We start from the raw sequence: 57,671 nt of genomic DNA on the forward strand, positions 1-57,671 counted from the left end.
TACAGTGAATCGATCATGAAGAAAGTAGGGCAGGAGTCATTCAGTAATGTTAGTCCCGTGCCATCTTTTCAAACATCGGCGCTGGCTAGTCGATTGTCTAAGCGAGAATTGGAGATCATCCCACTCTTTTCTAAAGGGTATACCAATGCTCAGATTGCCGATATGTTATTCTTGAGTGCCCGGACCGTAGAGACACATCGATCGAATATTTTCAAAAAGACCAAGACCAAAAACATTGCGGAACTTATCCGATTTGCTTTTAAGAATGGGTTGATTTAAGTCGGAATGACCAGCGGAATATGGGAAACCTCGAACCTTATTTATTTGTTAACTAAAGCCAATTAATAATGACTGCAATTATTGATGTCCTGATGACCCTTTACTTTTCTTCTTCATCAAATGCGTTGACACAAGTTCGTTCGCAGGAAAAAGATGGTAGGGCTGAATGAGAGCTAAATCCTTACAATTTGATCATCATCTGAAGCGTCACTTCTGAACGAGTATCTCCTTCGATTAGATTGAGACCACTACCAATTTCGCCAGAGATGATGGTTGCTGCATCCTGAAAACGGGTTTGGGCATAACGGGCCCAAAAGGTGATCTTACGAGTAGGCTTGAATTGCACAAGTATGTATCGTCGGGTACCCAATCCTGAAATGGATCGGTTCGAGAAGGCGTATAGTACATTACGTTCATAGAAATACTGTCGATTCTCAAAATCATCCGTATCGATCAGTGCGATCCTGCCACTCAATTTGATTTTCCAGAAAGAATAGTTCACGTCTTGTAGGATCGCAAAGCCGCGAGTGGTTTCACCAGCGAGGAGAAAATCAGAAAACTGGACCCTGGACTTGACGGAAAAATTACGATTCACTTTGAAAGTAGCATCAACCAGACCATTTCGCTTTCGGGTACTTTGGATTTGATTCAGGTTGCTGCCTTCTGGCTGGATCGTCCTTTCCTTATTCTCCTGACGGAATTGTGCAAACATCGTAATGTTTCGAGAAGGGCGAAAGGTGTACCGGCCCAGATATTCAAATCCATCGGAAGGCGCCTCTGTACGAAAACGCAACCACGGAAACCGGAATTTGTCATAGTACAGTGCGATCTCATGCTTTTTGTTGGGTTTTATCTTCAATCCCCAGTAAGTACCAACCTCATTGATGATCCTGGAGCTTTCTCCAAAAGCGTTCCCATAAAAGCTGTGAAAGTCGCGGGCATAGTTGCGATGTACCAGGCTGAAGTCCACAATTGAAGTCAGAGAAGCCTGTAATCCGGTGATGGCTCCTATACCCCCGCTCGATGATCGGGCTACTTCGCCGAAGAAGGTAAAGTTTTGCCAGTAACCATCGAAATAGGCGCTGCCAATGAAATTGTTGTTTCCGACAAACTCGAACTGATTGTAGTTATTGGGCCTTCGTTGCAGTGGCTGGCTAAAACTGGAGTACAGAGACGTAACACCTGCAGTAAGGCGTCTTGTGATCTGATATTGCAACGCGGCACCAAGTGATTGTTCGGTAATGGTATTTCTACTCCCTAATTCGCTACGGGTACGATGGAATCCGGTTGTCTGAATAGAATTGACAAACTCGTCAAAATCAGAATAGGTGGTATCGGAAAGGATGTTGGCGTCCTGCTTCAAGTTGGAGTATAACACATCGACCTTCAGCCGGTTGAAGGATTTAGAGAGGCCAATTCCGCGAAAGAAACCGCTTTCGAGCGCAGAGGTGTAGGGTTTTAATCCGGTGGAGCTTCGTCGGGTGGTTTGTACCGTTTCACTTCCTTTACCAGGAGCAAACCCTGCACCGAACACCAGACCCTGACCAAATTGGCTTTGAAAATCACCCAAAATGATCTGATCAAACCCTCCACGGTTTTCAAGCATGGCATGGGCGGAATAGTAATCAAATCCATTCCTTCCATTATTGAAGTTCAGTCCTTCACCGGCATCCTTTTCAAACGTAAACCCAAAGCTATAATCGCCTTTGTGACTCACACGGAAACGACCGTAAAGCTGATTGGCATCTCCATCAAACAATCCTTCCTCAAAGCCAAAAGCCCGTTCGACAGTTCGTGTATTCCGAAGGATAAAATACTTGTTGGGCTCCGTTCGGATCTTTTCCCAAAGTGGGCGACCATCTTCAATTTCCTGTACAGTCACAAACGGCAGAATATTGCGAATGGTCAGGAGGTCGATCGATTCGATGGTTTGCAACTCGTAAATGCTGATCAGTTTTCCATTTGTTTCGATATGTGCCACCAAATCATTGATCTGAAGAGGACTGAACAAGTAAAGCCCCTCAAGATCTGCACGAGAAGCGCGGTTTAGGTTGACCGGATTTGTGTAGAGTTGCAACAGCGATTCATATAGGTCATCATACTGTATGTCCTCGTCCTGAAATTGAAACAGACGTTCGACGAAGGCTTCCAGGTCAATGTCTTCACCATCCTGGCCCCACAAAGGAAAGGCTGCGATCAATAAGACAAATAGTGCGATGAGCCTATTCACCTGACGCACGTTTGAGTGAATAGGTCAGCGAGATCTCATGAATGGCACCCAGGTCCGTTTGATCATTGAAAGCATAGTCAATCATGAATGACTTCCATTGCCAGCCAGCACCAAATGCTGATTTGAAAGGCTCTGTGCCGAATCCTGTTCTCACCCACACATTTTTGACAATCTCATATTCCAGTCCAGCTCTCAGGATGGCATCGAAATCCAGGTCTTTCTGAACTTCTACTGAAATCAAAAGGGCATCAGTTGGGGTGTAGGCCAATCCAGCTTTCAGCACGGTCGGCAAGGTTTCTTCTTCGGATAAGCGAGACTGTGTGATGTTATAGGCATGTGCACCAAGCGTCAGTTGCTCGGTAAGCGTAGCCAACCCTCCAAATTCAAGGACAACCGCTTGTTGGTTACCTAACGATTCAATGCTGTATTGGACAAAGCTTACGCCCAGACCAAGCGAAACCTGGTCAAAGCTGTTGCCGATGGCCAGACTCATCTTTTGTTGGTTGAACAGGTCATCACCAAACCGGAAAAAGGAGACACCCGCATTAAAGGGTTTGGTATGATGAACATAGCCACCTCCGACGACCTGAAAAGCAGAAATATCATATCGATTTTGATAAGAAAGCATACCGGAGGATTGGTCCAATGCCCCAATCGCTCCTATGTTGTTGAAAATACTCCATCCATCAACCAACGTTGCAGAAGTGCCACCCAGGCCAGCGCTACGGGCACCCAGTCGGAAATCACCGTTTTGACCGGTTAGATTTAGGGAATAGATCAGGCATACCAAGCATATCAATGCTCTCATGCGTCTAAACTAATCGTTTCCATCACCGGGTACAAGTTTGATGGATGATCTTATGGTTAAGGCTTGAGAATTGGGAGGATTGAGCGACTTGAGGCATTGCTTTGAAGCATGATGTTGGAAACATTCGCAGAAATAAAATGGCGGTGAGTTTTCTAATGTTTGAAATTGATTATTTGACTTTTTCCGTTTTATGAAAAAAAGTCGGTTGGGATACAAATAAAAAAGTCAGCTTCATCGAAGCTGACTTCTTTTTGATAACTCTATAATAGTTTTATACCAATTCTGCTTCTTCCTGGCGCATCGCCCAGATCGCTTTAGAATGGTCAATGATCTTTTTCAACTCATCAGGAGTCACCGCTTGCTTGGGATCATCACCAATGCCTTTTGAAGGATCGATATGCGTTTCAATGATCAATCCATCCGCACCGTAACTCATGGCTGCCAACGAAGCACTGTGCACGTACTTGGCCCTGCCTACCGAGTGTGAAGGGTCTACAATTACCGGAGCCCAGGTTTTCTCTTTCAATAATGGAGTAATACTCTCGTCAGGATAGTTTCGGTATCCATCCATTTTAGGCACCGTACCACGAGGGCAAAGCATCACGTCTGCATTTCCTCCTGCTGCAATGTATTCCGCCGCAGCGATGAATTCATTGATTGGCCCCATGGACATGGATCTTTTTAAGAGCACGGCCATCTTTTTACTAGCGGTTTTTTCACCAACTTGTCGGAGTAGCGAATAGTTTAGTGCATTTCTAGCGCCAATTTGTAGGATATCTACTTCTGCCTCAAGCGCGATTTCCAATTGGTAATCGTCCATGACTTCCGTATCAACAGGAATGCCAGTTTGTTCTCTTGCCTCGATGAGGATCTTCATGGAACGGTCATCTCCCTGAAAAGAATACGGCATGGTTCTGGGTTTCCAGACACCACCTCTGATGGCTTTTACGCCTGCTTCTTTTACGGCATGGGCCGTTTCCAGGAAAAGTTGCGGGTTTTCCGGATCAATGGTACATTGTCCTCCAATGATGAAAGGTTCTTCGCCAACGATCGTTGATCCTACCTTTACCTTATGATAAGCCATCTCCGAAGATCGGTCCATCAGTTTATAGGGAGAATCAATGGCATCTATCCGGTCGATGTAATCCAATCCAAGGATCCGGTTTTTCATGATGGCTTTACGTTCTTCGCCTAAAATGGCATAAATAGTGCGATGGAAACCTTCGATAGGCTGCAGTCGGCATTCAAATTCATTCACAATTGCCTTTACCTCCTGGAATTGCTCAGGAGTAAGCTTCGGCTCCTTCGGGATGATCATAAATAGTGTAATATTTTCCACAAAATAAGCTGGGTTTTTGCCAATAAATAAATTACTGGCAGAGATTTCTCTTTGTTCTAAAAAAGGAAAAGAATTTATGAAAATTTCTTAAATAACCGCTTGATTATAGTGTAATAATTTTGTGATTCATAATTCTTTAGGCTTTCCTTTAGAGTTGTTGCAATAACAAGCATTAAATAATCGCTATCTTGATGTCCATGGAGGTTAAGTTGTTTTTTCTGCTTTTGATATTTGGTGTGTGTTGCCAGGCCAATGTGCAGCAGCATCCTGTGAATGAAAACGCTCGGGTAACTGCGGTGAGCATCCAGGGAGATGCACAGGATTATCGGTTTTCAGTGACCTTGTCCACGCCAGATCTCGGATGTGAACAATATGCTGATTGGTGGGAGGTGGTTGATGTTTCCGGGAACTTACTATACCGTCGCATTCTGACACATAGCCATGTTAATGAACAGCCTTTTACACGTTCCGGAGGTCCTGTAGCTGTGGATACGAATCAGGAAGTATGGGTGAGGCTCCATATGAACAATTCAGGATACTCGAACCTGGCCATGTTTGGCACGCCGGGAAACGGGTTTGAATCAAAGGAGTTTCCGGATGGATTCGCCATTGGCCTGGATCGACAAGTGCCATTACCGGATGGGTGCCGGTTTTGATTTAAAAAACTATACTCAGAATCCCAATGATCAACAAGGAAGTGAGCCCCAATATCGCCGAAGCCAAACTGTGCAACTGATAGCCTTGCTTCACGTTCATACCCGTCATTTGCGTGACTACCCAGAAGAAACTATCATTGGCATGTGAGATGGTTGGAGCACCGGCACCAATTGCCACCACCAGCAGGGCTTTGTCAACGCCAGATTCAATGCCCATCACAGACATGAGCGGGGCCATGATGGACGCAGTAGTGATCAGTGCTACCGTTGAAGATCCCTGAGCGGTTTTAAGTCCAGCAGATAATAGAAATGCCAGCCCTAAAGCCATTCCTGAAGCTCCGACCTGTTGTTCTAGTATTGCACCTATATTGGCGGATTGTAGCACTTTGCCAAAGGCGCCGCCAGCTCCGGTGATCAGCAAGACAATGGTTCCTTCCTTCAGGGCTTTTCCAACCCAGCCATTGACACTCAACATGTCTTTTTCCAGTTTTTTAGGGAGCAGCATGGAAAATAATATCCCAACGAAAAGCGCAATGATCGGGTGACCAACAAAGGAACAGGCCTGCACAAAACTACCTGACCCAAATGGTGCAGTAGGGTATTCTGCAATTGATTTTAAAACGATCAATAAAATCGGAATAACGATAGGCAATAGCGACAACCCGAGGGAAGGTGTTTCCAACTCAGACTCCTGACTTTCAGGTTCATCTTGCCTCGACAATTCCATTGAATTGCCAAATCTCCGTGCAAACCATATGGTTGGGATCAGCGCGAAGATTCCGGTTGTCAGTCCAAACATGATGACCAGACCCAGGTCTGCTTCCAGTATTCCTGCTGCCGCTACAGGGCCAGGAGTAGGAGGGACCATGGTGTGTGTTGCCAATAGCCCCATGGCCAATGCCACCGCTGTACCAGCAGCAGATACTCCGGCTTTTTTGGCCAGCGCTTGTTGAAGGGAGTTGAGAATAATGAAGCCACTATCTGCAAAAACCGGTATGGATACGATAAATCCCATAGCGCCCATGGCACTGTGTACACGTTTAGATCCGATCAATCGTAATATCCCCTTTGCGAGCGCTTGTGCGCCACCGGAGTTCTCCAAAAAGGCTCCTATGATGATCCCGGCTATGATTACAATGCCAACACCTTCGATGGTCTTACCAAACCCTTCATTGATGGTTTTCAGCATGATCATGGGCTCCAGACCCGACAAGGTCCCAAATAGAAATGCCGTAAGGATCAATGCCAGGAACGGGTGCAGTTTGAGCCAGGTGGTGGTTAGGATCAGAAAGGCGACACTGACCAGGATGAAGAGAATAGTGAGCATACTGCAAGATACAAGAAACAGGATGGAGAAAGTAAGGGATAGTTGCTACCGGAAAAAGCGAATAACTACCCTCTCCGGACTTATAACTTCGCCGTATTCAACTAGCTTCTCCTGGTAAAAATGGCCACGATCGCGGAAGTAATAGCACCGGTGATCGGAAAGGCGATCATCCCCTGAATGATGTAGCTGGTTAGATTAAATTGATCCTGGGCTGCTTCCACAGTCATCATGTTGTGCTCTACTACATAAGAGATCACATTGTCAAAATACGCTGGCGTGATGATCAGGCTAGTAATTACCTGGGTGAGTGGAACAAATAGGGTGAAAATTCCTGTCATGATCAGTCCGGACAAGAAGCCTTGTTTGTAGTTCATTTTTCCATCATAGTGCCTTTTCCTTTTGTCAAGAATTGCCAGCACGTACAAGACAACCGCAGGGATGAAAAACAGGTTGGTGACGATCATGTGCTGATCAATCTTTTCGTCATGATAGCCCAGTGCTTTTTCACCCCACATCCAGATGAGTAGCGTTGCTCCAAATATTAAAGCCCATTTAAGTTCGGTTTTGAATGATTTCATAGCGATTAAAGTTTTGTTCAAATGAAGGTCAGGCACAGTAATCAGGGTTCATACTTTCGGGTGATTTGATGAAAATGGTCCCTCTGGGTGATGGTTGTAGTTGAATGTTGTATGAAGATATTCCTTTGATAATCAGGTATTTTTAGTATTTTCCACTATTCAAAACCTAACTTTTACAAAACATGATCATTTACGGCTGGAATACAAGCAACCTGAAACAAGCGCAACTAGGAGAATCCTACGAATGTCCCGATTGTCATCATAGGAATTCCGTGCTGGCTGTTTTTGCCTCCTATGTCCATATTTTTTGGATACCACTTTTTCCTTACAAAAAACGAGCTCAGATCATTTGCATGAATTGTGATCGGGCAGACGAAGATAAGTATATGGAGTCCGAGATTAAGCAAAAGGTCCGACAATTAAAAAAGTCCGTGAAAACTCCCTGGTGGATGTTTTCGGGTGCAGGTATCGTAATCATTTTAATCACATTCTCAGTTGTTTCTGGTTTTTTAGATGGACAAGAACAAGCGGCTATGGCCTCGTCACCTGAGATAGGAGACGTTTATGTGATCCACGACCAGGAAGAAACTTCGGAATACAATCATTATTTGATGAAAGTGGTAAGCGTTGCCGAAGATAGCCTCTATGTCACGGTCACCTCTTATTCCTATAACGGGGTTGTCGATCGTCTGGACCCGAAGGATGGATTCTACAATCTCTCATTTGGCCTGCACAAAGATGAAATAGTCCGACAGGATAAGTCCGGAGAATTGAAGCAGATTTATCGAGGTTACTCTTCTATTGCCGGTTTTGATCGGGAAGTAGCATATGAGGTTCCTGAAGCCATAAAAGTCGAATGATTATGTGCCGATCAGATTGTGGACATCATTTCAATTTATATAAATAGGGGTTTCTGCCAGGGGACTCCTTTTTTAATTGGGGTAATCGCTCAAAAATACCACTGGACAACATTTTCTTCTGAAACCTGCTTCGATCCAGTTTCTCTTCCAATATGGCTTGATGCAACGCGTGCAGTTGTGGCATGGTGAAGGCATCAGGCAATAAATTATAAGTGACATGCTCGTGTTTGATGTCCTTCTTCAGGCGTTCTCTCGCCGAGGCTACTATATTTCCATGATCCAGCCACATATCGGGAAGCTCATCGAAACTGAACCATTCAGCTGCCTCGTCAAATTCTCCAGGAACCGGATGGGTAGTTTCAATATCTACAAGTGAATAGTAAGATAGTGTGATGAATCGCTGATTGATGAAATATTCTTTGTTCCAGGGCATGCCGAGCATGTCAAAGAACTCCTTAAAATCTTCTCCCAATTTTCGGTCTTCGGAACCAAACACTGATAGGAATTTTAAGTGGGCATGTTCCAGTCCGGTTCGTTGCCTGAGCGTCTCCAGGACAGCATCATCAACGGATTGATCTTTGCCGATGTAGCCACCGGGTAATACCCATTTGCTTCCCAATTTAAGTAACAGACATTTCAATTGATTTTTCTGGTACCCAATGATGACCAGATCAATAGAAAGGTGGGGAAGAAAGTAATTAGCTCCGTTCTGAATGATGTCCTTCACATCCATACCTACAAAAGTAATATATGTGGCTTTTTGTCACATTGCTGATAATAATTAAGTTTGTGGCAAAATGTCACAAATAGTTATCTCATGAAGCGCATTTTTAAAATTACCCTCATCATTCTGGTTGTTATTGTCCTTTTATTAGGCGGGACTGGTTTCTACATCTTCAATTTCTTCAATAAGACTTACCTCGATTTTGAGTCAGATTATTCGGATAAACCAACACTCGAACAATTGACGGTTGATGGTTACACCTTCCCGGACCGTAATGGGAATGGCACGTTGGATGTGTATGAAGATGACCGGAAGCCGATAGCTGAACGGGTAGCAGATGTGCTTTCTCAAATGACTATTGAAGAAAAACTGCACTTATTGAAAGGTTCCGGTCTTGCTTCGGCCATGGGGCAAGGTGATCCTGATGGCATCGCTGGGGCAGTGGGTACCATCGTTCCCACACCAAGATTGGGACTACCGACCATATTCTTATCAGACGGACCTGCTGGATTGCGCATTCAACCCACGCGAGAAGGAGATAAGGATACCTACTATTGCACCGCTTTTCCGATTGCTACTCTGCTGGCCTCTACCTGGAATGAAGACTTAGTTTATCAGGTAGGAGATGCCATGGGGACAGAAGCGATGGAATATGGTATTGACGTGATTTTAGGGCCTGGAGCAAACATTCACAGACACCCACTTTGTGGTAGAAATTTTGAGTATTATTCTGAAGATCCGCTACTAACGGGGTACATGGGCGCTGCCGTGATCAATGGCATTGAATCCAATGGCGTAGGTACTTCCGTGAAACACTATGTGGCCAACAATCAGGAGACAGACAGGAATTTTAATGATGCCATCCTTTCGGAAAGAGCCCTTCGAGAAATCTACCTGAAAGGTTTTGAGATCCTGGTAAAAGAAGCACAACCCTGGACGATCATGTCCTCTTATAACAAGGTAAATGGAACTTACACTTCTCAGAGTAGGTACTTGCTCACCGATATTTTGAGAGAGGACTGGGGATTTGAAGGTCTGGTCATGACGGACTGGTTTGGGGGGAGAAATGTAACGGAGCAGATCATGGCTGGCAATGACTTGTTGGAACCGGGTACGAAGAAACAGTGGGATGCTTTGATTGAGGCACAAGCGGACGGTTCTCTGACCATGGAGGCCATAGACACATCCGTGAGTAGAATTCTCGAGCTGATCCTTAATTCTCGTAAAATGGAGAATTATGCATTCAGTAATGATCCTGACTTAAAAGCACATGCCGAAGTAACCCGGCAATCTGCAGCCGAAGGGATGGTTTTGTTGAAAAACGAGGGAGCACTTCCATTGGCTCAAGGACAAAATGTGGCTCTGCTTGGCGTCACTTCCTATGAATTTATTGCCGGAGGTACAGGCTCCGGGGATGTCAATGAAGCCTATACAATATCCTTGGAAGAAGGCCTGGAAAATGCAGGGTTTAGCATCAATCAGCAGGCCAAAGTAGTATATCAGGCACATAGAGATGCGAATCCGAAAGGATTTGTAAAACCAGAAGGGATGGACGTGATCTTCTCACCCTACGATCCACCTGAGATTCGTTTTACTGAAGCACAGTTGAAAGAAATAGTCAATTCTTCCGATGTGGGAATTCTGACCATCGGTCGTAATTCAGGTGAGGGGGGAGATCGTGTGGAAAAGGATGATTTTCTGTTATCCGACCTGGAGCAAGAAATGATCACCATGATTTCGGAAGCATATCAATCAGCGAACAAGCAATTGGTTGTGGTGCTCAATATTGGTGGAGTGATAGAAACGGCTTCCTGGAATGGACAACCCGATGCCATTCTATTGGCCTGGCAAGGTGGACAAGAAGGAGGTAACTCCGTGGCGGATATCCTTTCGGGGAAAGTGAACCCCAGTGGTAAACTGCCAATGACCTTCCCGGTGAAGCTCTCCGATCATGCTTCGGATGCCAATTTCCCCAAAAGTGGAGAGCAGTGGAGTGCCGGGCAGATGTTCATGATGTTACTCGCTCCACCAGAAGAAAGGCCCGAGGCAGATTGGGTCCGAAACAAAGACTATACGCATTATGACGAAGGCGTTTACGTAGGGTATCGTCACTTTGATAAACAAGCAATGGAGGTGGCTTACCCATTTGGATATGGTCTGTCTTACACAAATTTCGAATACGGTGAGATGAGAACGGTACTTGAAAATGATACCATCACCATTTTTGTGACCATTCAAAATTCGGGAGAAGTTGCTGGAAAAGAGGTTGTACAGCTTTACAGTGAGAAACTTAACACGACCATTGATCGACCGGTTCAGGAATTGAAAGCATTTGCTAAAAGCAAAGCCCTGGCACCTGGAGAAACTCAGGAATTGCAATTCACCATTGCTCAGTCAGAGTTGAGTTACTGGGATGAGGAGAAGAAGGACTGGGTTGTAGAAGGTGGAGAATATGCCTTTAAACTGGGTGTTTCTAGCAGAGATATCCGAAAAGAGTTTGTGGTTGATCTAATCCTGTAGTCAACATTTTAATGAAACATTGATTTCCTTCCTCGAAATCATGAATAAGGAACATAGTTTTTTTAATGCTCAATCCCCGCTTCTTCAATCAGGAATAAGCCATAATTCCTGATGGTCTCGATGATCGGGACACAGGTCATGCCTTTTTCGGTCATGGAGTATTCTACTTTGGGCGGAACCACCGGATAGACTTTTCGGTTGATGAACCCCTCTTCTTCCAGCTCCCGCAATTGGGTGGTGAGCATCTTATCGGTAATGTGACTGATGTCTCTTTTGAGCTCACTGAATCGCATCACTTTATCCTTCAATCGCCAAAGGATCGGCATCTTCCAGGTACCCCCGATTCGGTCCATAGCAAACTCCACGGGGTTGTAATACAGTTTATTCTTATACATGAACTCCGGCATAACTATCTGATTTTCAATATACTTTCTATTTTGTAAGTATCTCTATTCTAGGTAAGTATAGGTCTAAAGATAGGGTATCATTTCATATTTGTCGTATGAATCATTCGGATATGAAATGAGCATAAACGCCAGCCATCTGAAATTATCTTAAGTTGAGGTGGTAGGAGTTTATTGCGAATTCCATCGCTACGGCGAACCGATGGCGATTGAAAGAAGACGATACATATGAAACATTTAATTACACTCATCATCTTAAGTGGTTTGGTTTTCATGGGATGTGAATCAAAGTCACAAAGTACAACCGCAAACGATCAAAAAATGGAAGCAGCAGTGAGGGAGACGCAGCAGTATGTGCATGCCCATGGTATGCCCTCAAAAGGTAAGATACTGATGGTCGTCAGTAGTCCTGCTATATCGAAGCAAACCGGGTGGCCCATTGGTTTTTGGGCGGCAGAATTGACACATCCTTTGCATGTGTTTCAGGAAGCAGGCTATGAGGTAGAATTGGCATCCACCGAAGGAGGAGCAGTGGTCATGGATGGTTATTCAGATCCTACAGATGCAAGCGGTTACTCAGCGCATGATGTGATCTCTTTAGGTTACATGCAGCAGGATTGGTTCAATAGCATGTTGAAGGATACAAAGCAGTACTCTGCCGTGAATACGACTGATTACGATGCGGTTTTTTTGGTAGGCGGTCAGGGTCCCATGTATACCTACCGCGGCAACAAGGGACTGGAAACTTTGTTCGCAGACTTCTATGAGTCTGGTAAACCAAGTGCTTCGGTATGTCATTCAACGACACTGTTATTGGAAGCAAAAGGGAGCAATGGAGAATTATTGGTGAAAGGTAAAACATGGACTGGCTTTGCCAATTCGGAGGAGGACTTTGCCGATCAGGCGGTCGGTCAGAAGATCCAGCCTTACAGAATTGAAGATGAAGCGCGCAAGATTGAGGGCACTAACTTCAAGGTAGCCGTGCCTTTTTCTTCTTATGCGATTGCAGATGGCAACCTGATCACCGGACAGCAGCAGAACTCCGGGGCAGCGGCGGCAAGATTGGTTGTGGAGCAATTGTCGAAGTGATTTTAGCTTAAGCTTATATAGCCCTAATAGGGAGAAATGTCCATTTCGACAGGCCTATCTGCCTATGAGGCAGGCTCAATGTGACATTTCTTTCTATTTAACTTGATCATGAAAACCACTCCTCTCTTCATCATAGCCTTGCTCATGTTATTAAGTAATGCAACCAGTCAAAGCCTGGAGCTCATGCCGGGGACCGAGCGCATTTTCGTGGACGCACAATGGTTCAGTACTTTTGATGAGGACCGAAAATGGTCTTTGTTCAGTCGATCACGAGCGACAACTGACTATGATGAAAATACTAACCTGTTTACCGGGGCTTACCTCAATTACACCTTAAAATCCGGCATAGGAGGAACGATCCTAGGACGGATTTCAAATGCAGGAGCCGGAAGTGATGTAGGGATCCATTTGTTTAAAGCCAATGGTACCTGGATGATCTACGCCCTTGCCTTCATTGGCCTTAGTGGTGACTTGAGCTATGGCTGGTTCTCCATCCTTAGATATACGCCGGCTATTAATGATAATTGGCTACTTTACACAAGCCTCGAACTCTTTTCGAATTTTGGAGAGAGTGGCCACGTTGCCAGTGTACAACGAATGAGGGTAGGACTGAGTCGTGGGGGCTACCAATTCGGATTTGGGCTGAATCTGTCGGGAATAGGGCAATCCTACAATCAAACAGACTCGAATCCAGGTGTATTTATAAGAAAACAGTTTTAGAGATGAATATAGCGATCATAGGTACGGGTAACGTTGGAGGAGCATTGGCCACGAAATGGTCTCAGGCTGGTCATCAGATCTTCCTGGGAGTGAACGACCAGCAAAACTTTAAAGGGAAACCATTGTTGGAAAATGCCAATACCTCCGTACAAGCCATTCCTGAAGCCGTGGCCCAATCAGAAGTCGTGTTGATTGCTACACCTGCCAAAGTGACGATTGAAGTTGCCTTATCATTAGGAAATACAACAGGTAAGGTGATCATTGACAGCATGAACATCGTCCGTGGCAATGGCCCTGATGGCTATCCTAATACGACGGATGCCATTATTGCTCACACGACTACTAACGACGTGGTTAAGTGCTTTAATACGACAGGCTTTAATAACATGCAAAATACGGAGTATGATGGTCAAGTGATCGATGCGTTTTTAGCGGGATATAGTTCAAAAGCAAAAGAGATTGCTTCACAACTCGCCATGGATGCTGGCTTTGGAGCTTGTTATGATATCGGAGGCAATGACAAATTCGAACTGATGGAACAGTTTGCTTTTTTCTGGATTAACCTGGCCATGTTTCAGGGACAGGGTCGCGAGATCGGTTTCAAGTTATTGAAGAGATAACGCTACTCCTGGAAGAGACACTTCTTGGCCAATGCCGTAAGTTCGTCTTCAGATAAATTATAATCATTGGGATCTGGAAACATGATGGCCAATTCCTGAGCCATGCAATTGCAGTAGTTGACTGCTGCATGTTCACCCATACTTTCCTCTCCAGTATCAATACAGTCGTAAAGAAAACTCTCTTGATCCTCACTGGACCAGATCTGACTACCCAAACATTCAGTTGCCAGCGGCATGATCTCTTCCTGTGTCATTAGGTCAGCTTCCGAAGCGGTTTCATAGATATCCATGAGTTTGAATAACATACAATAACAGTACTGGCGCGCGCTATTCGCTCCCAGGGTTTCCTCTGTCTCACCGACGCAGACCTTGATGAAGTTCTCCTTTTCTTCCAGCTCCCATTCTTGCTTTTCCTGTGCTACGATATTCAAACTTTCAATACAAGCTTCTGCCATCGGGAGCGCTTCGGCTTCGGTCATACTATTCGACGCTTCAGGTGTGTCATAAATATCCATGACCTTGTATAGCATACAGTAACAATAGTCTCTGGATTGATTTTCACCCATGATTCCTTCCGCTTCTCCCATACAGCCGTCGATGAAATCTTGCCGATCGGTTGAGGTCCAGTTTTGAGCGGTTAGTCTTTGTGAAAGACCCATGCAGGAAATCAATATCACGAAAAGTAGTAGAGTGTGTCGCATCCTTTATTCTCTAAAATTCGCTCTGTAACAAGCACATATCTGCAAGTAAAGATATTTCGTCCTCATTCAGGTTATAGTCGTTAGGATCATGGAATAGGAAGGCTAGTTTGTAAACCATACAATTACAATAATTCAATGCTTTTTCCTCACCCATGCCTCCTTTTGTTGCGCTTCAAATGCAGTTCTCAAGAAATTGCGATTGCGTTTCTTCAGGCCATTCAGGACTTCCCATGCACTCTACGGCCAAAGGCCTGGCGTCATCATGTGTCATCTGATCAGCGCTACTAGCGGTTGGATATTTGTTCTCCACTTCGAACAGCATGCAGTGACAATATTGACGAGACTTATTGGTTCCAAGCCCTTTTTCCGCCTTCGCCACACATTCCCTGATAAAATTTTCCCTTTCCTCAAGAGTCCATTTGGTTCGAGGGGCTTCTTCGATATCTAAACTTGTAAAATCGTCTTCATCAGAAGGGGAGCACTCGGCTTCTTCGGCGATCTCCTCAGGTTCATCCATACAACCATCAATGAATTCTTGCTGGTCAGATGATGCCCAGTTTTGGGCGGATGAGCTCAACGTGAAAATTAAAAAACTCAGGAATAGAATAAGTTGGCGGAAGGATGGATACATATTGGTTGGTGTTACTAATTCGGAAGATAGTGAAGTTTTTCGAACTAAAGATCCGATCAATCGATGTACTTAAAGGTCGATTCCCCGGTGAAACTTACTGATTCCAGCTTCATATGAATCTTGGTCTCGCTCTTCAGCTGCATTTGTTCTTTCAGGCGGACCACCCCATTGATGATGTCCTGATCAGACCAATTCTCTTCACTGATCAACAATGTAATGAAATAGTCACCTGCTATTAAATCTAAGTGAGCGATGTTTGCAGCATCTTCACCAAAAAAATCATCCTGATCTAATTGCTGCAAAAAGTCGTTGATTACGGCTTCGGGAATTTCCGCATCATGATAAAGCTTATTTCCCTGGTACTCCACTAATTCACCTTCGTAATAAATCTCATCTGCAGCCAGCAAAACCATGATGCCAAGGCTAAGGATTAATCCCAACAGTGAAATTCCTGCCACTGCCCATCCGGATCTTTTTTGAGCGCCAGTTTCCAATTCACGGTTGATGGCTGCAGTCATGAAATTTCGGAAAAATAGATAGATCAACAGACCATAACCCGCCGTGAAAAAGAAACTTGGGATATTATCTATAGTTTCTTCAGGCAAGGCAAAAATTGCATAAAATAGTGTGATGGAAAACAACAACGTGAATGCCAATGAAATGATGGCCTCCCGGTCTTTTTCAAGTGCTCTATAATTCATGAAGATCAGGATGCCAGCAGGAAGAGGTCCTGCTATTACAGCGGCGATGGTTGTTTGTTTTTCAGTAAATAATTTCTTCATCTTGATCTGTGGTTGTTTCGACCCACCGATAATAGGAAAAATTGAGGGAAATCCATGAACTTATTGGTGTTATTTGCCTGCTCGTTTTTTCACTTCCGTATCTATGAATGCCGGTAAATAGTTAGGGGTACACCCCCTGGCAATGACTTCATCTTTGAATAATCCTGTCTTAATTCCTATGGCAATACAGCGTTTTCGATTTGTTGAATCATAAACACCAATCCAACCTGCAGTGAAATTCATCGCCCATTGTACAATAGGGTCTTCTGTGGGCATGTTGACTTCAATCGCATCTAAAAGTTCTTGTGTATTATTCGGAGGTGCTTGTCCGGTCCACCGAAGGCGTGCCTGATAATACCAAAAGGTGCGTCGCTGTAAGGCGGAGGGACTTTTATCCCAGGAATTGATCAATAATGTAGCCTGCTTGTCTTTCATCAGTTGATTGGCCATTAGCCATTCCATTAATCCATTTTGTTCTTCCTGGGTATGCACTTGCATTTCAAGAACCAATTGATCGATCAATTGTTGTTTCAGCAATTTCTTGTCCATGATCAATACCGCTAGTTTTCTGGCAATCAAGTGTGCTGTCGACCACAATTCCATCGCAAGCTCATGGTCTTTTTTGATCTCTTTAGCCAGTTTCTTGATGTCTCCGAGTTTTGTGGCATCGTGGATTCGATGGTAAACTTCTTGGGCTCCAGGGGAAAGATTCATGAGAATTCAATGGTTAAGACTAACAGCTACAGTATTTGAATTACTGATAATTAAAGATATTCGTTTCAATCATGGGATGCAATACGGCCCGCACCAGTTCCGGTGTTGTTCACGCTCAAATATGCCAACTAAACGAGTTGTGACTTAAAGTATCTGGGATCGTTTTAATTTTACAGGACTAACCTAATTGACAATGCATAAACTGCTGCCTTTCCTACTCTGCCTGCTGATTTTTAGTTGTGCTGGTAATCGAACTGTTTCTTTCAACTCCGTGCGACCTGCTGATATTGATGTACCTGCCGATATTAAGTCGATTGTCATGGTGGACCGAACCAAGTTTGATGTAGGTGGACTCAATATTCTGGAGGGAGTGCTGACTGGTGAATTGCCTGATGAGGATAAAGCGGCGGTGCAATCTTTAATGAATGCTTTAAGACATCAATTAAGGACCTCAGATCGATTTGAGGTGAAGCTTTCAACGGAACGCTTAAAAGGTAACAGCCTGACAGCCGCGTTTCCCAAACCATTGTCCTGGCCGGAAGTAGAGCGATTGTGCGCCCGCTATGGGACCGATGCCCTGCTTGCGGTAGAGTTGTTTGATACAGATTTTATTGTGACGGAAACCTCTAAGATGGTGACCAGAACGGTTGAAAAAAGAGAAGTACAGGTCGAAGAGTTTTATGCCGAAGGTGTCGATAATATCAAGATCGGTATTCGATTGTACAATCCTAAAACACGATCAGTGGAAGATCAGGAATTATTTAATCGGACTGGAACATGGAATGCTTCTGCAGATAGCAAAGCAGAGGCTTTGGCGGCTTTAATTACCAAGACCCAGGCAACTCAAAATTTGAGCGGCGCACTCGGAGCAAGTTATGCGGGGCGAATTGCGCCCATGAACATCTTTGTGAACCGCACTTTTAGAGGTAAACACAAGCACTCGGAGGCGGTAGCCAAAGGCGCCAGGTACTCAGAAGTAGACAATTGGGAGGCCGCGATCAATGCCTGGAAGACAGGCCTTCAGCGTCCAAAAAGTCAGAAGGTTGCTGGATTTCTGGCCTACAACATCGCCGTAGGATATGAAGCCCTCGGAGACTTGAATGAGGCCAAGTACTGGGCGGGAAAAGCGTATACCGATTTTGGATATAGAAGAGGTCGGTCGTATGTCAATCAGTTGCTGAACCGCATGAGAAACGAAGAAATCGCCAGTCAGCAATTGGGTGGATTCTGAATGCTGTTAAGAGACTAGTCGTCCCAGACCGAAGGTCGGTCCAGCAATCCGTATAGCGTACAATCGCCGCATAATTCGTGTGCGAGGAAAAGTTGATCTCCAGTATCATTGAACCCAACAATTCTTTCACTTCCCCCACAATTCGGATCATTGACGAAAGCATCGATGATGCCGTAATCGAATCGGGTTACGATATTTCTGATCGTGTCACCCGTTCTGGGGTTAATGATTTCTTCTACCTCCGTGAATCGGACCTGCCATGGCTGAACGCCAATATAGGTACACCCCATGCCCAGGTCTTGCCCATCTTCCAGGGGTAGACAGATCCACTCCTCGGTACGGATGCCGTCATCCAGAAATTCGTGATAACTAAAGATTCTTTTCGTTTTAGCGACACCTGCTACCTCGAAATATCCAAGAACCGGCGTTAGAGGATCACTGACATCAGCAATATTGCCATTAATGCTACCCAATTGGCGATCAGATAAACTTCCGGCACCTTCATTACTTTCCTGCAAATAGCGATAAAACTCATGGGCGTTGTTGGAAATCGTATATTGACTTACCTCAATGATGTAGCTGTAGGCCAATTCTCGTGCGGATTCATTGATGAAGCGAATTGGAAATTCAAGAATACTATTCTCCGAAAGTCCTCGGGTAGTTCCTACGATGGTGGTAGTGGATTCGCCCTTTCGGTAACACGTACCCAGGGGTTTCTCTCGTTCAAAAATCCTAAAGTTCGCTCCTGTACCTGACCAGTCGTATTGTGAGCCATGCGGTACGGGTGTTTCGAAACTCTCACGATAAGTGTACCGGAAATTCTTGGGTTCACCATCAGTCGAACGCGCATCCAGAAAGACCTGCACACCCGTCTGATCTGTGTCATTGTCATCGGTAGGTATGGTGATGTACCGACCGTAAATGCTATCGATAGGTACTGGTTCGGGCATCAGCTCGGGTGTTGATCGATATTCCGTTCCATCCACCAGGGTTACTTCCAGTACATACGTCCTGCCAGGTATTCCCGTGAAACTAGAATCGGTGGTGTATAGTCCTGGAGACCGTTCTGGTAGTTGTGTTCTGATGCCAGTATCATCAATGAAAGCTACGCTGGCGCCTTCTGCAGGATCAGTGCGAGAGGTATCTATCTCGAATGTGTAGCTGAGGTTGACGAAATGAGCCCTGGTTTCGTTAGTCAACGAAGCATCAATGACCAATGAGCGTTTAAGTCCGATGGATTCAAAATCAAAAGGGGTAATGCAGCTGCCAAATGCAGCTAAAACTAGTAGTATAAGCAGTGACCTGCGTTGCGTTATCATAGGTCGATTTTGAACAGAACAACCGGAATCGAGAGACCCCTATATCAATCTGTAATCTACGACCATTTCAGCTTATTTCTCCTGAGGTTATTGCCTTTTTAATCGGACCAAATAGGTGGTACAGTGCTAGTTTCGTTTGAAGCAAAGTTGATTTTTCGAAGATGCCTTTTCGTCAAAATAATATCCTCCGAGATCAAAGCCTTTTAAATCTTCAATGTCCGAGATTCGATGCTGAATGATGTACCTCGACATCAGCCCTCTGGCTTTCTTGGCATAAAATGAAATGATCTTGTAATCCTCTCCTTTGAGGTCTTTGAATTCCACATCGATCACACGAGCATTCAACGCCTTTTGATCGACGGATTTGAAATATTCCTGAGAGGCAAGGTTGACCAAAATATCATCTCCCTGTTCTTTCAGGTCGTTATTGATCAGTTCTGCTATCTGATGTGCCCAGAAATCATAAAGCGTCCTGTAATCATCAAAGGCGAGTTTTGTTCCCATTTCCAGCCGGTAGGGCTGGATGAGGTCCAATGGACGAAGCAGTCCATACAAACCGGATAGGATGCGGAAATGCTCTTGTGCAAAGTCCACGTCCCCTTGTTCGAAGGTGCTGGCATCCAGACCCTGATAAACATCTCCCTGAAAGGCAAACAAGCTGGGTTTTGCATTGCCCAGGTCATGGTTTGATTCGAAGGTGTGATAGCGTTCCACATTCAATTGCGCGAGTTTGTCGCTGATGGACATGAGGTTGCCAATCTCTTCAGGTTCTTTCTTTCGAAGTACCTCAATCAGGTCAGAAGACCGCTCCAATTTTCTGGGAGTTGTGAACCTTCCGGTATAAGGAGTTTCGAAATCAAGGCTTTTGGCCGGGGACACCACTGCAATCATCTCTGTGAAATTTTGAGCTGCAAATTAAAACGCAAATGGTTAACCTAACTAATTGACGATAAGTTGCGCTTATTCAATTTTTTCCGGATGAAATGAAAGCTCATTGTGAATTAGAACAATTATATGCAAAGGAGTAGCCCCTCGTGAGCCCCGCATGGCGCAGGGCTCACGCAAGGATTTGTGTGATGGGGCGCTTCAATAGCGATTTTAAAGCAACTATTGAAAGTGTTTGAGGACTTCAAGGGCAATCACATTATTGGCATCCAATTCCAGTGCCTTTTGATAGACTACATGAGCTTCTTCGATCCGGTTGGCATGTGTCAATGCTTCGCCGAGGCTTTCAAATGCATTGGTTTGTTCGGGAAAATCCTGAGCGTTTCGCTGTAGCAGGACTACTGCGTCAGCCGCTTTGTTCTCCTGTACGAGCATGTATCCGACCATATTGAGGGCGCGGTGCCCCACATTCATCGTGTCTTGCATGGCCTGATATTGTTCGATTGCCTGGGTGGTGCCTCCCTGGTTGTAGGCTTGATAAATGTGGTGTTGCGGGCTGCGAGGATTACGCAGCCAGTTGCTGAAATTTCCCGCCTTTATTTGTTTGCCCAATAAACTGAACTCTACCGTGACCTCATCTGACAGGGAGGCAATGCCTTCTTTGACCTGATCCCAACGCTTGCCCATGACATGGTAGGCCTTGCGATTGAGGGAATAGCTGCCTTCGAAGATTACCTGGAGGTCGTCTCGATTGTCCTTTAATACACCGAGAGGCTTCTTCATTTTAAGTTCGATGGATTGGGTGACATCTTTGATGGTGAGGTCGCCGGTTACAATCAAATGATTGCCTTCGGAATTTGCGGCTGTACTGGTGAATTGGATGGTTGGAAATACTTCCGCATCGAACCATCCGGGTGATTGGAGGTCTTTATCACGCCAATCATTGTTGGTATCGATGGATGCGACTTTCAAAACGAAACTAACGGACGTTTTGCTGAGGTCGTTTTCATCATATCTGATGGCTGCATTGAAATCCGAGAAACTTCCACGTACCTTGGCATACCCCATGTAAGTGATGGAGAAATTGACATAAGAGTGACTTCTGTCGAGTTGGAAGATTTCTTCCATCAGGCCGGATTGCGCAAAACCGGATGAAGCTGATAAAAGCGTCGCTAAAATGAATAATTTGAGTCTTGACATTTGTTGAGTTTTAGATTCAAATTACACCTCAGCACCTAAGGAATTCGACAATTCTTATAAGATTTTCCTTCTTTTTTAGTTCAATCCACGAAAACCAGCTTTGCTGAAACCTTGATTTCATCCCCGATCAACTGGTCCATGGCTCCAAAATCCAGGTTGAATTCACTTCGGAGAATCAAGACTTCTGCTGTAAGAATAAGAGAAGTGTCAAGATGCTCGATTTGGTACGGAATCACTACCTCGCGCTCTTCTGACTTGATTCTCAATCGTCCGTTGATTTGATTTTCGGAAGTAGAAAGAAGGATGCTATTGCTGCTAAATGTCATCGTCGGAAAACGTTTAGCATCCAGATAGACAGGTCCTTTCAGTGTTTCATCCCGTGTGGATTCTTCCGTATAGATACTTGCGACCTGGATCGTTCCTTCAATTTGCGAGATGTAGTCATTTTCCATAGTGAGGGATGCGTCAAATGCGCCAAAGTTTCCCTCGACGGTAAGGAAACCCATGTGCGTTATCATGAATGAAAGCTCCGAACGCTCGTTATTCAGGACAAGCGTTCGGTTTTGCATACCTGGGTTCACCCAGAAAAGCAGGATCATTATATTACTCAGCAAGGGCCAGGATAATCAAAGTGATTTTTACCTCATCTCCGATAAGACTGGTACCATTGGGCAGTTTCCGGTCAAAACTTACACCATAGTCCTGTCGGTTGATAGAAATGGAGGCTTCTGCTGCAATAGATTGCTTTCTGGTGGGTAGGTCTGGCAATGGCCCGTTTATCGTAAACGGAAGGGCTACTTCACGCGTTGTGCCGTGGATCGTCAGGTCACCAATGAGTAGGCTTTGTCCTTCTTCTACGGAAGTGCTTTTACTTTGGAAAGTGATCTCAGGATAAGTGGCTGCATCCAGAAAAGCAGGACTCTTCACGGCCTCTTCACCACCAGAATTGTTGGCATCATAGCTATTGACTTTTATGATCGCTTCGGCAGCGGTTTTGTTTAAGTCGTTGGCGTCATAAGTGATGCTTCCTGAGACATCTTTGAACCTCCCAACAACATCCACTACACCGAATCGTTGGATTCGAATCTGGACCGAACTGTGACCTGGGTCAATAACATAGTTTTGAGCGGTGGCTATGCTGCACAGTAGCATGAAAGCTGCCAGACTAAAAAGTGATCTTGTTTTCATTTTTCGATTTTGATCTTGGTAAAGCCCAAGCTTATTTGGAAAAATGGCCCGTGTCGACAATCCCTGTAAGATTTTCCCTGTTTTTGAACCCTGTCAGGGTTTCTTAACGCCGGATATAACCCTGTTAAGGTTAGGTCAAACTACCCCTGTAGGAGGAAGGCGTCATCCCCTGGTGCTTTTTGAAGGCATTGTTAAAGGAAGTTTTGTTGTTGAATCCGACTTCATGTGCAATTTGAAGTAAGGTCTTATCTGGTTCTTCAGCGATCTTTTTCTTGGCTTCTGTTACTCGATATTGATTGATGAAATCAAAGAAATTCTTTTGCAGGTTTTCGTTGATTACCTGAGACAAATGATTGGGAGACATTTCCAGTTGTTTAGCTACATCTGTGAGTCGAAGCTCGCGGTTGATGTAGAGTGATTGAGACTCCACAGCCTCGACTACTTTCTGTATGTACGCTTTTGAAGCATTGGGAGACAAGCTTGATTTTTCATAGCGAACTGGTTTCAATTCTTCGGCATAATCGAAAAAAAGCTGTGGAAATTTGATCGCCTGATACATGAGACAATAGATCGCTAGGGACAATGGCACCACATAGAAATAATCCGCGTGCCGACGATAGATTCCGGTGATAAACTGAAAACCGATGAACGTGCCTACGGCCGATACAATGATGATGGTAAACAAGAAAAACATCCGTTGCCAGAGGTAACCTTTCTGCAGCAAATTGGAGTATTCTTTTTGCAATTCTATCTGGCATTGATGCAGGTTGCGGTAGGCTAGCAGGGCATAGATAATCAGATGTATGAATTGCCCAAAAGCCACGGTGCCATATACATACTGCCAAAACGTTATCGGTTCCCGGTTCATGTGATCAAAAACCGTCAATAAACCATAATCTACGGATCTCCAGGTATGTAAATCATGGGTCAAAAAGGGTAATATCACCACAAAAACCAGAAAAGGAACAAAGTGCAAAAATGCTTTTCGGTTGAAGTTCCAGGAAAGTGGGCAGCTCGCTTTGGAGTAGCAATAGAGCAAAGGGCCCAACAGTAACCAGGAACCATATCGAGTACCAAAAAACAATCCCGATGGTATTTCCCATCGGTTTCGAATGGCCAGAAATTCTGTTTGATACCAGGCTAGCGCAAAAACAATCGCGATAAGGAGGAAGGCTGCTAACTTGTTTTGCGCTTTTATTGTGCTGAAAGAAAAAGCCAGAAAGAGGGCTTGCCCTATGGTAAATAATCCAAGTATGGAGGCGACATCCAAATGCATGCAATAAACCTAAAGAAGTTCCGGCTGGTTTCCCTGAAAAATGTGATGAGTGAACGGATCAATGATTATCTTTCACCATCAAAGCAATTGCGATGCAATACATTACTATTGAATCACCTGCGAAAAAAACTGTAGTTTGGAGTAGAGGAGTTAGATTATTCCTTGGATTATTTCTTGTGATTTATGGTTTTACTTATTTCACAAGGGGGGAAGATCCGGCGAGCTTATTATATTATAGTTTAGGTGTCATGGCACTTGTGGGAGGAACACTGACCCTTTTCTACTATGTAAAAGGGCCCTATCTTCGGGTAAATAGCAACGAATTGAAATTCAAACTCAGTTTGCGAGATTCGGAGCACACCATTTCCTGGTTAAGTTTGCAGTCCATCAGGTTCGAAAAACGCAATGTCTACTTTGAGGTGATTGATAAGGGCGAGTGGCCTGTTCATTTCAACTGTTCCAAGGATAACTTCGATGCCATTAAAAGGGCTTTACGACATCAAGCTAACGAATACAGAATTGAAGTGAAGGAGCAGGAATACATAAATGCTTCTTCTTGACATAAGCACAATTCCTTGCTGACAATAATATCGCGATGACAGAATACCTTTTACCCTTCATTCCCTAAAAGGAAGGTCGAAAATTTTATGGGTCGCCCTTTAGGGGCGGGACGGTCCGCCGCGCGGTAAATTCAAATGATTTTCTAATCTGTTAGCGTAGAATTAATTTGAAATTTAATAGGGTTGCCTATTTTCGCTGCTTATGGCATTGAAAGTAATCGGCGCAGGTGGCCCCAGAACAGGAACAGCTTCCTTAAAAGTAGCTTTAGAAACTTTAGGTTTTGGTAAGTGCTACCATATGGAGTGGGTATTCAACAATACCCATCAGGTAAAACTTTGGCAAGAACTTTACGAAACAGGGACGACCAATTTCGATGAGTTGTTCGATGGCTTTCAAAGTACCGTGGACTTTCCGGGTCATTTGAATTACAAAATATTCATGGAGCAGTATCCCGATGCCAAAGTGATCCTTTCAGAGCGAGATCCTGATCTTTGGTATGAAAGTTCGCTTCGCACCGTATATTCCGTCACTCCGAAAACGTTTTGGGAAAAGCTGGGAATGCTCGGTAAGATGATCCGATCCAAGCGTTTTCGCGAATTAGCAGGAGCCTTCCGATTAGTCGAGAAATACATTTGGAAAGGATTCTACGGCAATCAGTTCAGCAACAAAGAAAAAGCCATAGCACTGTATAAGAAGCATAACGAAGAGGTGAAAGCGCATGTGCCCGCAGATAAATTATTGATCTTCAGACCCGAGGATGGATGGGAGCCACTTTGTAAGTTCTTAGAAGTCCCTGTGCCGGAGATCCCTTATCCGCGAAAGAATCAACGAAAAGATTTTCAAGAGCAGCTCTCCAAAATGATCAATACCGGAGAGAAGCTGGAGTTGAAGTAAAAAACATTTCGTCATTCCCACGGTCATAGCAATTTCTTTGTGATAGCATCATACTAAACTGACCTGCCACACATCGATACAGGCCGGAATCTCGAGAAAAGGAGTGCCTGCTTAATTTTATTGAGATTTCGGGATTCCGCCTTGCTCCACCCGAAACGACGGCAATAAATTTTTCCTAATTCCCGTACAGCGAATACCTTTCCCCTTTAAACACCAGGTCGAACTGCGCCCAGCTCTTTTCCCCAGTTCCTTTCGCATCTTTAAATAATACACGACATTCAAAGACAACTTCATCACCTTTCAGCTCGATCAATTTGGAATGTGGCGTATCTTGTTTGACCCGGATGTTCCCTGCAATGATCAATCGATTTCCGGTTCTGGGCAATATGTCTACATCGCTGGTGATTGGAGAATACATGTCCAGTCCACGTTCTTTTCCATATTGCCAAACTTGTTGAATGGTACGGTTTTCTTCATCTATCTGATATTCCACGGCACGTGAGTAAGTTGGATTATTGCTCAGATTACGTGCCAGTCCATTGTCGAATATCAACAACCGACCATCACCTAGCCAGTTCAAAGAATGCTGCCCTGTACTCCACTCAAAATCATCTGCGGGTTGTGAGCCTTGTTGTACACTGGCCGGAAGCGGCTGTCCGTTTTTGTCTAGCGCGGTAAGTAAGAAGTTTTTTGTTTCACGTCCGTTACCTGCTCTTCCGGCTTTACCCCAGGCCACATGTGGAGCGAGAATCCATTGTGGGTTGTTATCGGTATCCACTTTCACAATGCCTTGATTCCTGCCCGAAGCAATGATGGATCCATCTTCTGTCATGGCAATGCTATTGAGATGAAACCAGTCTGCGGCAAAGTCCAGGCTATAGTCTTCCTGAAATACAGCACGGTCAATGTCCAATACTTCAGCCAAATCCCAGTGCTTGCCGGGACGATTTTCCCGTCGGTTCCATTCGACTACATGATCGAAGCGTGTCACTACCTGGCGGCCATCTGATCTACGAACTGCTGCATCTTTACGGGAACCACCCATCACAACATTTCCGTTGGGTAATTCTTCCAGATAGTGATTTCCTGCGAAATTGAATAGTTGTTCTTTTTTGACTTCTCTTCCGAGATTATCCAATTCATAAAGGTCGATCCAATCCAGGTACAACCAATTGCCAAGGCTGTTTCGAAGCGCAGAATAGGTGATCTGACCCGTGCTACTCATGTCCATGAACCAACGGATGTCCCCCGCATCGTCAAAAATGATGGTATATGACTGGAATTTACCATTATTGGCGATCAACATTTCGATCAGATGCATGCCCGGCTCCATCTTCGAGCGATCGATTTGATCAATTTCTACAGTGGGGAAAAATTCCGGTAGTGGATCCGTTCCTAATGTAAAACTCTTAGAGAAAGTTTGATCTTCTTGTGTCGTTAATTCCAGCACGACTTCATTGCTGGTACCTGCATATAGGCCTAGTACAGGAATACTGTGTCTCGTTGAAAAGGATGAATAAGATTTTTTAATTGGGTTTTTACCCTTCACTTCCACTTTTACTTTGACTGGCTGGGTTGTCTTGAAATCGAACTTACCCCCCAGTGGAACACGCTTAAAGGGATTGACTTGAGCGCTGACCTTGCCTTCAATTAGTTCTTCAAAACTTTTTGGGCCGGAATCACATGCTTGAAGCAAAAGAACAATGATGAAGACGCTGATCACTCTTGAGAAAAGCTGTAACGAAGTGCTGTGCGAGAAAGGTCGAATCATAAATCAGTAGTACAATCCCACAAATGTAGGAACTAGTGGTCATTGAACACTTGTCGTTGACCTTACGAACTTCAGCAATTTCAAGCTGTATGTACGGTAACCCAAGCCATTCGTCATATATTTCAATCCTAATTGTATATGATCCCGTAATTTGATTTGTAAGTAAAATCTCTCCTGACCCTATGAGAAAATTATTATCCCTTCTTGCCCTTTGCACTACTTTGATGGCTTTTGGCAATCCCCCGTTCATGAAACTTGGAACACCTGACATCAAGTCCATGGGTGTGTTAGAGTTTTCAGAAGACGGCATTTTGTTTATTGGTGACTCGAAAAATGCGACCATTTACGCGGTTGATTTACAGGAGTCTGCCGGAACCGTAGACAAAGCATTGATCATTCCGAATTTGGAAACGAAACTGGCTGCCTTGCTAGGTACCATCGATGATGACATCCTGATCCATGACCTGGCTGTAAATCCAGTCTCCAAGAATGCTTATATCAGCGTTTCGCGGGGCCGGGCCAACTGGACATCTAACTGGCAAATGCCCAAAGAATTGACCGATGCCACAATCCTTGTTCGGGTTACACCGACAGGTGGTATTGAGGAAGTTTCTTTAGAAGAAGTGCTTTTTGCTCAGGCATCTATCCCTAATCCGGTAGCTGCCGACAAAATGCATACCTGGAAGAAAGCACCACTTCGTGCGGATGCTATCTCTGATATCGCCTATAAGAATGGTTCACTGTATGTTGCTGGACTTTCCAATGAAGAGTTTGCTTCCTCGATGTGGGTACTGCCTTATCCCTTTTCAGGCGAAGCTCAGGCTTCTTCTTTGGAGATCTATCACGGAGCACATGGTAAATACGAGACACATTCTCCGGTAAGGGCATTCTTGCCATACGACATTCAAAACAAAGAGCAATTGTTAGCCGCCTATCTGTGCACGCCGCTGGTGACCTTTGAAACTTCTAACCTGCAAGGTGGCAAACACGTAAAAGGAAGAACCATCGCAGAATTTGGTGCAGGAAACTTTCCAATTGATATGGTGGCTTATCAAAGTAATGGTAACGACTACATTGTGATGTCAAATAGTCAACTGCCTTTAATGGTGATTGATCCGAAAGACATTGAAGCCTATGAAGGCCAAATTACTGAGGAAGTAGAAGGGTATCTAGCGGGTGTGAAGTACACGCCTCGAGCAGGATCAGGTATCTACCAACTGGCTGATTTCGGTGAAAAATACATCCTGGCGACCCAGCGTCTGGCAGGAGGAAAATTAGCTTTGGTCTCACTCAGCAAATCAAGGTTACGACCTTGATCCATTTGCTAAATTTCCAAAAGGCGGCTTCCTTATTAGGGGCCGTCTTTCTTTTTTTGGGCTTTTCTATACAGGGCCAGGAAATTAATTTCTCCTCAGAATCTGATCCAGGATCAGCAAACTATGGTCAGGTAAAGATTTCTTTGCCTTCAGACCTAATGTCTTCCATGGCAGCGTCGAAAGAAATTCCTTTTAAAAAACTTTTCAGAGTTTATGTCGGAGATCAGATTCCCAATGATCCTACCATGCCATCGGTCGCTGGCAAATATGAGATTGCTGGTAGTACGATGATTTTCAATCCACGTTTTGATCCGCCACCGGGCGTTACCTACACTATGGTTTTTGAGGTGAGTGAGGCTTATTCATTGATTGCTCAATCCAGACCAAATGGTTTGCCGAATAGTGTCCAGGAAACTTTTCAATTTCCAACACTACAACCTATTTACGGAAAAGCCATTGGAGCGATTTATCCCTTGGCCGATGTGCTACCGGCCAATCTGCTGCGGATGTATGTTTACTTTAATCAACCAATGGGACTCACCAATCCCCATGATCATGTCTGGTTGATCAACGAAGCGGGTGAACGCATCAATACGCCATTTGTTGAAATCACCGAAGGGCTTTGGAATGCCAACCGGACCCGGCTGACCTTGTTTTTTCATCCGGGTAGGGTGAAACGAGGAGTTGGACCCAACCTGACCATGGGCGCTGTTTTGGAGCCTGGGAATAGTTATCAGTTGTCTTTTGATCCTGAATGGAAGGATGCATTAGGAAGAGCAATCGGCGAAACTTCTCCTAAATCTTTTCGGGTTTCAGAAGCAGATCGAAATAGGATCAATCCCCAAAATTGGACCATTCAGGCACCTATGTCCGGATCCATTGAACCTATTCAAATCAATTGGTCAAAACCATTGGATTACGCCTTAGCGAAAAGAATGATCAGTGTCATTCATGAAAATCAAGACGTCCCTGTGATCGCTGAGCTTTTTGATCATGAAAGACAACTTCAATTAATTCCCTCCTCTGAATGGAGTGCTGGGAAGTACTTCCTTGAAATAGATCCCAGGCTTGAGGACCTGGCTGGAAATACGGCCTTTCACCTGTTCGATACGGCCACAAGTTCCATGGAAGATCCAAAGGGGAGGGATGTGGCGCCCATGAGGATTCCTTTTGAGATAGAATAATACAACCCTAACAAGGTTCTTTACGGAATAGATTAACCTTGTTAGGGTTATAAAGGAGCGATGAGGCGCTCGAAGCGCTACTTCACCCCAAACATCACTTTGGTCACTTTCGTCCGCAAAACCACACCCTCATACAACACCCAGCAGATCAGAAACGTACCACCCACCATGATTGTAATTTCAATACCAAAAGGATAATCTACTTGAAGCAGGAAATAACCAAGGATAATGGTAACTGTCTGATGAAAGATGTAAAAAGGATACACCGCCCGATTGGCATAGCTGATCAGTTTGCTGGGTTTATTGAGATAGATTTTGGCCCATGCAAAAATGGTAATGATCGCTGACCATAGATAAGTCGTTTTAAACAAGGCCTCAGTGAAGTGAATGATCGTGGAATCTTCAAAATTGAACCAGATGATGAGTTCACCTGAGAAGGCAAAAAGTCCGACTGTTGGAGCAATGAACCGCAGTTGATGAATGGCTTCCCAGAGTTTCTTGTCCATATTGATCAATAAGAACCCATAAAAGAATAAAGTCATGCTGCTGATGAAATTGAACCAGTCATGAACAAGGTTGTGGGTGACATTGAAAAAGGGTTCCAGCAGCGATTCGTACAGATAAAGCGGGAATACAAAGACAAACAATAGTCCAGGTTTTGCAGCAAGCCGTTCTCCAAATGATTGTAGGTTACTTGTGAATTTGTTTCTGATCCATATAAATACCGGACTCAAAATGAGTGAATAGATAAACAGGTAAGGAAGGAACCATAAGTGATGCCAGCTGATGTTGCCTTCAGGATAAACGCCATCGAAAGCTGGCCCGGTCCACCATGCCCAATAGGAACCCGTAAAATCACCGTTTACAATTCGTTCGATATAGACTTGTGGAGGAACGATCATCAGCATGCCAACTCCTAAAGGAATGGCCAGCCTTAGGAAACGTTCTTTGATAAATTGACCACTGGACCTGTGCCCCAATGCGAAGGCGGTACCCATTCCAGAGATTACAAATAAGATGGGAAGTCGCCATTGATTCACGAAGATCATCGGCCATCGCATCCAATCGTGGATCAAATCATTTTTGATGTGCCAGCCCCAGGGCACATAGAACATGCCTACGTGATAAAAAATCAATAATCCAAAGACCAGTACCCTTAACCAATCCAGGTCATAACGTCTTTCTTTTTCCATGTATTTGAGTTTTTTGTTTGGTTCAAACTTACATGTGTAGCATAAGTAAAATCACGCCTTGTGCTGGCTAACAAGCATTTTGTGTTTGGAAACAACAATTTGTGATGAGCAACAACCAATGGGATGAGTAACAAAGAGGAATGTGTCAGGAGGTCAGGGCGATCCGGGCATCAAAACTGGCCAGTTGACTTCTTGAAACCGGAACTTGAAAATCAATGGCCGCGGTGTGCAGGAAATAACCTTGAGCATTGCCTTCTACTTTGTCCAGGTGATTGATATTGTAAAGGAATGCCCGGTGTGTTCTAATGACTTGAGGAAATGTGGACAGTTGTTCTGCTACATTGGAGAGGCTAATTCGAATGAAATGTTCCTTAACCTGGTCATTGTTCCTGACAAAGAATCGAACATAATTGCCTTCTGCTTTGGCAAGAATTAATTCGTCTATTTGGAAGGCTATTTCTTCAGAATTCAAGGGGGTCTGGAGTTGGACAATTTCCTTGTTTTGCTCGTGTTGGGTGCTGACAATTTTAGATGCTTCTGTCTGGTGTTGCGATTTGAGGACCCTGAAGTTGATGTAGGTCATGAAGAACAGCAGCAAGCTTCCCGTGAGTAGTGTATTTCTTACTTCTTCAATCAGATAACGCATTTCCCAGTTACCCGGATTGTCGTAGATAAGGTCTCTGATCAGAAAACTACCGATACCGATACTGATGAGTAAATAGCCCAGGAAGGTGAATTCCTTGTAAAGTTTCCAATCGTCTCTGGAGACGATTTTGCCCAGGATCAGTCCGTAGATCAAATACTGTGTGGCTCCGTGTGCTGCATGTGCTAAAACAATGATCGGATAGGGCCAGCGGTGTTCGGGACGATAAACATTATATGGTTCAAAGAAATAGTCGAAACAGAAAGCCATACCAAAGACCAGCAATGCATTTCGCAAAACCAATTTCCCATGATGAATGAAAGGGTAGGGCTGATCAAAAAATGTCGTGACCTTTTGGTACATCTGTTATCCAGGAATCGCTTTCTTTTAATGCATGCGCAAGATAAAAACGTTCCAGGATTTTGCTGCGGGTCGACGACTGATTCCTAGCCGGGTACCGCTTCCTGATTGATCTGCTGCTCGACTTCCTGACCAACTTCCCGCAAAACCTGCACGAGGTGATCAATATGTTGTTTTTGCAACCGATGATTAATGAGGCAAGCCCTGATCACGGAACGATCGCCTAATCGGGTACCGGTGATGAATACCCTGCGATCCTTTTCTAATGCCGGGATGATCAATTGATTCAACTCGTCAATTTTTTCGATCTCTTCACTGTTGATACTTCCTATGTATTTGAAGCAGACGATACCTAACAAAGGATCAGAACTCAACTCGAAATCAGTAGAAGCTTCGACCGTCTGAGCCAGGTAACGTGTCAGGTGAATGTCTTTTTCAATCATGGCCTTCAGGCGATCTGCTCCATAAGCTTTGAAAGACATCCAGATCTTTAAGGCCTTTCCATTACGCGAAAGCTGGAACTGATGTTCATTGAAGTCCAGACGGCCATTGTCTTCTTGATCCGTTGCCAGGTAGGAGGCCTTCTTAAAATAAGCCTGATTGAATTGCTTGTAATCACGCACGAGCGTACAACCGGCTTCAAAAGGTTGGTAGAGCCATTTATGAAAGTCAAGCGCTACAGAATCTGCTTGCTCTATGCCCTTATAGTGATCTTTTACCAAATCGGTTCCTGCGGCCAGTGCGCCATAGGCCCCATCGATGTGATACCACATCTCATGCTGTTGAGCAATGCTTGCTAATTCATCAAGATCATCAATGGCACCTGTATTGACCGTTCCGGCATTTCCGATCAGGCAGAAAGGCTCGAATCCTTCCTGAATATCCTTTTCGATTTGTGTGTTAAGTTGTGCCAGGTTGATCGTGAAGTCATTATTCACCGGGATCTTTCGATAATGATCTGTTCCTATTCCCAGGATGTCTATGCTTTTGTCGACACAATTGTGCGTTTCTACCGAAGCGTAAACGGTAAAGGGTTTCATGCCGAAAATACCCTTTTGCTGGATTTGTCTGTCCTGAAAGTAGACGTTCCTAGCGACAGTCAGTCCGGTCAGGTTAGCTGCCGATCCACCACTCACCAGTACTCCTGCTGCATCCGCGTCGTACCCAATGAATTGCGCACCCCATTTGGAGACTTGCTTTTCCATCTCCGTCAGAACCGGGGCGAGGTGCCACTTCCCAATGTTTTGATTGATGGTAGTAGCCAGTAATTCCGCAAGGATGGATACCTGAGTACCTCCGGCCATCACGTAGGCGAACATTTTCGGAGCCATGTTCATGGTCGCTGTGTCCACCACTTTTTCCTGTACCATGTCCAGTAGATCTGAAGTATCCATGCCGCCGTTCGGCAGAGGTTCGGACATCCATTCCTGAATGACTTCTGGTGTAAGGCCAGAAAAAGCCATGTCTGATTCCATGGATTGAAACTTGTTTAATACCTGCTCGCTGGCCTTTTTGAGCAATGTTTCAAAAGCTTCAGCCGAAAAGTCAAGGGTGTGGTTGTCCATTTTTGCCATGTGACAAAAGTGCCATTTTTTTAGCTGGTGCTATAAAAAGATGAATGAGCTTATTTCATGGTTTGTATTCGAATTGTTCATGGAGTCAGGCTCAAGCAAGGGCTACGCTATGCGCACTGAAAAAAACATTCAAATCCGTGTTTACCTTTTACAACTTTCGACACTACTAGTTGAAAGGTTGTAAAAATTGAATTCGGAAAACACCATATTAAACAGGTTTGATAACTATCGGCAGCAAATTGCCTGGCTTAAACATGCTCCCAAAACAAGAACAACAAGGGTCCGTTTTAATGTGTTATCCGAAATTCAATATTCAACCCTACGAAGACTATACCAGTTCACACTAGATTTGTGGACTGGTAAAGGATTCACTTTTTTGAAGAACATCAACTGGCAACAACTTCGGTACGACCTCAAAAGAGGGAACAATGAGATGCTTTCGGTCTTTTTTCAAGAGCATGCTGGTTACTGCACTAGAAAATTGACCAGGGAACATCAATGTTCTCAGGAGGATGCCGAGGACATTTTTATTGAGTCAGTGATGAATTTGAGGGAAAAGCTGATCAGTGAAGCGATGGAAGCTGTGGCAAATGTGAGAAGCTATCTGTATACCACTTGTCATTACATGCTGATGGATCGAATGCGTAAAAAAAACCGGGAAGGTCGTTCAGAAGAAGATGTCACCAGGTTTTTTTATGAATCTTATCATACGACTGAAAATGATCCATTTGATAAGGCACTCATTGAGATTACCAGAAAGGCATGGAATGAACTGTCGGAGAAGTGCAAAGATATTTTGCACTACTTCTACGTAGATCGGATGGACATGAAGGAAATTGCAGATGTAATGGAGTTTGCATCCGCGGATGTGGCCAAGACATCAAAGTCCAGATGTTATCGACAGTTTTCTAACCGGGCTTATGAATTGAAGCAATCACAACAGTTATGAAACTGGATCCCAACGATATTGACCTGATCGAAAAGTACCTGGATGGAGAGCTGATTCAGGAAGATCAACAGTTTTTTAAGAGAAAAGAAGCAGCCTCGGAGGAGTTTCGAGATGCGGTATCGTTTCATAGACAGTTATTGGGGCATTTACAGGCCCAACAAAAACTTGCTTTAAAGACCGAACTCCGTGGGATGATGAACGAGTCGAAAGAGCCTCGAAAATTCAACTGGAAAATGCTGTCTATCGCAGCCTCAATCTTACTGATCGGTATCATAAGTGTCCTGCAATTTCAAGGTCCACCACCTTCGCAACAATTATTTGATCAGTATTTTGATCCCTATCCGGTGATGAGTATTGTACGTGGGAGTAATGACAACAGCGCTAATCCTTTGAGGATGTATGCAGAAGGCAAATACGAACAATTCATAGATAAACTGACCAAAGGAGATGCTGTAACAAATCAGCAAAGAACAGCGCAATTACAATTAGCCCTTGGTAATGCTTATCTGGTTTTGGCCCAACCTGAGCAAGCAATTAAAACCTTGAGTGAGATCGAAATAGGAGATGATCATTTCTTAGATGCACAATGGTATCTGGCATTGGCCAATCTACAATTACAGCGCTTCGAAGCAGCAAATGAGTATCTGCTTAAACTAACTACCGAACCATCATTTTACAGATCCAGTGCAAAGAAATTGATAGCTGCTATTCAAGATACCCGAGACTAATCCTTTTGTCGTATCTAAGGTAATCCTGGATTTTTACGAAAATGGATGCTAAGTCCGATTCAACATCACCAATCGCTTGTTGTCGCTTTTCTGGATATTTCGAATAAACGTTCTTAGTTCGGCGTATTCTTCAGGTTGGTAGATGCCATTGTTGATCACACATTTTCGAACAAAGGTCAGTTTCCCTTCATCGTTGATCATTTTGATCTCATAAGAACCAAATTCACTGTCTATTTTCTTGTCGAAGGAGGCACTCTCAATAAAGTATTGTTCAGGGAAATTTACCTGGATCGTATCGACCTGAGAGAAAGCATATCGTATTTCCATGGGGACACTTCGGGTCGCTGGTTTCATATTGAAACCGGAAATATTGGTGAACGTGAAAGGTTTGAAAAATAGCCGGTTGGAGGAAGAATTGGCCATGTTTCGGATACTCAGAGAGGCTTTCATTTGCGCCGTTGGTACAACTGCTTCTGTAGGTGCGGATACTTCCAGGGTTTCAAGATCCATTTGTCCCCACTCATGCTCATCAACGAACCATTTACGCTGTTTATCTTCAGAAAGTCTGTTGGCACCATTGAATCGATCATTCTCGATTTCAATACCCTGATATGTCCGATCGACCGCAACCTGACCCACGCCTTTGTCATCGATCGTTACGTGGATATTGGTGGCCTGTACATTTTCCTCTTCCTTGTATCGCCGCGTATGGATCACCTTTCCACCTTCAGGGGTAATCATAAGGGCATCACGGTCACTCGTGAACATGCCCAGATAGCCGAATGGGTTGGTTTGAGAAGTACATTCTAACCAGATCGTATCCTGTTCGGTGGGAACCGTTAAGATCGCATGGTTGAACTTATTCATGGGAAAGTCTTTCGATAGGCGAGAAGCATTGCTACCAGCGTTGATCAAGGTGTAAAAGCTTGGAACATCAATGGCTTCCAATAGTGACTGGGTATAAAAGGATAAGGCTTTGCAATCACCGTACTTTTTTTCATGAACAAATGAAGAAGTAAATGGCTGCCAGCCACCAATACCTAACTGAATGCTGACATAGCGTGAATTTTCTTGGAGATAATCGTAAACGATCCTGGCTTTCTCTTCTATGGAGGCATCGGCTGGAATCAGTTTTTTCACCGCTGCCAACTGTTCTGGCAACAAGTCATTGCGACCTGAATTCAGTTGATTGATCCACTGTCCGAAGCTTTCCCAGGTAGAAAGATCTCCTTGTACCCCATCCATTTGAAATTGATTAGGAGCGCTGTAGACAACTGGTGTGTAATCGGCATAGCGATAAGAATAGCGCTCAAATTCAAAGGCTTGCAAGTTTTTTACTTCCCATTCAACAATTTGACTTAATCCCAGGCTTTCAGCCTTAGGTTCAATGTTTAGCGACTGGTACCGAAACATGTCTGCTTCGGCACTTTCGATTCTGAGAGATGCATTCATCACGGCCTGTTTTTCTCCTTGAGGGATCCAGGTAGGGTAGAACAACGATCCAGTATAGTCAATTTCATATTCTACTTCGATGATGTAGGGATATTCGTTGTGGATCACTTCTAAATATTTGACTCTTGAATCAGAGGCGAGACTATAGCCTTTGGTGCTGATGTCCCTGAAATCACTGAGACTCCAGGAGCCCTTTTTTCTGCCAATCAGGTCTGTGGTTTTTACCTGCGCATACTTAACCTTTCTAAAATCATTGTAAAACAATCTGATCTGATTGGCCTCTTCCGCCCTGGAGTTGAGAATTACAGTCTTGTACGACCGTTTGAGTTTTGACTTTTTGATGTTCTCCACCTTGAACCAGGTATCATCCTTTAAGATGACTTCATTGGCATTTTCGGCAAGGGAGTCCGGGTAATATTTGATCTGACCGAAGGTCGATGAAGCCCACAAAAGGCTAAAAATCAATAGTAACGTTCTCATATCTTTTTAAGGATTACAGGTTCCTGATGCTTTTCTGAGACGAGTTGATAAAATTGACGGATATAAGCATAATTATCCGATCCAAAATCTGTCTGATTAACAATGAACGAAGATGAAATATTGATCATCTGACCACTTTGACGCACTGCATAGGTGAATTTTGCAGCTCCTTCAGGAAGGCTGATCACGGCCGGCTTGGGCAATTCAGCCTGGTAGCCTTCAGGGACTCTGATTGTCGTTAATAACCGGATGGTTTGACCAGTGGAAAAATCAACGGGCGCATTCCGTTCTTCTCTTTTAAATGGATTGTCATTAATCGCGCCGAAACGAACTGGGTTGAGGTATATGGTTTGGTCATCATCTAACGCTTCCATACACCTGACGCTCCAACGAAGATCTTTTGGGTTATTTTGAATGTTAAGCTCACCGATCTCCATATCTGTAAAATATCGGTCAGTAATTTTATGCTTATAGGCTTCTTCACCTTCTGAATTTAGCATCCTTTTCTCTGGGATAAATCCATAATCAGCATATCTGGCCTTCACATCAGTGACTAATTGTCCATTTTCTACGGCAATCGAAGTATTGAAATCTCTGGTTATTTTAGCATGGCTTTTCAAATTGACCCACATGCCTTCGGGATCATTCACCAGCCAGCCTCTTCCGTTGAGGCACCGGTTAGGTAGCATCCCAAACGGCAAGTCAGAAGCTGCGTCAGCTAAAATGATCTTTTCTCCGATAATCGTAGCAATCACTACGGAATTAAAGTCATTGTAGCTGGGATAACTCGGGTGAGGGGTACCGTGGCCTCTTGTACTGATGAGTACCGGAAATGCCTGCAGGCCGGCACGTCGCAAGGCTGCGCCGAGCGTCAGATTAATGTCTGCCGTGCTGCCTTTCTTTTCTTTGAAAGCTGCCCCACCAGCTCTGGAACTGCCGATGGAAAGGACATTGTTCCAGGCGAAGTTGCCTTGAATCCAGTTGTAGATTTCCGTCGCTTTTTCTAGATCGGTGCCCTCAAGCGACTTGACCTTGTCTTTGGCAAATCCATTTCGTTTCATCGCACCTCCGAGAGAGCCAGATTCGAGTAATTGTTTATTGAAATCAGCATAGGTTCTGACCCTGGCGGTCGAGAAGCTGTATCCGGGAAAATCCCGGGATTCTAATTGGAATTCAAGCCTTGTAGGTATGTCGACTTTGTTGTTCATGTAGGGTTCATCCAAAATCGGTGGAATATCTGTCGCTTCGATGGTAGAAGTTGTACTGAAAGACTTCAATTCTTCTGATTTGCTAGTCTGTGTTCTTGACATGGCCTGGAAACCTCGGTGAAAGTCCTCTACTTCGTCGAAAGAGGAAGACTTGATGTCCAAAGATGTCCCCAGAATACTCTGCCGATATTCAAAGAAATCAGGAAGCGTGTAGGTGAATTGTGAGAAAGCCACTGGAAGGTCCTCTTGCAATACCCAGGTATAGAGGTTGCCCAGGTAATGGGATCGCTGGATGTATTTGAATTCCACTACCGATCCATCTTTGACGTTGGGCAGCGCAAAACTTACCTCTTTTCGAAAGTCGCTCAGCCGAGATTCGAAGATCTGGTTTTTCTCAAGCTTGGTTTTGACCACCTTCCCATCAACCAAATTATAAGTCATCCCTTGAATTTGACTTAATTCCTCTCTGGCGATGCCTTCGGTTGGATCATATTGGATCAGGCTGATGTTAGCATAATCCTTGCCTTCAGTATTGAATATCTTGATGCGTTTAGTGATTTCAATTTCATAGATAAATCCCTGATTTTCATTTTTGAACCTGAGTCGTCCAATCCTTCCTAGAACCATCGCATCTGCTTCCTCAAAAAATGCACACTCGCTCATTTTCAGTTCTTCGGCCGATACCTTGCCGAACTTGAAAGATGTTTTTTGGGCATGCGTGTAAAATGAAATCAGTAAGAACAAATAGGTGATTTTCTTCATGTTTGGTTGGTTTGAGTAAAAAGTCGTTGAATTGTTCGCCTCAAATGTAAATTAAATCCACTTAATAGACCATAATGAAGCCAAGCCGTACAAGCTTCATGTTCAGATTGGTGATATTTACTTGATTGGAATTTTTATTTCCAAAGCATTTGAAAAGATAAGTTGTCATGTTGAATCCACAGCAACGGTGGTTTTTGATCAAATTGATTCCGTATCCCATTATTTCGTTATCGGGTGGTTTTCTGTATTGGATCCTCGAGCTGGGAATCATCGGAGAAACAAAATTTTACCCAGCTACGGGCAATTTATACAATAGCTCCAGTTCTTTTGTAGCAGTCCATTCGATGACTTTTTTACTGGGACTTTCACTAGGCTTGATAGAAGAAACGCTGTTTAAAGGAAGATTTCGGAAGATTTCATTTTTGCCCAAAATCATCCTGAAAACGGTAATCTACATGGGACTGCTGACACTCCTGATGTTCGTCTCTTCGATCATTTTGAATGCTATTAACATGAATACTTCGGTGACGGACCCTGAAGTAATCAGCACGGTCGTGAGTTTTTTAGGAAGTTTCACCTATATGAGCATAGCTATCTATGCAGGTGCCGTTATTGATCTCACTTTATTTTTCAACGAGATCATCAGTTTTCTTGGATTGGATGTGGTTGGTACCTACTTCACTGGGAAGTATTCCAAACCAGTCAAAGAGAGTCGGGTTTTCATGTTCCTTGACATGCGAAGTTCAACGACCATCGCAGAAAAGCTGGGACATGAAAAACACTATCAGTTGATCAATGATTATTATGCGGACATGTCTCGGGCCATCATAGAGACGCAAGGGCAGGTGTACCAGTATGTGGGCGACGAGATTGTGGTTTCCTGGAAAATTGATCGAGGGCTTAATCAGTCGAATTGTCTGGCTTGTTTCTTTCAAATCAGTGAAAAGATCCGTCAGAAATCTGAAAGATATATTTTCAGATATGGACTGATCGCCACCTTTAAGGCGGGTCTTCATGTAGGTGAGGTCACCAGAGGACAGGTAGGGTTGATCAAACGCGAAATGCTATTCATCGGTGATGTGCTTAATACGACTGCTCGTATTCAGGGATTGTGTAATGAATTGGAATCGGATTTACTTATATCCAAAGAATTGAAAGCACGATTGCCAGAAACATTAAATTTCAACTTTGCCTCTAAAGGGTGTTACGAATTGCGAGGCAGAGAGCAGAAAGAAGAATTGTTTGAAGTGACCGTTGACAACTAAATCTAATTTGTCTTCTACCAGAGCGAGAGTACACTGAGGCCCTCGATTACAATGAAGTTTTGGATACGCTTAGGCACTCGAAGCGTACCTTAATTCAAAACCAACTTATCCTTGATCTTATTCAGTCGATCTCTGGACATGACAAATTCCTTTTGTTGATGATCCATTCGGATGACATACTTGTCATTTTCCCAAAAGGCATAGTGCTGCAAATGATTCAGGTTGATCAACGTGCTGCGATTGATCCTTACAAAATGTTCTTGGTTTAGTTTTTCCTCCAACTCTGAAATTGATGCTTTCAATCGGTAACGCTCATCTGCAGTAGTGGCCATGGTTTTCCTTTCTTCTCTTTCAACCCAGATGATTTTCTCCGTATCGAGAAACACCTCTCCAAACTCGTCTGAAGCAAACAACCTGTTTTTGGTGCTGCTGTTCTGGACGGTTTTTAAATCATTTTGTGTTTCATTCAATTGACGGTTGTATTGCCCGATCAGATTGACATTGATCAGTGTATAACCAATGAGAAGGACCGGAGGCAGGTAGTTCAAATAAATCTCAAGACTGTAGAAATACTCATTGAAGTAGATCGAAGCATCAAGGTCCGGAAAGTAGTGCAGTAGGTACCGACTGGTTAGGGAGAACGGGCCAAACACAAAAAATGCTACTGCGAGCAGCGGTAAGAACTTCAATTCGTAAAGGAAGATTTCCCGAACGGAAAGCCTGATAGCATTTAGATTCAATCGCGTCGCATATATTCGGATGAGTTGCGCAATGATGGACACGGTAATGCACTCGATCAAAAACTGGTCAATGAATACATACCACAAAAGGTGGCTCCAGGTGAATGAACCGTCGCTGATCCATTCAAGGTTTGCCGGATGCAAATAGATAATCGTCAGGTACACCAATACCATGGCAAAGGTTGTAACGAGGATCACCTTCCAGTTTTTCAGCAGATCGTACGAAAGTGTCAGCCACATAGGTCAGAATTGAGACACTGGTTATCGGATTTGAGACATTCAAAGGTAGAATTACCCTCATCAAATACCCAGAATTCGGACACGTAAACCCGGAATTCGGACTTCTTGGTTCATTATAGTGCATTGCTAATCCGTGATTTGAATCAAAAAGCAAATCGAGAAATGAGAACATTTATCGCACTATTTACCTGCTGCATCTGCCAAATACTATGGGCACAATCTCCTTTGGAAGTTACTATTATCGGAACTACACACGCGTTTCAAAAGGAATATCAGGACAGACAGGATTTTCAACAAGTGAGGGATTTTATGGTGAATCTGGATCCAGACATCATATGCATCGAGGCGATCCCAGCCACCGATACCCTGAGCTTACAAGAGATATGGCCTAAAAATATGAAACGAGCTGATCGGTTGCGTGAAGCGTTGATTGAGAAAGGGCATTTGCCATATGATGCACGGGCTTATGCTTCAGCAACAGAAAGTAATCGGTTTAAAGGTGCCATTAGCTATGCTGCCTATGACTTTTGGAATGCCTACTATTACTGGTTTCAGGTCATGCAAAGTGGAGATTCACTTAATCAGTTTGCTCCATACATGAAGAATTTGAGTCGTTCGGAATACGGGTTGATAGTTTATCCTGCAGCCATGGAACTGGGAATCGATCAATTTCATCTGATTGATTACCGGGCAGGTGAAAATGCGTTTTTGGGCAGTACGCAAAAAGTCTTGAAGAAGCTCCTGTTTCGATTCAAGTGGAAACCACTGGGAACGTATCTGAAAACGCAAAAGCGCTACAAAAAAGCAGAAGAAGCGGGTCAGCTCATGGAGTTCATCAATGGACCAGCGTTTCAGGTTGCTTTTAACGACCTTATTGATATACTGCCAAGAAAGTTGCGCAAAGTAGAAGAGGCGCAATTCGTGAAAGACTATTGGTTAAAAAGAAATGAAGTCATGGCCAACCGCATCATTGATACGGCACGGAAACAAGACGCTAGTACAGTTCTCCTTACCGTAGGCAGTGCTCACGTCATGGCGATCAAAAATGCCCTGGAAAGACGTGGGCATGTAGTTCGTACCTATGGTGAATTCATTAACAAAAACAGCTAAATCATGGAAGAGATCATGCAATCCAATGCATTTTTCATGGTACCCCTGGTATTGTGTTATGGAATCATCTGTGGGATGTGGTTCTTGCTCGATCGGGTCGGATGGTTATGGGAGATTTCTCCTATCAGGTCACCAGAGAAACCGTGGACTGAGTTTTTTCTCTCAATAATTGCAGCAATAGCCATCCTGGCCGTAGGTCAATTGTATTCGCGAGGTTGGTTGCTACCAGGTTCAGATAATGAGATCGTAGCGGGTATCAGTTGGATGTTCAACAATGTAATCATCTTTTCACCACTTTGGTTGACGGTCATTATCCGAAAGCAATCACTTAACACGCTCCTGATTTCCGGTAAGGGATTCCTAAAAAAGGTAATTTTTGGGCTTGTTGCCAGTGCTGTAGGTATACTGATATTTGTAAGTCTACGAAATGAATTGGGGCGATTTCCTGAAATATTTGGGCATGCATTCACTTATGAAAGCCTGATCAACTTCCCTGCGGTCTTTTTTGAGAATGTAGCCCTGGCGTTTCTTTTCGTTAGATTTCGCTGGGCCGTAGGATCAAGATGGGCCATCCTTATTCCGGCATTACTTTTTGCAGTTGCACATATTCCCGGTTCCCTTGCAGAAGGAGATCCCTGGGGGCATATCCTGTATTTTGCAATATTGACCAGTAGCCTGACAGTAGTCATTCTCTATACGGCATATCGATCAAGAGACATCATTTGGTTGGGTTTTGTGCATTATTTGGTAGATGTGGCCATTAAGGCCTTTTGAAGCTATGATTGCAATATTGGAAGGTAGTTTTATTAATTTTTCATGGTGAACCGGAAAAGTGAGATTTATATTAAAAATGGACTGGCCCTGGGAGGTTATGACGTGGTTCAGATTTTTGAGAGTCGAGAGGTTAAACCTGGACTTCCATCCTTTCAGTACAAATATGAAGGTGCGGTTTGGACTTTTTCGAGTGAAGACAACCTGAGACTTTTTCGGGCGAATCCATCGAAGTACAAGCCTGCATATGGAGGATATTGTGCCTATGGCATTTCTCAAGGCTACAAGGCACCAACCAGGATCCATCTATTTGAAGTGGTCGATAATGTTTTGTATTTCAACTTCAGTCCCTATATCAAACGCTTCTGGATTCGACATCAAACATTTTTAATTGACATGGCTGATGACAAGTGGCTGAATATTCAGCATGATCCAATGATTCGGGTCAATTACTATTGGATCTACTTAAAATACCTAGTCTTTAAATCGTTAGGTATTCCTTTCTTCGGGAAAGTAGAATCCCCTCAAATCACAGGATAAGCATCTCATCAATAGTAATTGATTCAATTTCATAGCTTTAATCAACTCGAGTTTTCGTTGCTAAATAACTGAATATAAGGTTGTTGGCTGAATTCAAACAAAGGAGGAGAAAGCATGCTAATAGAATTTACATGTAAATAATCCATTCGATTATTGTTAGGATATTTATTTCTTATAATTTTGTATATCATACATTGTTGTAAGAAATGAAAAACAAAGGGTTAGGGGAATTCGAAGAGCTCATACTATTGGCGGTCTGTATTCTGGAGCAAGCCTATGGGGTAGCAGTTAAGAAAGAGGTCGAAAAGCATTCGAAAAGATCGGTTTTACTCGGAGCTGTGCACATTACCTTGTATCGACTACAGGACAAAGGTTACCTGAAATCAGAGCTTGGCGGTAATACAGAGAAGCGTGGTGATAGAAGAAAGCGGCTTTTCGAAATTACTGATGCCGGCATGGAGCAATTGAAATCTGCTCAGGAAGTGCGTCAAAGCATGTGGCAAGTCATTCCTCAACTCAAACCCCAGGGTTAATCCCATGAAAAAGCAAGAGAAAATACCCACTTTGGTCAAGTGGCTGTTCTCGAAAAGTATCGATCAGTTCATGATCGAAGAACTGCTCGGCGACTTACAGGAGATGCGAGAAGACCGCACTGAGGAGCGAGGCAAATTCATTGCAGGTTTCATGTACTGGGTAGATGCATTCCATTTACTCACCGGATTCTCAACCATTCGAATATCAAAAACTCAAAATAGGTCAACACTCATGTTTCAAAGTTTATTCAAGATCGCCTGGAGAAATGCGCTCCGGCAAAAACAATTTACTGTACTCAATGTCCTTGGACTTACCCTGGGCATAGCCACCACTTTATTCATTGGGCTCTACATCGATGATGAATTGAGCTATGATACGTTCCATGAAAAAGGAGATCGCATCTATCGTGTGAACCAACCCAATATTTGGGGGGACTGGGACGAAAGGGCGTCAAATACAGGTCCCAATGTCGCCACTGCGCTCAAGACAGACATTCCTGAATTTGAAGAGGTGACACGTTTACTCTTCCTGGGTCATAAGACGGTAAAGGGAGTTTATCACGATAGGGTGTTCAAAGAATCGAGGATCTATGCGGCAGATGAGAATTTCTTTGATGTCTTTACTTTCCCGTTGCTGTCAGGCAATCCAAATACGGCATTTGCCAGACCCAATACCATGGTTTTGACACAAGAGACGGTTGCCCGATACTTCGGTGATCAGATGGGGCCTGACGAAGTGGTTGGAAAAACCATCAGCATGAAGGATTATCTGGGTAAATGGATTGATTACGAAGTAGTAGGAGTAGCGGATGAAATTCCTTCTCGTTCTCATATTCAGTTTGATGCACTGATCTCATTGAAGAGTGAGCATGAATTGATGGAAAGCAGTGGATGGAAGTGGATCTTTACGGCATTTTCTACTTATGTATTAGTCAACGAGCATGTTGATCTCGTTGCATTGACTGAAAAAATCCAGGAATTGCCCGCAAAATGGGCACCACCCACTACAGAAAAGATCTTCAATCAAACGTTTGAGGAATTCACCAAAGGGTATCCCTGGAAACTAGGCTTACAACCCATGCGAGAGATTTACATTGCTGCACATCCGCAGTATCAGATGTTTGGTCCCGTTGGTAATCCAGAGATCGTTCAAATTTTTGCGGCCATTGGGCTGTTGGTGTTGATCCTGTCAGTGATCAATTTCATGAATCTTTCTACGGCCCGATCTACTACTCGTTCGAAGGAAGTAGGGGTGAGAAAGGTGTTGGGTTCGGCACGTCAAACACTGATTTATCAATTTGTCCTGGAGTCTGTGATTTATGTCTGCGTAAGTACAATGCTGGCTTTGGCCCTGGTTTATTTATCTCTTGATGCGTTCAATGTACTGGCTGAAAAAGAATTGGAGTTGACCCCTTATCTGATAACTCCTTTGACATATTTGGTGATGCTGGGATTTGTTTTGATGGTCGGCATACTGGCAGGAAGTTATCCTTCCTTTTATTTGTCTTCTTTCCGTCCCATTGAAACCTTGAAAAATAAACTTGGTTCCGGTAGAAAAGGGAAAGTGATCAGAAATGGCCTTGTGGTCTTGCAGTTCACCATATCAATTACACTGATCATTTGTACCTTCTTTGTGCAGAAGCAGCTGGATTATTCATCGAAGCTGGATGTGGGTTTTGCAAAAGACAATGTATTGCAGCTGCACAATATTGAGCAATTCGGTTTTGATACTGATCACCTGAAAGCACGATTAGAAGCTAATCCTGCTTTTCTCAAAGTTGGAAAGTCCTTTGGCCTGCCACCCCAGATCTACTCGGGAGATCGCTATAAATCGAAAAGCTCGGATGAAGTGATACAAATGAATAATGTTCGTGCCGGAAAAGATTTTCTTGATTTACTTGGATTAACGTTTTTGGAGGGACGAAACTTCAATTCAGCGATTGCTACGGATAAATACAAGGTTGTTCTCAATGAGAAAGCTGTAGCCATGCTGGGCTGGGGTAGCAGAGAACAATATAGTGCTGATTCGCCAATAGGAAAAATCGTGAAACTTGCATCAGGGGACGAAGATGAATTTGAAGTCATCGGTGTGGTGAAAGACTTTAATTTCAGTGATTTGAAGCAGGAAATTGCCCCCTTGGTGATCATTAATCACCTCAATGATAAAGTTTGGGATTTTGGAGCTGGTAGGTCTTACCTCTCCCTTAAACTTGATCCAAATACAATCGAAAAGAAATCGGATCTTGATCAAATGTTATTGGATTTGGAGGAAGAATTGAGATCAATTGATGCTAGCGTGCCATTCGAATACACTTTCATGGATCAGACTTTTGATCAGGCATTTAGAAGTGAGCAACGAATGGCCACTGTACTTAATGTTTTCACATTGATGGCGATGATGATTGCCTGTATTGGATTGTTTGGACTCGCTGCTTTTTCTGCGGAGCAAAGAACCAAGGAGTTAGGCATTAGAAAAGTGCTGGGAGCGGCAGTTTTCAATTTGGTCAAGACGTTTTCTACGGAGTTTACCCGATTGGTATTCATCGCGATCTTATTGGCGACCCCTGTTGCATATTTGACTGTTCGTTGGTGGCTGACAGACTTTGCTTATCGTACACCAATTGATTGGTGGGTATTTGCCATGGCAATATCAGGAGCTTTACTTCTTGCGATTGGCACCATTAGTTTCCAGTCCTTCAAAGTAGCGCATCAAAATCCGGCAGAGGCATTAAAGGATGAGTAATTATCCATAGATGTCTGCTCATAAGGCCTTTCAGTCGATTCCTGAAAGGCCTTGTTTTTTCATTCCATTTCGATTTTTCAGCATTTTTTCTTTTTAACTGTCACGGGCTTTCGTGTGTGGTGTCTAACCATAAATCAAAAATTAATTGACACATGGAAACTAACAATTTTGACGTTCAAAGCATCGGGATCAACGCACATCCGGACAAGGTCTTTCAATTCATTGCTGAGCCGACCAATGTTCCTAAATGGGCATTAGGTTTTTCTGAAGTAGATGGTAAAACGGCGTTCATGGAAACGCCTGCCGGAAAGATGAAAGTGGGAATGACAATGGAAAGCAATCCAGCCCTGGGTACCGTAGATACGACGATGACCATGCCTGATAATAGTGTTGGGATGGCGTATTCTCGGGTTATCCCTAATGACAAGGGGCAAACAAGCATTTTTTCTTTTGTATTGATGGCACCCCCTGTTCCTCTGGAAGAGATCGAAGGGACTTTGGAAGCACAAAAGAAACAGTTAGCAGAAGAGCTGCAATTATTAAAGAAAATTCTGGAAGCTTGATGGTGCTGAGACAAATTCATCATCCTTCAGTGCTTGGAGCAAGTTTACTGGGGTTTGTATTGGCTTTCATTTGGTACGGCCCTCTTTTTGGTGAAACATGGGCCATAGGTGCAGAAGTGATCAATCCAACGACTCCTCCGGGTTGGGCCTCTTTTACCGCCTTCTTGGTGGGATGGATTGCCAATTATGGGCTGGCTTACTTCCTGATTGCAACCCGCCAAAAAGGAGCAATTGCAGGACTGAAGATCGGGGCAATTATTACGGTGGCTTTCTTGTTGCAGGTAATCATCGGTCCATGGCTTTTTGCCGGCAGGTTCTTGCTATTTGCTGTCAACATGCCGTATTTCACGTTGGTAGCTTTAAGCTCAGGATTGATTATCGGACATTTTCAGAAATAAAGACCAATGAAGTGTATGGTCTGAGATCATGCACTTCTTACCTTATATAAATGACATGGATAAACAACAAGAACGTTCGGATCAGGTGCTTATTCAGGAGGCTCTATCCGGGAATAGAAAATCATTAGAAATACTGATTAAGAGACACCAAACCTGGATATTTAATGTAGCCCTGAACCTGACCGCAGATGCCAATGAAGCTGCGGACCTGATGCAGGAGGTGCTGATCAAAATGGTGACCAACCTGTCCAGGTTTGAAAGGAAAAGTCAATTTCGGACATGGTTGTACCGGATCATCAAAAACCACTTTTTAAATACCAAAAGGAAAGGACAATCCAGTCAGGTGATTCCCTGGGAGGAGTACGCACAGGGCCTTGACGCGACCAGAGATAAGGAGTTGACCGATACCTTTGACATAGATAAGGAATTGTTAGTTGAGGAAGCAAAATTAAGTTGCATGAAAGCCATGTTGCTTTGCCTGACACCCGAGCAACGATTGGTTTATGTATTGGGAGAACTATTTGAAACACCTTCTGCGGAAGCTGCAGAAGTGATGGGTGTTACTGCAGCCAATTTTAGAAAGCAGCTGAGCCGAACCAGGGAACAGCTCTATAATTTCATGAACGAAAAGTGTGGCTTAATCAACAAGACCAATCCTTGCAGGTGTGCTCGAAAGACTACTGGATTTATTCAAAAAGGATATGTTGATCCTAAAAATTTGCAATTTCAGAGAGAGGTGATTAGCAAAATTGAAGACATAGCACCATCCAAACTAGATGCGTTTGAAAACAAAGGCATGACAGCCTATAAGCGATTGTACAAAGCTCATAATTACCAGCAGACACCTAATGAAGACCTTTTTCTAAAAGAACTCCTGACCTCATCCGACATCAAGGAGAGTTTTGGGCTGAATTAGCGCCCTTTCTATCACTCCTGAAAATACACCAGCAGATTGATTTTGTCTGACAAGTGATAAGTCGTATCCTGATCTTCAGGGTCTGTGTAGGTGATGACGTGAGCAATATTCAGGTCATTGTAATAGGAAGGTTGGATTTTGCCAAAGAACTTATTGAATTTGGTACGTACGGTACGTAAGTGAACTTCATCGGATTCCATGGCTGCATTGCTTTCCTCTTCCTCCAATACAGCTAAACATAGTTGCTCGATTGATTCCATTTCCTCGATGCTTCTGGAAATGTAGGAGACCAATTCCGGATAGGCTTCCTGAAGTGCTACCCACTTACTGAAATAGATCGGATCTAGTTTGTCCAGGATCTTTCGTTCGTAGGCAATGTTGAAGAGTAGTCTAAGCTTATTACTCACCCGTTTGACATTTCGAGGTAAGACTAATTTGAGTATGTCCAAAGTGTGTTTGATCGCAATATGGAACCGGCTGTCATTTTGCTCAATATTGGCATAAGCCTCCGTCCGCCTGATGTTCTCGATTTCCAGGGTGTTCAGATTGGAGTTGTCATCATCAAGGTAGTGCGACTGATTCTTTTTCATTTTATCATTCACCTGACCGGAATATGAACTCAACTCATCTTCATGAGTGACAGAAACCCAGGTAATCGTCAGAAGTTGATAAACGATCACAACCAAGAGGAACAAGAGGGTTAACTCAATTGAAATAGTTCGATAACCCTCCGTGGCATTCCGGTAGACCTCATAAATGTACCGATTGACATACAAGTTTGTTGCTTCGAATGTTTGTGTTTTAATAGGAGGAAAAGTCCCTATTGAATCCAACAATGCGAATGCACCATAGAGTGAGTCTATCTTATTGACAAAGACAGAATCTTCCGTAAGCCTTTGTTCGTGAGGAATTATATCTCGATTGAATAAACTAGACAACCAGCCACCTACAAAAAGTTCATCCAGTTCAGCTGTTTGATCTGCTATCCCCATCGCTAAGCTAATTGATACATTCGCAAATTCATCTTTTCTCATCCATAGATACTTCCAGGTAACTCTATCGGCGTATGAAAAAGTGGAATCACTCGGTTCTATGGTAAATAACTTAGAAGAATCTTGATTTTCTTTAGGACCAAAAATTTCGTAATTAATCTCCATTTGCCATGCTTCCTTTAGATTCTCAGATATCTGGAGAGTATCCAGGTAAGCTTCGATGTGCTGTGGATTGAACTGATTTTGATACCGTAGATCCATCCATGAATTGTGTGCAAGCAACCCGTACATCACGAATGAGGAAATGATAAATAGCAAAATGAGAAAAGCATTGATGCGTTTCAGCCCAGGGGCGTGAAAAGTGTCCAGATTGATGTTCCAGTAATCTCTATAGAACCCTTTAAAGATGCGACTGATCAGTATGATCGGGAACATGCCGATCCATAGGATCAGGTACAATGGTTTTAGTGCGACGCTGATCTGCTCGCTACCCGACACTTCTTTGAAGGAGACCATGCGTTCTTCGATGGTCGAGCCCAGAATGGCTTCAAATTGAGTGTATTGTGTCTTAATGAATTTCGTGAAAGCACGAAAAATACGCTTCTGGAACGGTATATTTTCTTCATTAGCGTTCTCCGGGAGTTTGGTCAATTCGTCCGCTGTTTTTGCCTCCTGGTTTTCAACCAATGGACGAATATGTTTAGGGTTATAGAGGGGTAAGTCAAATTGAAGTTGAATGATTTTTTGAATGTACAGCCGGCCAAAGCCATTGTTATTTTCTCCGTCGGTATCTGTAGAGGGACCAAACTGCGCTTTTGCCGGATTGTATCGTTTTGCAAATTCCTCATACTTGATATCAGCGGAAGCGGCTACGGTTTGGATATCCGCCATGATGACGATGATCACATTCGGAATATTCAACAACTGGTTGATGGCTTCCATTAATTCTACCGGACCTGTATCGCGGCACCTTTCCAGGTCATCGACAAAAATCACCAGCTTGAGGTCTTTTGGTAAAGCCTGATTGATCAAACCCTTGAGCTGATTACGGACCACTTCCACTTTCCCAGCTTGCGCTTCGGCGATAGGGTCTTTGAGATATGACTTAAGCGTCGATGTGAATTGAAATAGGTACTGGAATATTTTAATGACCAGCGCCCCAGTGCCACCAACTGCAATTCCCTTATAGTCAGCCAATTCGGGCGGAAGACCTTTCAGAATGGTCTGTATTTCAGGTAGATCTTCGACCAACTTGAACAACCCGAATAACAAAAGGGTAAGCACACCGTATAGACTGACGTTTCTTATCCTCCTGGCGAATCTATCGGAAGGTGCAGTGAGGTGAACAGGTAGCGGATCCCATAATTTGTGCCACCAACGTCGGTATTGATCGAGTTCACGTGCGATAAATGCCGTGAAAGCCGTTTTGATGTGTTCGGAATCGTCATGCTGCCAGGCGTTGAACCAGATTGTACGATGTTTAGACAGACTCTTGGCCGGCATCGCTTCTACCTGGCGACGAATCAGATTCCCCAAAGAAGATTTTCCAGCACCCCAGGGAGCATTGATGACCAGGGTTAAGGGAGTGGTGGTATTCGGACTGTCGATGATGCCAGCCAGTGCGTTACTAAAGGTCTTGAAGTCTAATTTATCATTACTTACATCGTCAATAGGGCGATCAGCAACCATCTGGATTTGGACCTGATTCTGGACTTTTTGATTAGTGAAATTCCCATTACTATCATATAGATCAAGATCTACTCGTTTTAGCAATTCTTTGGTTCTTCTGGACTCCACGAAGATGTCCATTTTCTTTTCAGGGTCATTGATTTCATACCCCTTCAATAAAGCGGTGAAGACTTCTTTGTCTGTCAGCCCAGAAATCTTGAATAATGGGAGTTCGATCAATGGGATGTTGTATGTGTTTTGAATATTGGCGAGCTGACCACCCATGTTATTGACAACCGATTTGATGTCTATGCCTGACCCTTTTTCGTCGTGGCTGGGAATAGGTTCTGTGATCAATACGATCACCCCTTTTGCCGGTTCAGGTAAATACGATTTGCTTTTTACGGGTATTGAATCACCATCCAATAGGGTAATAACGTCTCCAAATCGATGCGTTTCACGCTTGAATTGCAAGTCAAATTGTTCAGTCTTGGGGGATCGCCCCAGGATGATTTTTCCATCAGCACTGCCCAAAATGATCGAAACCAGGGTATTCCTGGACGAAGGTTTCCCCAATTTGAGTTCGAAGAAGATTGAAGACATAGTAGTTAGGTTGCCTTCTAATATAGACCTTTAATTGTAATGTTTGAAAATAGAATTCTTTTGAGTGATTGGTCTCACGGTGCTTCATCACGTAAAAAAGGTTACTTGGAATTAGCTATCTCGTTGAGCCTTCATTGGTACTTCTAAAGTATTGAACCTCGTTAAAAACGGCTATCTTTGATCAAAGACAAATCAAAAGCTAAAGTGTATCAAAAGACTTAAAACAGCATTTCCTGTTTTGCTAACCCTGATCGTAACAACTTCCATTATTGGATGTAAGGAGGATGGTCGTGTCGTTGCACCGGAATTGGAAACCTTCATAGGAAGTTGGGCCATGGAATCGGTAACGCTTGAAGGTACTTTACTTGAGGAATGGCAACAAGTAGTGATCACCTTTGAGCAAGAAAGTGAGGAGGGAGGCACCCAAATTCACCGGGTCATTTGGTTTGGCATCCTGAAGGCGTATGGAGTATTGAAGAGAAAGCAGTAGGGCTGTTATCTTTCGTAATGAATGATACCTCGAATGTGACTGTAGTCACTTACGATGAGGAAACCATGACTTTGGCTCGAGGGTTACCATGGACTAGTTACAACCCTTGTGATTTGAATGATCCTAATGTAGAAGCATGCGTGTTGCCTGTTTATGGGACCTGGTTATTTTTTATGAGGGAGGAACAGTAGCAAAAATGAATTCCCTCTACTTTCAACGACCGTGTCGAAAGCAAAGGGAATAGTTAGCTCACTCATGCCTCGACCAACGCTCTATCAAAACCAAAGACCCTGGGTGCAAAGGTGGCGTCTAGTCCCATGCCTTTAGCGGCTTGTTGTAACTGCTCTGGCACGTCACCACAGAAAAGGAATGGTCCGGGAACTGCGATTTCCAGTAAAGCGGGAAAGTGTCCTGCTGCCGTAGTACTTAGGTGAAATCCTAATGCCGCTCCATCTTTGAATAAGTCGTATACCACCAGGGTATCTGTAGCCTCTTCAAAGTAACATGCCACTTGCAGGGCATCAGGTTCATTGGCCTGCATTTGGTTCGTCACTTCATGATACGTGGCTTTCAAGGCTGTTGCGTGCCCGGGTTTTGCGGTCCATTTGTAAACGACTGTGATTGCTTGATTATTCATGATCTTGTTTTTTACGAATTGATTATGAAACAAAAGTATGTCCTAAAAGCACCCATAAGAGGTGTATTTTACGACACTTATAAGGGTTGATTCGGACAAATAAATCATTTACTTTTGTAGATATAATGCAGCATCTCAGTATTCTAGTTCCAAGAGGCCTGGCCATTGTCGATACGATTATTGGATCAATGAATCTTTTTCAGATGGCCAATAACTATTACCGAAAACAGGGGTTTTCCTCTGAAAATCTTTTTGATATTGATCTGGTAGGCTTGTCTAAAGACACAGTTTCTTACAATCGCGTATTTGCAGTTCAACCTACTAAAACGATTGATCAGGTGCAGAAGACTAGTCTGATCATTGTCGCAGGTATTGTTGGCAACATGGATGAGCAAATAGAACTCAATCGGCCTTTTGTTGGTTGGATGAAAGAACAGCGAATCAAGCACCATTGTGAGATCGCAAGTTTATGTCGGGGAGCCTTTTTACTGGCAGAAACTGGCCTGATGAATGGAAAGTCCTGCGCCACGCATTGGTTGACGCATGATACGTTTAAACAACGCTTCCCACAAGTCAATCTGATTCCGGAAAAGATCATCAGTGAAGACAATGGGATTTACTCCAGTGGGGGAGCCTACTCTTTTTTAAACTTGTTGCTGTACCTGATCGAAAAATACTATGGTCGCGAAACAGCCATTTGGTGTGCTAAAGTTTCAGAGATCGAGTTTGATCGGCTGGATCAAAATCAATTTGTTATATTCAATGGTCAGAAAGAGCATGCGGATGAAGAGATCATTGCCATTCAGGAGTTTATAGAAAAACACTACTCAGAAAAGCTGAGTATCGAAGAACTTGCAGCAAAGATGGCTACCAGTTCCAGAAATTTTGTGCGAAGGTTTAAGAAAGCTACCAGCAATACGCCGATTGAATATGTGCAGCGAGTGCGAATAGAAGTAGCAAAGAAACAATTGGAATCATCCACGATGAATGTACATCAGGTAATGTATCACTGCGGCTACAATGACGATAAGACTTTCCGTACCATATTCAAGCGCTACGCAGGCCTGACTCCACTGGAATACCGAAATAAATACAACCGGGAAATGGCGTACGCATGACCTCCTTTTAAATAAAGAAGTTAAGAGGGTCGATACTTGGGAATTCCAAAGAAGAATGGACTTGAATGACATACCAATCATCATTCCGTCTGAAGCTTCTTAATCGCTTCTTCGATCATTCTCTTCATGAATGGAGGGTCTTCGCTCTTCTGCAGAATAGTTCTCAGTTGTGTGGCTGTTTGAGGATCGTCAATATGGACGATGGCCACCAGTGCTCTGTTTTTTATACCATTTCTGAAATTGCGTAAAGCTCTTTCTGTTATTCCATCCCAAATTTCCTTGTCGCCATTTCGGCTTAAACGTTTCATTCTTGCCATGAATTTGGCTTCCGATGTTTCGTCTGGGCCGTGTTCGAGTACATGCAGCAATTGACCGACGTATTGCTTTTTATTTGCTTTTATAGCAACCAGTGATCCGGTTAAGTCCTGTGGATTTTCATAACAATCCTGTAGCAAGTAACTATTTATTGCCTGATCGATCCGTTCTTGTGCCTGGATGAATCCCGGGGCAAGGATTAAGGCCATAATGACCCAATTTTTGAAAAATCTCTGCATTTTTTAATTAGCTGAAAATGAACCATCTGACCAGATACGTTTTTGGATGGATGGACATCCACCCGTGCTCTCTTCCTGATGTGAACAGATTCTAAAATCGCCGATCGTTCTTAAGCCAGATATACTGACATATGAACTTGGAGAGTAGAGTTGCCTAAACGTTTGACCTTCAGTAAGATATTCACGGGACCTACTCGAACTAAACATGACATTGGTATTGTCAAAATTCCGGTCGAACTGATCCGGATGCGCGAGGCCCATAGCATGTCCGAATTCATGAGCAAGTAGCCCGCCCGTGGTTGAGCGGCCCATCCCAATGATATTGTTACCGCAAAACACGCCGTTACTGGTTAATGAGCCTGTGCCAAAGTCCACCGCATCCACATAGTAGACATTCAGGTTAGTTGGATCGAATCCAATCCTTTCGGTCAATTGAAAGTTATTGCCGCAGGTATAGTTCAGAAACTGATCTCTATCAGCAGATGAGGTCATGTCATTGATCTGTATTTCATCGATTCGAAGACCAGCTTTTTCAGATGCCCAGATACTATTGGTAATGTTTATCGCATCAATAATCAGTTGTTCCATCTCATCAAATGGTTCTGCAATGACCCAAAAAGTAACCGGAAGATTGATTCTTTCATTAAGCGTGATTGGGATGATATCTTGCTCTTCCGACCATGGAACATTGGTCATCAAAGTAGGTGCATACTGCGAATGGAAGGCGATCAACTCGTTACGTGTATGATCACTAAAATTGCCAGACAATTCAAAATCTGGAGCTGCAGTGATTTCACGTCGGTCATTTACCCCTCTTCCCGTAAGGCTTGCCGGTCCTGGTTCTACGAACCCGTCTACCAACAGACCTATTTCACCTTGAATCTGCTGTGTTGGAAACTCAATCCGGTCATTGATGATTTCGGGTTCAGGCATCATTTGCTCATCATTCTTACAACTGATCAGCCATAGTCCGCTGAACAATAGCCACTGAAAAAATTGGGTTTTCTTCATCATCGTTATTTTGAATCGAGGCGTGGTTGATTACTTGTTTAAAATAATAAACAACCGCAGACGTATGATCACCTACCATCAATTTTCATTAAAACAGCTGTAAGTCTTTGACTCGCATCAGCTCTCCATCATAAAAGCTCCTAAAGTTTCCCTGGATTGATCTTCAATGGGTAAACTCTTCTTGGTAGTATTGCTCACCTGAACAATCACCGTTTTAGCTTCAGCTACCAGTTGGCCATTTTGAAATATCCCCTGATACAATTGCAGGGATGTGCGTCCAATTTTGGTAATACCCGTTCCAATTTCAACTTTCCCTGGCCAATGGATTTCTGCGCGGAAGTCGATTTGCAAGGAAGCGATCACAAAACTGATCTCGGCTTCTTCAGGATTGAGGTTATCACCATAGATGATATTCACCCGACCTGTTTCCAGATAGGTAGCAAAGACCGCATTGTTGACGTGGCCCTGTCGGTCTGTATCCGCATACCTGACCTTATCCCAGGATGTGGATGGGAAATCCGAGAGCTGAATGGATTGATTCATAAAATTCAAAATAAATAAAAGATCCATTGAACCCGAAGCCAGTTCATGTGTATAGTACAAAAAACAAGATGAAATGAAAGGTTTCCTGGTTGCTTTATGTATATCATGCTCCTTGTTGGTACAGGCCCAACAATACCTGGTAATCGAAGGACAAATTTGGGACGGTACAACGAGCAGTCCATTACCCTTTTGCTCCGTATTTATAAAGGGAAAAGAGGTTGGTACCGTCGCGAATTTCGAAGGCAGGTTTAAGATCAATATTCCTGAATCCATGCAATCCGATACACTGGTGATCAGTCATGTCGGCTATAAGAATTACTATGCGATTGTTGGTGAGTTATCGGAAGAGATAACGGTCAAGTTAGAAGAGGCGCCAATTGACCTTGATGTAATACAGGTAACCACTGACCGGTTGTCTGCTCAGGAGATTTTCGGCAAAGCCATCGATAAGATCAATTCCGGTAAAGGCTATCCCGAACAAGACTTCCGAATGGACGGCTTTTTTAGAGAACAACACAGAAGCGAAGGTGTTCCAACGGGTGTGCTGGAATGTGCCATCAGTGTCTTTGATGATGATGTGACCACCAAATTCAAAGACATAGCCATCAACCAGTTTCGAAAGGTATATGATCGCAAACAGAACACCGACCAGTTCATTGATACCAAAGAAGGACACAATCATTTGCTGTTGCTATTGAATGGCGGGATCAACCTCATTCCTTTGGCCAGACGCTATAAATCTTCGGTCTGGAAATTGCCACTTGAAATCAAGGAATTGACCTATTACAATGATCGCATGGTCTACGTACTGGCCAATGAAAATGAACGAAGGAAACTTCAACTGTATGTAGATGTAGATGACTTTACGGTTTATAAGAATGAATTGATCCTGGAAGCAAAAGACTCAGACTATGAAAGCTATGCCTGGCGCAAAATGAATAGCAAAGGTGAGGAGTGTGGTGCTGTTTATGATCACCAGTCTTATGAGTACCGATCAATCAACGGAAAACTATTTCCTTACTACTCTTTCCGAAGAATGGATTTTAGCTGTTTTGATCCGCAGCAAGAGGCAATTATTGC

Annotated in this window: 56 protein-coding genes (2 of these 56 cut by a window edge); 27 read left to right on the plus strand and 29 right to left on the minus strand. The window is 43.7% G+C overall.

What is annotated here, in order from left to right; all coding sequences use genetic code 11:
* Nucleotides 1-279: the 3' end of a response regulator transcription factor gene (locus R8G66_08710; protein ID MDW3192433.1), read on the plus strand. Its footprint begins 369 nt before the window's first position; only the last 279 of its 648 coding nucleotides appear in the window; its start codon lies off the left edge, out of view; the stop codon is at nt 277-279.
* Between the two features lie 181 nt (nt 280-460).
* Here the strand turns inward: R8G66_08710 and R8G66_08715 are convergent, their stop codons facing one another.
* The 3 genes from R8G66_08715 to R8G66_08725 all read right to left on the minus strand — a co-directional run bounded on the left by R8G66_08715 (nt 461) and on the right by R8G66_08725 (nt 4,635).
* A complete protein-coding gene (locus tag R8G66_08715; protein ID MDW3192434.1) occupies nt 461-2,509 on the minus strand; it encodes a helix-hairpin-helix domain-containing protein in 2,049 nt (682 codons plus the stop codon).
* Complete coding sequence (locus tag R8G66_08720) at nt 2,502-3,317, minus strand: hypothetical protein (protein MDW3192435.1); 816 nt, start codon at nt 3,315-3,317, stop codon at nt 2,502-2,504. Before R8G66_08720 ends, R8G66_08715 begins: the two co-directional genes overlap by 8 nt.
* A gap of 271 nt (nt 3,318-3,588) precedes the next feature.
* The gene (locus tag R8G66_08725; GenBank protein ID MDW3192436.1) at nt 3,589-4,635 is read right to left on the minus strand and encodes a hypothetical protein; all 1,047 of its coding nucleotides are present in this window, start codon (nt 4,633-4,635) and stop codon (nt 3,589-3,591) included.
* 212 nt (nt 4,636-4,847) lie between these two features.
* Between R8G66_08725 and R8G66_08730 the strand changes: the two genes are divergently transcribed.
* Nucleotides 4,848-5,312 carry a hypothetical protein gene (locus R8G66_08730; GenBank protein MDW3192437.1) on the plus strand — a complete coding sequence of 155 codons (465 nt, stop codon included), beginning with the start codon at nt 4,848-4,850 and terminating at the stop codon, nt 5,310-5,312.
* Nucleotide 5,313: 1 nt separating this feature from the next.
* On the opposite strand, the gene R8G66_08735 is transcribed toward R8G66_08730, so the two are convergent.
* Nucleotides 5,314-6,639, minus strand: coding sequence for a GntP family permease (locus tag R8G66_08735; protein ID MDW3192438.1), 1,326 nt, complete (start codon nt 6,637-6,639; stop codon nt 5,314-5,316).
* Nucleotides 6,640-6,740: 101 nt separating this feature from the next.
* Complete coding sequence (locus R8G66_08740; GenBank protein MDW3192439.1) at nt 6,741-7,217, minus strand: DUF4199 domain-containing protein; 477 nt, start codon at nt 7,215-7,217, stop codon at nt 6,741-6,743.
* Between the two features lie 182 nt (nt 7,218-7,399).
* Between R8G66_08740 and R8G66_08745 the strand changes: the two genes are divergently transcribed.
* Complete coding sequence (locus R8G66_08745) at nt 7,400-8,077, plus strand: hypothetical protein (GenBank protein ID MDW3192440.1); 678 nt, start codon at nt 7,400-7,402, stop codon at nt 8,075-8,077.
* Nucleotides 8,078-8,102: 25 nt separating this feature from the next.
* Here the strand turns inward: R8G66_08745 and R8G66_08750 are convergent, their stop codons facing one another.
* Nucleotides 8,103-8,810 carry an NUDIX domain-containing protein gene (locus tag R8G66_08750; protein MDW3192441.1) on the minus strand — a complete coding sequence of 236 codons (708 nt, stop codon included), beginning with the start codon at nt 8,808-8,810 and terminating at the stop codon, nt 8,103-8,105.
* Nucleotides 8,811-8,894: 84 nt separating this feature from the next.
* Here R8G66_08750 and R8G66_08755 point away from each other — a divergent pair, with 84 nt between their 5' ends.
* Entirely contained in the window at nt 8,895-11,321 is a 2,427-nt protein-coding gene (locus R8G66_08755) for a glycoside hydrolase family 3 C-terminal domain-containing protein (GenBank protein MDW3192442.1), read from the plus strand.
* 62 nt (nt 11,322-11,383) lie between these two features.
* Here R8G66_08755 and R8G66_08760 read toward each other — a convergent pair whose 3' ends face one another.
* Nucleotides 11,384-11,728 carry a helix-turn-helix domain-containing protein gene (locus tag R8G66_08760; GenBank protein MDW3192443.1) on the minus strand — a complete coding sequence of 115 codons (345 nt, stop codon included), beginning with the start codon at nt 11,726-11,728 and terminating at the stop codon, nt 11,384-11,386.
* Nucleotides 11,729-11,953: 225 nt separating this feature from the next.
* Between R8G66_08760 and R8G66_08765 the strand changes: the two genes are divergently transcribed.
* The 3 genes from R8G66_08765 (at nt 11,954) to R8G66_08775 (ending at nt 14,154) form a co-directional block, all read left to right on the plus strand.
* Nucleotides 11,954-12,814 (plus strand): type 1 glutamine amidotransferase domain-containing protein, encoded by an 861-nt coding sequence (locus R8G66_08765; GenBank protein ID MDW3192444.1) that lies wholly within the window; start codon nt 11,954-11,956, stop codon nt 12,812-12,814.
* Between the two features lie 108 nt (nt 12,815-12,922).
* On the plus strand, nt 12,923-13,534 hold the full coding sequence (locus R8G66_08770) for a hypothetical protein (GenBank protein ID MDW3192445.1): 612 nt from the start codon (nt 12,923-12,925) through the stop codon (nt 13,532-13,534).
* A gap of 2 nt (nt 13,535-13,536) precedes the next feature.
* Complete coding sequence (locus R8G66_08775; GenBank protein ID MDW3192446.1) at nt 13,537-14,154, plus strand: NAD(P)-binding domain-containing protein; 618 nt, start codon at nt 13,537-13,539, stop codon at nt 14,152-14,154.
* A 2-nt stretch (nt 14,155-14,156) separates the two neighbouring features.
* Here R8G66_08775 and R8G66_08780 read toward each other — a convergent pair whose 3' ends face one another.
* The 4 genes from R8G66_08780 to R8G66_08795 form a co-directional block, all read right to left on the minus strand.
* A complete protein-coding gene (locus R8G66_08780; protein MDW3192447.1) occupies nt 14,157-14,855 on the minus strand; it encodes a hypothetical protein in 699 nt (232 codons plus the stop codon).
* Between the two features lie 172 nt (nt 14,856-15,027).
* Nucleotides 15,028-15,432: a hypothetical protein gene (locus R8G66_08785; GenBank protein ID MDW3192448.1), complete on the minus strand. Its 405-nt coding sequence runs from the start codon at nt 15,430-15,432 to the stop codon at nt 15,028-15,030.
* 110 nt (nt 15,433-15,542) lie between these two features.
* Nucleotides 15,543-16,268 carry a hypothetical protein gene (locus R8G66_08790; protein MDW3192449.1) on the minus strand — a complete coding sequence of 242 codons (726 nt, stop codon included), beginning with the start codon at nt 16,266-16,268 and terminating at the stop codon, nt 15,543-15,545.
* A gap of 69 nt (nt 16,269-16,337) precedes the next feature.
* Nucleotides 16,338-16,982: a DNA alkylation repair protein gene (locus R8G66_08795; GenBank protein MDW3192450.1), complete on the minus strand. Its 645-nt coding sequence runs from the start codon at nt 16,980-16,982 to the stop codon at nt 16,338-16,340.
* Between the two features lie 193 nt (nt 16,983-17,175).
* Between R8G66_08795 and R8G66_08800 the strand changes: the two genes are divergently transcribed.
* Nucleotides 17,176-18,213 carry a DUF6340 family protein gene (locus tag R8G66_08800; GenBank protein MDW3192451.1) on the plus strand — a complete coding sequence of 346 codons (1,038 nt, stop codon included), beginning with the start codon at nt 17,176-17,178 and terminating at the stop codon, nt 18,211-18,213.
* A 14-nt stretch (nt 18,214-18,227) separates the two neighbouring features.
* On the opposite strand, the gene R8G66_08805 is transcribed toward R8G66_08800, so the two are convergent.
* From R8G66_08805 to R8G66_08830, 6 genes are all read right to left on the minus strand, one after another.
* Complete coding sequence (locus R8G66_08805) at nt 18,228-19,532, minus strand: DUF4249 domain-containing protein (GenBank protein ID MDW3192452.1); 1,305 nt, start codon at nt 19,530-19,532, stop codon at nt 18,228-18,230.
* 126 nt (nt 19,533-19,658) lie between these two features.
* Nucleotides 19,659-20,423: a peroxide stress protein YaaA gene (gene yaaA, locus R8G66_08810; GenBank protein ID MDW3192453.1), complete on the minus strand. Its 765-nt coding sequence runs from the start codon at nt 20,421-20,423 to the stop codon at nt 19,659-19,661.
* Between the two features lie 216 nt (nt 20,424-20,639).
* Nucleotides 20,640-21,617: a YceI family protein gene (locus tag R8G66_08815; GenBank protein MDW3192454.1), complete on the minus strand. Its 978-nt coding sequence runs from the start codon at nt 21,615-21,617 to the stop codon at nt 20,640-20,642.
* An 80-nt stretch (nt 21,618-21,697) separates the two neighbouring features.
* Nucleotides 21,698-22,231, minus strand: coding sequence for a YceI family protein (locus R8G66_08820; GenBank protein MDW3192455.1), 534 nt, complete (start codon nt 22,229-22,231; stop codon nt 21,698-21,700).
* Nucleotides 22,221-22,805, minus strand: coding sequence for a YceI family protein (locus R8G66_08825; protein ID MDW3192456.1), 585 nt, complete (start codon nt 22,803-22,805; stop codon nt 22,221-22,223). Before R8G66_08825 ends, R8G66_08820 begins: the two co-directional genes overlap by 11 nt.
* Before the next feature lie 130 nt (nt 22,806-22,935).
* Nucleotides 22,936-24,081, minus strand: coding sequence for a helix-turn-helix domain-containing protein (locus tag R8G66_08830; GenBank protein MDW3192457.1), 1,146 nt, complete (start codon nt 24,079-24,081; stop codon nt 22,936-22,938).
* A gap of 92 nt (nt 24,082-24,173) precedes the next feature.
* Here R8G66_08830 and R8G66_08835 point away from each other — a divergent pair, with 92 nt between their 5' ends.
* Complete coding sequence (locus R8G66_08835) at nt 24,174-24,641, plus strand: hypothetical protein (protein MDW3192458.1); 468 nt, start codon at nt 24,174-24,176, stop codon at nt 24,639-24,641.
* A 202-nt stretch (nt 24,642-24,843) separates the two neighbouring features.
* Complete coding sequence (locus tag R8G66_08840; GenBank protein MDW3192459.1) at nt 24,844-25,536, plus strand: sulfotransferase; 693 nt, start codon at nt 24,844-24,846, stop codon at nt 25,534-25,536.
* A 175-nt stretch (nt 25,537-25,711) separates the two neighbouring features.
* On the opposite strand, the gene R8G66_08845 is transcribed toward R8G66_08840, so the two are convergent.
* Complete coding sequence (locus tag R8G66_08845) at nt 25,712-27,307, minus strand: aryl-sulfate sulfotransferase (GenBank protein MDW3192460.1); 1,596 nt, start codon at nt 27,305-27,307, stop codon at nt 25,712-25,714.
* A gap of 182 nt (nt 27,308-27,489) precedes the next feature.
* Here R8G66_08845 and R8G66_08850 point away from each other — a divergent pair, with 182 nt between their 5' ends.
* Together R8G66_08850 and R8G66_08855 are read left to right on the plus strand one after the other, a co-directional pair.
* Complete coding sequence (locus R8G66_08850; protein ID MDW3192461.1) at nt 27,490-28,623, plus strand: hypothetical protein; 1,134 nt, start codon at nt 27,490-27,492, stop codon at nt 28,621-28,623.
* A 167-nt stretch (nt 28,624-28,790) separates the two neighbouring features.
* On the plus strand, nt 28,791-29,807 hold the full coding sequence (locus R8G66_08855; GenBank protein MDW3192462.1) for a hypothetical protein: 1,017 nt from the start codon (nt 28,791-28,793) through the stop codon (nt 29,805-29,807).
* Between the two features lie 77 nt (nt 29,808-29,884).
* On the opposite strand, the gene R8G66_08860 is transcribed toward R8G66_08855, so the two are convergent.
* The 3 genes from R8G66_08860 to R8G66_08870 form a co-directional block, all read right to left on the minus strand.
* The gene (locus R8G66_08860; protein ID MDW3192463.1) at nt 29,885-31,000 is read right to left on the minus strand and encodes an acyltransferase family protein; all 1,116 of its coding nucleotides are present in this window, start codon (nt 30,998-31,000) and stop codon (nt 29,885-29,887) included.
* A 145-nt stretch (nt 31,001-31,145) separates the two neighbouring features.
* Nucleotides 31,146-32,006, minus strand: a complete 861-nt coding sequence (locus R8G66_08865; protein ID MDW3192464.1) for a LytTR family DNA-binding domain-containing protein — start codon at nt 32,004-32,006, stop codon at nt 31,146-31,148.
* Nucleotides 32,007-32,089: 83 nt separating this feature from the next.
* Nucleotides 32,090-33,577, minus strand: coding sequence for a pyridoxal-dependent decarboxylase (locus tag R8G66_08870; GenBank protein MDW3192465.1), 1,488 nt, complete (start codon nt 33,575-33,577; stop codon nt 32,090-32,092).
* Between the two features lie 376 nt (nt 33,578-33,953).
* On the opposite strand from R8G66_08870, the gene R8G66_08875 reads away from it, so the two are divergent.
* On the plus strand, nt 33,954-34,526 hold the full coding sequence (locus R8G66_08875; GenBank protein ID MDW3192466.1) for a sigma-70 family RNA polymerase sigma factor: 573 nt from the start codon (nt 33,954-33,956) through the stop codon (nt 34,524-34,526).
* The gene (locus tag R8G66_08880; protein ID MDW3192467.1) at nt 34,523-35,254 is read left to right on the plus strand and encodes a hypothetical protein; all 732 of its coding nucleotides are present in this window, start codon (nt 34,523-34,525) and stop codon (nt 35,252-35,254) included. Before R8G66_08875 ends, R8G66_08880 begins: the two co-directional genes overlap by 4 nt.
* Before the next feature lie 48 nt (nt 35,255-35,302).
* Here R8G66_08880 and R8G66_08885 read toward each other — a convergent pair whose 3' ends face one another.
* Together R8G66_08885 and R8G66_08890 are read right to left on the minus strand one after the other, a co-directional pair.
* Nucleotides 35,303-37,186: a DUF3857 domain-containing protein gene (locus R8G66_08885; GenBank protein MDW3192468.1), complete on the minus strand. Its 1,884-nt coding sequence runs from the start codon at nt 37,184-37,186 to the stop codon at nt 35,303-35,305.
* Nucleotides 37,183-39,156, minus strand: coding sequence for a DUF3857 and transglutaminase domain-containing protein (locus tag R8G66_08890; protein ID MDW3192469.1), 1,974 nt, complete (start codon nt 39,154-39,156; stop codon nt 37,183-37,185). Before R8G66_08890 ends, R8G66_08885 begins: the two co-directional genes overlap by 4 nt.
* 167 nt (nt 39,157-39,323) lie before the next feature.
* On the opposite strand from R8G66_08890, the gene R8G66_08895 reads away from it, so the two are divergent.
* Entirely contained in the window at nt 39,324-40,421 is a 1,098-nt protein-coding gene (locus tag R8G66_08895; protein ID MDW3192470.1) for an adenylate/guanylate cyclase domain-containing protein, read from the plus strand.
* Nucleotides 40,422-40,510: 89 nt separating this feature from the next.
* Here R8G66_08895 and R8G66_08900 read toward each other — a convergent pair whose 3' ends face one another.
* Nucleotides 40,511-41,401, minus strand: coding sequence for a LytTR family DNA-binding domain-containing protein (locus R8G66_08900; protein ID MDW3192471.1), 891 nt, complete (start codon nt 41,399-41,401; stop codon nt 40,511-40,513).
* A gap of 162 nt (nt 41,402-41,563) precedes the next feature.
* Here R8G66_08900 and R8G66_08905 point away from each other — a divergent pair, with 162 nt between their 5' ends.
* From R8G66_08905 to R8G66_08940, 8 genes are all read left to right on the plus strand, one after another.
* Nucleotides 41,564-42,511 carry a DUF5694 domain-containing protein gene (locus tag R8G66_08905; GenBank protein ID MDW3192472.1) on the plus strand — a complete coding sequence of 316 codons (948 nt, stop codon included), beginning with the start codon at nt 41,564-41,566 and terminating at the stop codon, nt 42,509-42,511.
* Between the two features lie 3 nt (nt 42,512-42,514).
* On the plus strand, nt 42,515-43,285 hold the full coding sequence (locus R8G66_08910) for a hypothetical protein (protein MDW3192473.1): 771 nt from the start codon (nt 42,515-42,517) through the stop codon (nt 43,283-43,285).
* 42 nt (nt 43,286-43,327) lie between these two features.
* A complete protein-coding gene (locus R8G66_08915; GenBank protein MDW3192474.1) occupies nt 43,328-43,822 on the plus strand; it encodes a YHS domain-containing (seleno)protein in 495 nt (164 codons plus the stop codon).
* 206 nt (nt 43,823-44,028) lie between these two features.
* Nucleotides 44,029-44,355 (plus strand): helix-turn-helix transcriptional regulator, encoded by a 327-nt coding sequence (locus R8G66_08920; protein ID MDW3192475.1) that lies wholly within the window; start codon nt 44,029-44,031, stop codon nt 44,353-44,355.
* Between the two features lie 4 nt (nt 44,356-44,359).
* The gene (locus R8G66_08925) at nt 44,360-47,098 is read left to right on the plus strand and encodes an ABC transporter permease (protein MDW3192476.1); all 2,739 of its coding nucleotides are present in this window, start codon (nt 44,360-44,362) and stop codon (nt 47,096-47,098) included.
* 152 nt (nt 47,099-47,250) lie between these two features.
* The gene (locus R8G66_08930; GenBank protein ID MDW3192477.1) at nt 47,251-47,661 is read left to right on the plus strand and encodes an SRPBCC family protein; all 411 of its coding nucleotides are present in this window, start codon (nt 47,251-47,253) and stop codon (nt 47,659-47,661) included.
* Nucleotides 47,661-48,059, plus strand: a complete 399-nt coding sequence (locus tag R8G66_08935; protein MDW3192478.1) for a DUF1761 domain-containing protein — start codon at nt 47,661-47,663, stop codon at nt 48,057-48,059. Before R8G66_08930 ends, R8G66_08935 begins: the two co-directional genes overlap by 1 nt.
* Nucleotides 48,060-48,114: 55 nt before the next feature.
* Nucleotides 48,115-48,975, plus strand: coding sequence for an RNA polymerase sigma factor (locus R8G66_08940; GenBank protein MDW3192479.1), 861 nt, complete (start codon nt 48,115-48,117; stop codon nt 48,973-48,975).
* Between the two features lie 11 nt (nt 48,976-48,986).
* Here R8G66_08940 and R8G66_08945 read toward each other — a convergent pair whose 3' ends face one another.
* Nucleotides 48,987-52,238, minus strand: coding sequence for a P-loop NTPase fold protein (locus R8G66_08945; protein MDW3192480.1), 3,252 nt, complete (start codon nt 52,236-52,238; stop codon nt 48,987-48,989).
* Between the two features lie 238 nt (nt 52,239-52,476).
* Here R8G66_08945 and R8G66_08950 point away from each other — a divergent pair, with 238 nt between their 5' ends.
* Both R8G66_08950 and R8G66_08955 read left to right on the plus strand, forming a co-directional pair.
* The gene (locus R8G66_08950; protein MDW3192481.1) at nt 52,477-52,728 is read left to right on the plus strand and encodes a hypothetical protein; all 252 of its coding nucleotides are present in this window, start codon (nt 52,477-52,479) and stop codon (nt 52,726-52,728) included.
* Between the two features lie 17 nt (nt 52,729-52,745).
* Nucleotides 52,746-52,919, plus strand: a complete 174-nt coding sequence (locus R8G66_08955) for a hypothetical protein (protein MDW3192482.1) — start codon at nt 52,746-52,748, stop codon at nt 52,917-52,919.
* 62 nt (nt 52,920-52,981) lie between these two features.
* Here the strand turns inward: R8G66_08955 and R8G66_08960 are convergent, their stop codons facing one another.
* On the minus strand, nt 52,982-53,365 hold the full coding sequence (locus R8G66_08960) for an antibiotic biosynthesis monooxygenase (GenBank protein ID MDW3192483.1): 384 nt from the start codon (nt 53,363-53,365) through the stop codon (nt 52,982-52,984).
* A gap of 125 nt (nt 53,366-53,490) precedes the next feature.
* Between R8G66_08960 and R8G66_08965 the strand changes: the two genes are divergently transcribed.
* On the plus strand, nt 53,491-54,483 hold the full coding sequence (locus tag R8G66_08965; GenBank protein ID MDW3192484.1) for a helix-turn-helix domain-containing protein: 993 nt from the start codon (nt 53,491-53,493) through the stop codon (nt 54,481-54,483).
* Nucleotides 54,484-54,563: 80 nt separating this feature from the next.
* On the opposite strand, the gene R8G66_08970 is transcribed toward R8G66_08965, so the two are convergent.
* The 3 genes from R8G66_08970 to R8G66_08980 all read right to left on the minus strand — a co-directional run bounded on the left by R8G66_08970 (nt 54,564) and on the right by R8G66_08980 (nt 56,591).
* Entirely contained in the window at nt 54,564-55,007 is a 444-nt protein-coding gene (locus tag R8G66_08970) for a hypothetical protein (GenBank protein MDW3192485.1), read from the minus strand.
* 33 nt (nt 55,008-55,040) lie between these two features.
* The gene (locus R8G66_08975; GenBank protein ID MDW3192486.1) at nt 55,041-56,051 is read right to left on the minus strand and encodes a hypothetical protein; all 1,011 of its coding nucleotides are present in this window, start codon (nt 56,049-56,051) and stop codon (nt 55,041-55,043) included.
* Nucleotides 56,052-56,165: 114 nt separating this feature from the next.
* Nucleotides 56,166-56,591 (minus strand): thioesterase family protein, encoded by a 426-nt coding sequence (locus tag R8G66_08980; GenBank protein ID MDW3192487.1) that lies wholly within the window; start codon nt 56,589-56,591, stop codon nt 56,166-56,168.
* Between the two features lie 73 nt (nt 56,592-56,664).
* On the opposite strand from R8G66_08980, the gene R8G66_08985 reads away from it, so the two are divergent.
* On the plus strand, nt 56,665-57,671 hold the 5' portion of the coding sequence (locus tag R8G66_08985; GenBank protein MDW3192488.1) for a carboxypeptidase-like regulatory domain-containing protein. It continues 955 nt past the right edge of the window; only the first 1,007 of its 1,962 coding nucleotides appear in the window; it begins with the start codon at nt 56,665-56,667; its stop codon lies off the right edge, out of view.

Source organism: Cytophagales bacterium, assembly GCA_033344775.1.
Classification (GTDB): domain Bacteria; phylum Bacteroidota; class Bacteroidia; order Cytophagales; family Cyclobacteriaceae; genus JAWPMT01.

Bases quoted from the DNA above. Each gene is read 5' to 3' on its own strand.
- R8G66_08720 (MDW3192435.1), bottom strand. From the start codon at position 3,317: ATGAGAGCATTGATATGCTTGGTATGCCTGATCTATTCCCTAAATCTA.
- R8G66_08725 (MDW3192436.1), bottom strand. From the start codon at position 4,635: ATGATCATCCCGAAGGAGCCGAAGCTTACTCCTGAGCAATTCCAGGAG.
- R8G66_08730 (MDW3192437.1), top strand. From the start codon at position 4,848: ATGTCCATGGAGGTTAAGTTGTTTTTTCTGCTTTTGATATTTGGTGTG.
- R8G66_08735 (MDW3192438.1), bottom strand. From the start codon at position 6,639: ATGCTCACTATTCTCTTCATCCTGGTCAGTGTCGCCTTTCTGATCCTA.
- R8G66_08740 (MDW3192439.1), bottom strand. From the start codon at position 7,217: ATGAAATCATTCAAAACCGAACTTAAATGGGCTTTAATATTTGGAGCA.
- R8G66_08745 (MDW3192440.1), top strand. From the start codon at position 7,400: ATGATCATTTACGGCTGGAATACAAGCAACCTGAAACAAGCGCAACTA.
- R8G66_08750 (MDW3192441.1), bottom strand. From the start codon at position 8,810: ATGGATGTGAAGGACATCATTCAGAACGGAGCTAATTACTTTCTTCCC.
- R8G66_08755 (MDW3192442.1), top strand. From the start codon at position 8,895: ATGAAGCGCATTTTTAAAATTACCCTCATCATTCTGGTTGTTATTGTC.
- R8G66_08760 (MDW3192443.1), bottom strand. From the start codon at position 11,728: ATGCCGGAGTTCATGTATAAGAATAAACTGTATTACAACCCCGTGGAG.
- R8G66_08765 (MDW3192444.1), top strand. From the start codon at position 11,954: ATGAAACATTTAATTACACTCATCATCTTAAGTGGTTTGGTTTTCATG.
- R8G66_08770 (MDW3192445.1), top strand. From the start codon at position 12,923: ATGAAAACCACTCCTCTCTTCATCATAGCCTTGCTCATGTTATTAAGT.
- R8G66_08775 (MDW3192446.1), top strand. From the start codon at position 13,537: ATGAATATAGCGATCATAGGTACGGGTAACGTTGGAGGAGCATTGGCC.
- R8G66_08780 (MDW3192447.1), bottom strand. From the start codon at position 14,855: ATGCGACACACTCTACTACTTTTCGTGATATTGATTTCCTGCATGGGT.
- R8G66_08790 (MDW3192449.1), bottom strand. From the start codon at position 16,268: ATGAAGAAATTATTTACTGAAAAACAAACAACCATCGCCGCTGTAATA.
- R8G66_08795 (MDW3192450.1), bottom strand. From the start codon at position 16,982: ATGAATCTTTCCCCTGGAGCCCAAGAAGTTTACCATCGAATCCACGAT.
- R8G66_08800 (MDW3192451.1), top strand. From the start codon at position 17,176: ATGCATAAACTGCTGCCTTTCCTACTCTGCCTGCTGATTTTTAGTTGT.
- R8G66_08805 (MDW3192452.1), bottom strand. From the start codon at position 19,532: ATGATAACGCAACGCAGGTCACTGCTTATACTACTAGTTTTAGCTGCA.
- yaaA (MDW3192453.1), bottom strand. From the start codon at position 20,423: ATGATTGCAGTGGTGTCCCCGGCCAAAAGCCTTGATTTCGAAACTCCT.
- R8G66_08815 (MDW3192454.1), bottom strand. From the start codon at position 21,617: ATGTCAAGACTCAAATTATTCATTTTAGCGACGCTTTTATCAGCTTCA.
- R8G66_08825 (MDW3192456.1), bottom strand. From the start codon at position 22,805: ATGAAAACAAGATCACTTTTTAGTCTGGCAGCTTTCATGCTACTGTGC.
- R8G66_08830 (MDW3192457.1), bottom strand. From the start codon at position 24,081: ATGCATTTGGATGTCGCCTCCATACTTGGATTATTTACCATAGGGCAA.
- R8G66_08835 (MDW3192458.1), top strand. From the start codon at position 24,174: ATGCAATACATTACTATTGAATCACCTGCGAAAAAAACTGTAGTTTGG.
- R8G66_08840 (MDW3192459.1), top strand. From the start codon at position 24,844: ATGGCATTGAAAGTAATCGGCGCAGGTGGCCCCAGAACAGGAACAGCT.
- R8G66_08845 (MDW3192460.1), bottom strand. From the start codon at position 27,307: ATGATTCGACCTTTCTCGCACAGCACTTCGTTACAGCTTTTCTCAAGA.
- R8G66_08850 (MDW3192461.1), top strand. From the start codon at position 27,490: ATGAGAAAATTATTATCCCTTCTTGCCCTTTGCACTACTTTGATGGCT.
- R8G66_08855 (MDW3192462.1), top strand. From the start codon at position 28,791: ATGGCAGCGTCGAAAGAAATTCCTTTTAAAAAACTTTTCAGAGTTTAT.
- R8G66_08860 (MDW3192463.1), bottom strand. From the start codon at position 31,000: ATGGAAAAAGAAAGACGTTATGACCTGGATTGGTTAAGGGTACTGGTC.
- R8G66_08865 (MDW3192464.1), bottom strand. From the start codon at position 32,006: ATGTACCAAAAGGTCACGACATTTTTTGATCAGCCCTACCCTTTCATT.
- R8G66_08870 (MDW3192465.1), bottom strand. From the start codon at position 33,577: ATGGCAAAAATGGACAACCACACCCTTGACTTTTCGGCTGAAGCTTTT.
- R8G66_08880 (MDW3192467.1), top strand. From the start codon at position 34,523: ATGAAACTGGATCCCAACGATATTGACCTGATCGAAAAGTACCTGGAT.
- R8G66_08885 (MDW3192468.1), bottom strand. From the start codon at position 37,186: ATGAGAACGTTACTATTGATTTTTAGCCTTTTGTGGGCTTCATCGACC.
- R8G66_08890 (MDW3192469.1), bottom strand. From the start codon at position 39,156: ATGAAGAAAATCACCTATTTGTTCTTACTGATTTCATTTTACACGCAT.
- R8G66_08895 (MDW3192470.1), top strand. From the start codon at position 39,324: ATGTTGAATCCACAGCAACGGTGGTTTTTGATCAAATTGATTCCGTAT.
- R8G66_08900 (MDW3192471.1), bottom strand. From the start codon at position 41,401: ATGTGGCTGACACTTTCGTACGATCTGCTGAAAAACTGGAAGGTGATC.
- R8G66_08905 (MDW3192472.1), top strand. From the start codon at position 41,564: ATGAGAACATTTATCGCACTATTTACCTGCTGCATCTGCCAAATACTA.
- R8G66_08910 (MDW3192473.1), top strand. From the start codon at position 42,515: ATGGAAGAGATCATGCAATCCAATGCATTTTTCATGGTACCCCTGGTA.
- R8G66_08915 (MDW3192474.1), top strand. From the start codon at position 43,328: ATGGTGAACCGGAAAAGTGAGATTTATATTAAAAATGGACTGGCCCTG.
- R8G66_08920 (MDW3192475.1), top strand. From the start codon at position 44,029: ATGAAAAACAAAGGGTTAGGGGAATTCGAAGAGCTCATACTATTGGCG.
- R8G66_08925 (MDW3192476.1), top strand. From the start codon at position 44,360: ATGAAAAAGCAAGAGAAAATACCCACTTTGGTCAAGTGGCTGTTCTCG.
- R8G66_08930 (MDW3192477.1), top strand. From the start codon at position 47,251: ATGGAAACTAACAATTTTGACGTTCAAAGCATCGGGATCAACGCACAT.
- R8G66_08935 (MDW3192478.1), top strand. From the start codon at position 47,661: ATGGTGCTGAGACAAATTCATCATCCTTCAGTGCTTGGAGCAAGTTTA.
- R8G66_08940 (MDW3192479.1), top strand. From the start codon at position 48,115: ATGGATAAACAACAAGAACGTTCGGATCAGGTGCTTATTCAGGAGGCT.
- R8G66_08945 (MDW3192480.1), bottom strand. From the start codon at position 52,238: ATGTCTTCAATCTTCTTCGAACTCAAATTGGGGAAACCTTCGTCCAGG.
- R8G66_08955 (MDW3192482.1), top strand. From the start codon at position 52,746: ATGAATGATACCTCGAATGTGACTGTAGTCACTTACGATGAGGAAACC.
- R8G66_08960 (MDW3192483.1), bottom strand. From the start codon at position 53,365: ATGAATAATCAAGCAATCACAGTCGTTTACAAATGGACCGCAAAACCC.
- R8G66_08965 (MDW3192484.1), top strand. From the start codon at position 53,491: ATGCAGCATCTCAGTATTCTAGTTCCAAGAGGCCTGGCCATTGTCGAT.
- R8G66_08970 (MDW3192485.1), bottom strand. From the start codon at position 55,007: ATGGCCTTAATCCTTGCCCCGGGATTCATCCAGGCACAAGAACGGATC.
- R8G66_08975 (MDW3192486.1), bottom strand. From the start codon at position 56,051: ATGATGAAGAAAACCCAATTTTTTCAGTGGCTATTGTTCAGCGGACTA.
- R8G66_08980 (MDW3192487.1), bottom strand. From the start codon at position 56,591: ATGAATCAATCCATTCAGCTCTCGGATTTCCCATCCACATCCTGGGAT.